The 57,671-nt window shown below is 39.5% G+C and carries 52 protein-coding genes and 1 tRNA gene (2 of these 53 cut by a window edge); 12 read left to right on the top strand and 41 right to left on the bottom strand.

Annotated elements, in window-relative coordinates; all coding sequences use genetic code 11:
* The 5 genes in view from lptB to I593_RS05155 are tightly spaced (at most 44 nt apart) and all read right to left on the bottom strand, a layout consistent with a single transcriptional unit that may run on beyond the window.
* Window positions 1-150, bottom strand: the beginning of a protein-coding gene (gene lptB / locus I593_RS05135) for an LPS export ABC transporter ATP-binding protein (RefSeq protein ID WP_016166511.1). 597 nt of this gene lie to the left of the window's left edge; only the first 150 of its 747 coding nucleotides appear in the window; the start codon lies at window positions 148-150; its stop codon lies off the left edge, out of view.
* Window positions 150-716 carry a lipopolysaccharide transport periplasmic protein LptA gene (gene lptA, locus I593_RS05140; RefSeq protein ID WP_016166512.1) on the bottom strand — a complete coding sequence of 189 codons (567 nt, stop codon included), beginning with the start codon at window positions 714-716 and terminating at the stop codon, window positions 150-152. The genes lptB and lptA overlap by 1 nt, the downstream gene beginning before the upstream one ends.
* Window positions 700-1,254, bottom strand: a complete 555-nt coding sequence (gene lptC, locus I593_RS05145; RefSeq protein ID WP_016166513.1) for an LPS export ABC transporter periplasmic protein LptC — start codon at window positions 1,252-1,254, stop codon at window positions 700-702. Before lptC ends, lptA begins: the two co-directional genes overlap by 17 nt.
* 44 nt (window positions 1,255-1,298) lie before the next feature.
* A complete protein-coding gene (locus tag I593_RS05150) occupies window positions 1,299-1,838 on the bottom strand; it encodes a KdsC family phosphatase (RefSeq protein ID WP_016166514.1) in 540 nt (179 codons plus the stop codon).
* A 3-nt stretch (window positions 1,839-1,841) separates the two neighbouring features.
* Entirely contained in the window at window positions 1,842-2,819 is a 978-nt protein-coding gene (locus I593_RS05155) for a KpsF/GutQ family sugar-phosphate isomerase (protein WP_016166515.1), read from the bottom strand.
* Window positions 2,820-3,074: 255 nt separating this feature from the next.
* Between I593_RS05155 and cysS the strand changes: the two genes are divergently transcribed.
* Complete coding sequence (cysS, locus tag I593_RS05160) at window positions 3,075-4,496, top strand: cysteine--tRNA ligase (protein WP_026441083.1); 1,422 nt, start codon at window positions 3,075-3,077, stop codon at window positions 4,494-4,496.
* Window positions 4,497-4,560: 64 nt separating this feature from the next.
* Window positions 4,561-4,636 (top strand) — tRNA-Gly (locus I593_RS05165).
* A gap of 157 nt (window positions 4,637-4,793) precedes the next feature.
* On the opposite strand, the gene I593_RS05170 is transcribed toward I593_RS05165, so the two are convergent.
* Window positions 4,794-5,171 carry a MerR family transcriptional regulator gene (locus I593_RS05170; protein ID WP_016166517.1) on the bottom strand — a complete coding sequence of 126 codons (378 nt, stop codon included), beginning with the start codon at window positions 5,169-5,171 and terminating at the stop codon, window positions 4,794-4,796.
* Window positions 5,172-5,266: 95 nt separating this feature from the next.
* Between I593_RS05170 and I593_RS05175 the strand changes: the two genes are divergently transcribed.
* Window positions 5,267-6,337 carry an SDR family oxidoreductase gene (locus I593_RS05175; RefSeq protein ID WP_016166518.1) on the top strand — a complete coding sequence of 357 codons (1,071 nt, stop codon included), beginning with the start codon at window positions 5,267-5,269 and terminating at the stop codon, window positions 6,335-6,337.
* A gap of 513 nt (window positions 6,338-6,850) precedes the next feature.
* Here I593_RS05175 and I593_RS05180 read toward each other — a convergent pair.
* Entirely contained in the window at window positions 6,851-8,686 is a 1,836-nt protein-coding gene (locus tag I593_RS05180; RefSeq protein WP_016166519.1) for a DUF1302 domain-containing protein, read from the bottom strand.
* A gap of 276 nt (window positions 8,687-8,962) precedes the next feature.
* Window positions 8,963-9,550, bottom strand: coding sequence for an RBBP9/YdeN family alpha/beta hydrolase (locus tag I593_RS05185; protein ID WP_016166520.1), 588 nt, complete (start codon window positions 9,548-9,550; stop codon window positions 8,963-8,965).
* Window positions 9,551-9,816: 266 nt separating this feature from the next.
* Here I593_RS05185 and I593_RS05190 point away from each other — a divergent pair, with 266 nt between their 5' ends.
* On the top strand, window positions 9,817-10,833 hold the full coding sequence (locus tag I593_RS05190; RefSeq protein ID WP_016166521.1) for an AraC family transcriptional regulator: 1,017 nt from the start codon (window positions 9,817-9,819) through the stop codon (window positions 10,831-10,833).
* Window positions 10,834-10,909: 76 nt separating this feature from the next.
* On the opposite strand, the gene I593_RS05195 is transcribed toward I593_RS05190, so the two are convergent.
* From I593_RS05195 to I593_RS05300, 22 genes are all read right to left on the bottom strand, one after another.
* Complete coding sequence (locus tag I593_RS05195; RefSeq protein WP_026441084.1) at window positions 10,910-11,911, bottom strand: YeiH family protein; 1,002 nt, start codon at window positions 11,909-11,911, stop codon at window positions 10,910-10,912.
* A 28-nt stretch (window positions 11,912-11,939) separates the two neighbouring features.
* The gene (locus I593_RS05200; protein WP_016166523.1) at window positions 11,940-12,257 is read right to left on the bottom strand and encodes a Rieske (2Fe-2S) protein; all 318 of its coding nucleotides are present in this window, start codon (window positions 12,255-12,257) and stop codon (window positions 11,940-11,942) included.
* Window positions 12,254-12,907 (bottom strand): DsbA family oxidoreductase, encoded by a 654-nt coding sequence (locus tag I593_RS05205; protein WP_016166524.1) that lies wholly within the window; start codon window positions 12,905-12,907, stop codon window positions 12,254-12,256. The genes I593_RS05200 and I593_RS05205 overlap by 4 nt, the downstream gene beginning before the upstream one ends.
* Entirely contained in the window at window positions 12,907-14,238 is a 1,332-nt protein-coding gene (locus I593_RS05210) for an MFS transporter (RefSeq protein WP_016166525.1), read from the bottom strand. The genes I593_RS05205 and I593_RS05210 overlap by 1 nt, the downstream gene beginning before the upstream one ends.
* 146 nt (window positions 14,239-14,384) lie before the next feature.
* A complete protein-coding gene (locus tag I593_RS05215) occupies window positions 14,385-15,488 on the bottom strand; it encodes a beta-keto acid cleavage family enzyme (RefSeq protein WP_016166526.1) in 1,104 nt (367 codons plus the stop codon).
* A gap of 60 nt (window positions 15,489-15,548) precedes the next feature.
* Window positions 15,549-16,397 carry a TauD/TfdA dioxygenase family protein gene (locus I593_RS05220; protein ID WP_016166527.1) on the bottom strand — a complete coding sequence of 283 codons (849 nt, stop codon included), beginning with the start codon at window positions 16,395-16,397 and terminating at the stop codon, window positions 15,549-15,551.
* 12 nt (window positions 16,398-16,409) lie between these two features.
* Window positions 16,410-17,396, bottom strand: a complete 987-nt coding sequence (locus I593_RS05225) for a quinone oxidoreductase family protein (RefSeq protein WP_016166528.1) — start codon at window positions 17,394-17,396, stop codon at window positions 16,410-16,412.
* 378 nt (window positions 17,397-17,774) lie between these two features.
* Window positions 17,775-19,091: an NAD(P)/FAD-dependent oxidoreductase gene (locus I593_RS05230; RefSeq protein WP_016166529.1), complete on the bottom strand. Its 1,317-nt coding sequence runs from the start codon at window positions 19,089-19,091 to the stop codon at window positions 17,775-17,777.
* A gap of 648 nt (window positions 19,092-19,739) precedes the next feature.
* Window positions 19,740-21,959, bottom strand: a complete 2,220-nt coding sequence (locus tag I593_RS05235) for an OsmC domain/YcaO domain-containing protein (RefSeq protein ID WP_016166530.1) — start codon at window positions 21,957-21,959, stop codon at window positions 19,740-19,742.
* Window positions 21,960-22,386: 427 nt separating this feature from the next.
* A complete protein-coding gene (locus tag I593_RS05240; RefSeq protein WP_016166531.1) occupies window positions 22,387-22,842 on the bottom strand; it encodes a copper resistance protein NlpE N-terminal domain-containing protein in 456 nt (151 codons plus the stop codon).
* Window positions 22,843-25,023: a TonB-dependent receptor gene (locus I593_RS05245; protein WP_081401226.1), complete on the bottom strand. Its 2,181-nt coding sequence runs from the start codon at window positions 25,021-25,023 to the stop codon at window positions 22,843-22,845.
* 78 nt (window positions 25,024-25,101) lie between these two features.
* On the bottom strand, window positions 25,102-25,524 hold the full coding sequence (locus I593_RS05250) for a DUF2946 family protein (protein ID WP_035302224.1): 423 nt from the start codon (window positions 25,522-25,524) through the stop codon (window positions 25,102-25,104).
* A 326-nt stretch (window positions 25,525-25,850) separates the two neighbouring features.
* On the bottom strand, window positions 25,851-27,248 hold the full coding sequence (locus I593_RS05255) for a glutamine synthetase family protein (RefSeq protein WP_026441088.1): 1,398 nt from the start codon (window positions 27,246-27,248) through the stop codon (window positions 25,851-25,853).
* A gap of 330 nt (window positions 27,249-27,578) precedes the next feature.
* The gene (murI, locus tag I593_RS05260; protein WP_016166535.1) at window positions 27,579-28,379 is read right to left on the bottom strand and encodes a glutamate racemase; all 801 of its coding nucleotides are present in this window, start codon (window positions 28,377-28,379) and stop codon (window positions 27,579-27,581) included.
* Between the two features lie 23 nt (window positions 28,380-28,402).
* Entirely contained in the window at window positions 28,403-29,041 is a 639-nt protein-coding gene (locus I593_RS05265) for an HAD family hydrolase (protein ID WP_016166536.1), read from the bottom strand.
* 102 nt (window positions 29,042-29,143) lie between these two features.
* Window positions 29,144-30,067 carry a formimidoylglutamase gene (gene hutG, locus I593_RS05270; RefSeq protein ID WP_026441089.1) on the bottom strand — a complete coding sequence of 308 codons (924 nt, stop codon included), beginning with the start codon at window positions 30,065-30,067 and terminating at the stop codon, window positions 29,144-29,146.
* Window positions 30,068-30,077: 10 nt separating this feature from the next.
* Window positions 30,078-31,283, bottom strand: coding sequence for an imidazolonepropionase (hutI, locus tag I593_RS05275; RefSeq protein WP_016166538.1), 1,206 nt, complete (start codon window positions 31,281-31,283; stop codon window positions 30,078-30,080).
* 51 nt (window positions 31,284-31,334) lie between these two features.
* Entirely contained in the window at window positions 31,335-32,747 is a 1,413-nt protein-coding gene (locus I593_RS05280; protein WP_005300457.1) for an amino acid permease, read from the bottom strand.
* A gap of 64 nt (window positions 32,748-32,811) precedes the next feature.
* Window positions 32,812-34,350, bottom strand: coding sequence for a histidine ammonia-lyase (gene hutH / locus I593_RS05285; protein WP_005300454.1), 1,539 nt, complete (start codon window positions 34,348-34,350; stop codon window positions 32,812-32,814).
* Between the two features lie 87 nt (window positions 34,351-34,437).
* Window positions 34,438-36,114: a urocanate hydratase gene (gene hutU, locus I593_RS05290; RefSeq protein WP_016166539.1), complete on the bottom strand. Its 1,677-nt coding sequence runs from the start codon at window positions 36,112-36,114 to the stop codon at window positions 34,438-34,440.
* 413 nt (window positions 36,115-36,527) lie between these two features.
* On the bottom strand, window positions 36,528-37,283 hold the full coding sequence (hutC, locus tag I593_RS05295; protein ID WP_016166540.1) for a histidine utilization repressor: 756 nt from the start codon (window positions 37,281-37,283) through the stop codon (window positions 36,528-36,530).
* 338 nt (window positions 37,284-37,621) lie between these two features.
* Window positions 37,622-39,835 carry a TonB-dependent siderophore receptor gene (locus I593_RS05300; RefSeq protein ID WP_026441092.1) on the bottom strand — a complete coding sequence of 738 codons (2,214 nt, stop codon included), beginning with the start codon at window positions 39,833-39,835 and terminating at the stop codon, window positions 37,622-37,624.
* 294 nt (window positions 39,836-40,129) lie between these two features.
* On the opposite strand from I593_RS05300, the gene I593_RS20980 reads away from it, so the two are divergent.
* From I593_RS20980 to I593_RS05310, 3 genes are all read left to right on the top strand, one after another.
* Window positions 40,130-40,255 carry a hypothetical protein gene (locus I593_RS20980; RefSeq protein ID WP_265596866.1) on the top strand — a complete coding sequence of 42 codons (126 nt, stop codon included), beginning with the start codon at window positions 40,130-40,132 and terminating at the stop codon, window positions 40,253-40,255.
* A 734-nt stretch (window positions 40,256-40,989) separates the two neighbouring features.
* The gene (locus tag I593_RS05305) at window positions 40,990-41,589 is read left to right on the top strand and encodes a TetR/AcrR family transcriptional regulator (protein ID WP_016166542.1); all 600 of its coding nucleotides are present in this window, start codon (window positions 40,990-40,992) and stop codon (window positions 41,587-41,589) included.
* Between the two features lie 113 nt (window positions 41,590-41,702).
* Window positions 41,703-42,005, top strand: coding sequence for a monooxygenase (locus I593_RS05310; RefSeq protein ID WP_016166543.1), 303 nt, complete (start codon window positions 41,703-41,705; stop codon window positions 42,003-42,005).
* A gap of 20 nt (window positions 42,006-42,025) precedes the next feature.
* On the opposite strand, the gene I593_RS05315 is transcribed toward I593_RS05310, so the two are convergent.
* The gene (locus tag I593_RS05315; protein WP_016166544.1) at window positions 42,026-42,268 is read right to left on the bottom strand and encodes an FmdB family zinc ribbon protein; all 243 of its coding nucleotides are present in this window, start codon (window positions 42,266-42,268) and stop codon (window positions 42,026-42,028) included.
* Between the two features lie 304 nt (window positions 42,269-42,572).
* Here I593_RS05315 and I593_RS05320 point away from each other — a divergent pair, with 304 nt between their 5' ends.
* Complete coding sequence (locus I593_RS05320) at window positions 42,573-42,764, top strand: hypothetical protein (RefSeq protein WP_016166545.1); 192 nt, start codon at window positions 42,573-42,575, stop codon at window positions 42,762-42,764.
* Here the strand turns inward: I593_RS05320 and I593_RS05325 are convergent.
* Both I593_RS05325 and I593_RS05330 read right to left on the bottom strand, forming a co-directional pair.
* Window positions 42,748-43,380: a LysE family transporter gene (locus I593_RS05325; protein ID WP_016166546.1), complete on the bottom strand. Its 633-nt coding sequence runs from the start codon at window positions 43,378-43,380 to the stop codon at window positions 42,748-42,750. The two genes, I593_RS05320 and I593_RS05325, sit on opposite strands and share 17 nt — an antisense overlap.
* A gap of 141 nt (window positions 43,381-43,521) precedes the next feature.
* A complete protein-coding gene (locus I593_RS05330; protein ID WP_016166547.1) occupies window positions 43,522-44,100 on the bottom strand; it encodes an FxsA family protein in 579 nt (192 codons plus the stop codon).
* Window positions 44,101-44,455: 355 nt separating this feature from the next.
* Here I593_RS05330 and I593_RS05335 point away from each other — a divergent pair, with 355 nt between their 5' ends.
* Both I593_RS05335 and ruvC read left to right on the top strand, forming a co-directional pair.
* A complete protein-coding gene (locus tag I593_RS05335; protein ID WP_016166548.1) occupies window positions 44,456-46,549 on the top strand; it encodes a TonB-dependent siderophore receptor in 2,094 nt (697 codons plus the stop codon).
* Window positions 46,550-46,784: 235 nt separating this feature from the next.
* Window positions 46,785-47,330, top strand: a complete 546-nt coding sequence (ruvC, locus tag I593_RS05340) for a crossover junction endodeoxyribonuclease RuvC (protein ID WP_016166549.1) — start codon at window positions 46,785-46,787, stop codon at window positions 47,328-47,330.
* 17 nt (window positions 47,331-47,347) lie between these two features.
* Here ruvC and I593_RS05345 read toward each other — a convergent pair whose 3' ends face one another.
* Both I593_RS05345 and I593_RS05350 read right to left on the bottom strand, forming a co-directional pair.
* Complete coding sequence (locus I593_RS05345; RefSeq protein WP_016166550.1) at window positions 47,348-47,626, bottom strand: acylphosphatase; 279 nt, start codon at window positions 47,624-47,626, stop codon at window positions 47,348-47,350.
* Between the two features lies 1 nt (window position 47,627).
* Window positions 47,628-49,118 (bottom strand): bifunctional ADP-dependent NAD(P)H-hydrate dehydratase/NAD(P)H-hydrate epimerase, encoded by a 1,491-nt coding sequence (locus I593_RS05350; RefSeq protein ID WP_016166551.1) that lies wholly within the window; start codon window positions 49,116-49,118, stop codon window positions 47,628-47,630.
* 21 nt (window positions 49,119-49,139) lie between these two features.
* Here I593_RS05350 and queG point away from each other — a divergent pair, with 21 nt between their 5' ends.
* Complete coding sequence (gene queG / locus I593_RS05355) at window positions 49,140-50,240, top strand: tRNA epoxyqueuosine(34) reductase QueG (protein WP_016166552.1); 1,101 nt, start codon at window positions 49,140-49,142, stop codon at window positions 50,238-50,240.
* 299 nt (window positions 50,241-50,539) lie between these two features.
* On the top strand, window positions 50,540-51,529 hold the full coding sequence (bioB, locus tag I593_RS05360; protein WP_016166553.1) for a biotin synthase BioB: 990 nt from the start codon (window positions 50,540-50,542) through the stop codon (window positions 51,527-51,529).
* A 109-nt stretch (window positions 51,530-51,638) separates the two neighbouring features.
* Here the strand turns inward: bioB and I593_RS05365 are convergent, their stop codons facing one another.
* From I593_RS05365 to I593_RS05390, 6 genes are all read right to left on the bottom strand, one after another.
* Window positions 51,639-51,863: a hypothetical protein gene (locus I593_RS05365; RefSeq protein ID WP_016166554.1), complete on the bottom strand. Its 225-nt coding sequence runs from the start codon at window positions 51,861-51,863 to the stop codon at window positions 51,639-51,641.
* Between the two features lie 450 nt (window positions 51,864-52,313).
* Window positions 52,314-53,015 (bottom strand): VIT1/CCC1 transporter family protein, encoded by a 702-nt coding sequence (locus I593_RS05370; RefSeq protein ID WP_016166556.1) that lies wholly within the window; start codon window positions 53,013-53,015, stop codon window positions 52,314-52,316.
* A 192-nt stretch (window positions 53,016-53,207) separates the two neighbouring features.
* Window positions 53,208-54,668 carry an OmpA family protein gene (locus I593_RS05375; RefSeq protein WP_016166557.1) on the bottom strand — a complete coding sequence of 487 codons (1,461 nt, stop codon included), beginning with the start codon at window positions 54,666-54,668 and terminating at the stop codon, window positions 53,208-53,210.
* 157 nt (window positions 54,669-54,825) lie between these two features.
* Window positions 54,826-56,061 carry a dihydroorotase gene (locus I593_RS05380; RefSeq protein ID WP_016166558.1) on the bottom strand — a complete coding sequence of 412 codons (1,236 nt, stop codon included), beginning with the start codon at window positions 56,059-56,061 and terminating at the stop codon, window positions 54,826-54,828.
* 9 nt (window positions 56,062-56,070) lie between these two features.
* A complete protein-coding gene (locus I593_RS05385) occupies window positions 56,071-57,087 on the bottom strand; it encodes an aspartate carbamoyltransferase catalytic subunit (RefSeq protein WP_016166559.1) in 1,017 nt (338 codons plus the stop codon).
* A 249-nt stretch (window positions 57,088-57,336) separates the two neighbouring features.
* Window positions 57,337-57,671 carry the 3' portion of a hypothetical protein gene (locus I593_RS05390; protein ID WP_026441093.1) on the bottom strand. 19 nt of this gene lie beyond the right edge of the window, so only the last 335 of its 354 coding nucleotides appear in the window; its start codon lies beyond the right edge, outside the window; its stop codon occupies window positions 57,337-57,339.

Genomic DNA, 57,671 nt, shown 5'->3' on the forward strand with positions numbered 1-57,671 from the left:
TGTTTTACCCGCGCCATTCGGACCGAGCAAACCTACAATTTGCCCACTTTGCATACTAAAGGAAACGTCTTTTACAACCCAACGTTTACTATAGTTCTTCGCAAGGTGCTTAATACAAAGGGTTTGTGTTGCAGTCTCAACATGATCCATTAATCACGCGCTCCTGGGAAGGATTTAGTACTTGAAGGCGGAATCACAATTTGTACACGACCAGACGATGAACCTGTGCTATTTGGTGTTCCTGTCGCTTCAATATCACCCTTATTCATGCTGTATTTTAATGTGTTACCACGAATACTCGCACCATCTTGTTCTAATAGCGCACCACCAGACATGGTGATGATACCTGTTTCCGCATTATAAACAATTTTTTGTGCCTGCCCTTTAGCTAAGCCTTTATTGGCATCTAGCTGTTGCTGGAAGCGCGCAGGGCCGCCTGTGGCAGTAATTGAACTTATCTGCTTTTTCTGATTAAGATTGGCAACAATTGAGTTTGCTTGTAAACGCATCGTACCTTGTTCAATAATCACATTGCCAGAGTAAGTCGTTACCCCTGTTTTTTCGTTAAAAGTCGCACGGTCTGCCACCAAAGAAATTGGTTGATTGCGATCCGAAGGAATTGCAAAAGCACTAGATGCCGCAACAATTGCTATACTGAGTACAACTGCTTTTTTAAGGAAAGCTTTATAAGCTTGAAACTTAAGATTTTGGTTCATACTTTCCTCGAATATTAAAAAATTCGTATTGACCATCATTTAAATTGGCTTTCAATCCCTGACTGACAAACTCTGCTTGTGGAGATTGCACGGTCACTTGATGGTTTGTTTCTATAACTCGGGTTTGCGGGAACGCCGTCAGCTCATCAGTTAAAAACTGCATTTTCCCCTGCCCTTGATCTAATAATTTGGTAGCAACGACCTGTTGAGACAAAACAACTTTTTTATTGTCTTCATAACCATTCGCTTGCTTAGCAAAAAATGTCGCATTTACAGCGCCATCTTTATACATTGAAGCATTCAAGTTCTCGAGCTTAGTGGTTTGTTTTTGCATATCCTGCTCAAGTCGATCAACTTGAGCACGAATATATAAATTTCCTGCATCATCGGTTTGGGTTAAATTAATTTTTTCTGCGGAATACGTCATACTTCGCGCAGATGCAGTTTCTAATTTATTCCCTTTACCACTGTAATAGTAATAACCACCACTTACAGCAGCAATTGCAATCGCCGTGACATATAAAACTTTGGTATCCATAAGTGTGGTTCTTCACTAAAAACAATTATGTACGTATATGAGCATTAATGCGGGATTGTAATAAATTTTTCAAGTAGCTCTTGGTAAGTCCCTTTCGCCATTAACAGCATGTCGCAAACTTCACGTACTGCACCACGACCACCCATCGCTTGTGTGACTAAATCAGCGCGACGACGTACTTCAACATGACCATTCGGCACTGTGACTTTCATCCCTGCGATAGCAAAGGCTGAAAGATCAGGCCAGTCATCACCCATATATAAACAATCATCTGGTGAAAGATTAAGCTGAGCACATGCCTCACGCAAAGCTGCACCTTTATCTTCACGCCCTTGAAAAACTAAGTCGACACCTAAATCTGACATTCGCTTTTCTACAATATTACTTTTACGGCCAGTGATAATAATCACTTTCATACCAGACTTTTGTACCAACTTCATGCCTAAACCATCACGAATATCAAAGGATTTAATTTCATCCCCCGAATTGGTTAAAGTCACAAAACCATCACTTAAAATACCATCGACATCTAATACGAGCGCTTGAATATGACGTGCTTGTTCTAATAAAACATAAGATGCCATGGATTAATTTACCCCTGCTTGAATTAAGTCATGCATGCTAATCACACCAATAACTTTATCGGCATCATCAACAACAACGAATTGATTAATTTTTTTGTCGCGTAATTTTTCTAAAGCTTGAACCGCGCGTGCTTCTTGCGAAATCGTTGCTGGGTTTTGAATCATTACTTCAGACACAGGGAGATTGACATCAAAACCTTGCTGTTTATCAATTAAACGGCGCAAATCACCATCGGTAAAAATACCCAATAATCGATTTTCTGAATCGACAACGGTAGTTAAACCCAAACGTTTATTTGAAATTTCGTATAACACTTTATTCATCGGCGTTTCAGGCGCTACTTTTGGTAGTTCTGCACCTGTGTGCATTAAGTGTTTTACATGTAATAACAAGCGTTTACCTAAAGCACCCGCAGGATGCGAACGTGCAAAATCATCCGCTGTAAAGCCTCGTGCTTCCAATAAAGCTACGGCTAAAGCATCACCCAATGCCAAAGTGGCTGTCGTACTTGATGTTGGCGCAAGACCTAATGGGCAAGCTTCTTGGATGTTGCCTAAAGTGAGTGCCACATCAGCATTTTGCGGCATTGGACCAGTATCCTCACCACTAATGGTAATTAAAGGCACTTCTAAATGTTTGATTAGTGGCATTAACATCATAATTTCATCACTCTTTCCCGAGTTTGAAATTGCAATCAATACATCTCCACGAACCAACATGCCCAAATCGCCATGCCCCGCTTCACCAGGATGCATAAAGAATGAAGGTGTACCTGTTGAAGCAAATGTCGCCGCCATTTTACGACCAATATGCCCTGATTTCCCCATACCTGTTACCACTAAACGCCCTTTGCACTGCAAGATAATTTCACAGGCACGACTGAAACGCTCGTCTATTTGCGTTGCTAATACCCCTAAAGCTTGTTCTTCAATGCGCAAAGTTTCTAATGCGGCTTTCTGAAAATCGATTGGATTCGGCATGGTTTGTAAATTCAACGTTGGCAACCTTAAACTCGATAAGAGCTCATTTCAGGGTATCTCATCATTATGGAAATAATGACTTACCCCAGTCTCAAGCAAAAAATAATTTTCGCAATTTTATCATATCTATGCAAATGCATCGTTTCTAAATGTATAAGTTTTCACTTACTTATAAAAATAACGTATAAAACTTTGTGAATCATGGACCTTACGTTATGATGAGAAATCTTTTTGTTATCGCAATATGTAAGCCCTATGCAACCTTTTGTTCTTTACAATTCAGAGCAACGTAAAAAAGTAGAATTTGTACCGCGTAAAGAAGGTCATATCGACATGTATGTCTGCGGCATGACCGTTTACGACTACTGTCATATTGGACATGCGCGTGTAATGGTTGCATTCGACTATATCATTCGTTTTTTACGTAGTCAGGGTTGGAACGTCAAATACGTTCGTAACATTACCGATATTGACGACAAAATTATCAAACGCGCCAATGAAAATGGTGAAAGCATTACTGCGCTTACCGACCGCTTTATTCAAGCCATGAATGAAGATGCTGAGAATTTGGGCTGTTTACACCCAGATGCAGCACCGCGTGCGACAGAATATATTGACCAGATGCAAAGCATGATTGGTAATTTGGTTAATAAAGGCACTGCCTACCCTGCAAATAATGGTGATGTCTATTTCCAAGTGGAAAAATTTGCAAAATATGGTCGTCTTTCAGGTCGTAAACTTGACGATATGCAAGCAGGCGCATCAGAACGTGTTGATGTGGAAGTTGAGAAAAAACATCCTTTCGACTTCGTACTCTGGAAGCATGCCAAAGAAAATGAGCCTGCTTGGGCTTCGCCTTGGGGCAATGGCCGTCCAGGTTGGCATATTGAATGTTCTGCCATGTCAACATGCTGCTTAGGCAACCATTTTGACATTCATGGTGGTGGTTCGGACCTCATGTTCCCACACCATGAAAACGAAATTGCCCAAAGTGAAGCATCGACAGGCGAACAATATGTAAATTATTGGATGCACGTGGGCTTTATTAACGTGGATGGCGAAAAAATGTCGAAGTCTTTAGGCAACTTCTTCACCATCCGTGATGTAATGGATAAATTCCATCCTGAAGTCATTCGTTACTTTATTGTGTCTTCACACTATCGTAGCCCAGTGAACTTCTCTGATGTGGCTTTAAGAGAAGCAAAAACTACATTAAGCCGTTTCTACCACTCATTCAAAGCCTATCAACAAATATACGGCACCAATGTGGTTGAACAGCTAGATGATGCTTTGGTTGAACGTTTTAATGCTGCAATGCGTGATGACTTTAATACCGCCGAAGCAATTGCTGTGTTGTTTGAAATTAACAAAGAGCTCAATCGTTCAGTCAAAGAAGAAAATGCTGAACAAGCAGCAATTTATTATTCAACGTTGCGTCACCTCACCAACATTCTAGGTCTGGTACAGCATGACGTTGAAGAGTTTTTAAAGTCAGATATTGGGCAAGAAGCTTTAGGCTTGTCTGAAGCTGATATCGAAGATCTTATTCAACAACGTCAAGATGCGAAGAAAGCGAAGGATTTCGCAAAAGCTGACGGCATTCGTCAGTCACTATTGGATCAGGGTGTGGTTTTGGAAGATACACGCCAAGGTACAGTTTGGCGTCGTGCTGATTAATTCAGCAATTGCATTATAGAGAGTTGACAGTCAAATTAAACTCTCTATAATGCACATCCATATTGCGGGAATAGCTCAGTTGGTAGAGCACAACCTTGCCAAGGTTGGGGTCGCGAGTTCGAGTCTCGTTTCCCGCTCCAAAATTTTAAAAGCGCTTATCAAAAGATAAGCGCTTTTTTATTAATTTTATATAAGCTTGTTTTTATAAAAATTTCTTAAACTTAAAATATGACATCACACAATTACTCTTTTAAAAGTCACATCAAAGGAGCATTTTAAATAAGGTCTTTTTCATTACTATTTCAATTCGATGACTTCACATCCTTTCCTTAAAGGACAAGGTTCGCCCCCTAGCAAATTTTCAAGCATATTTTGTATATGTTGCAATTGTCCCATTTTCTCCTGAATCATCACTAATTTTTCTCGCAAAATTAGTTGAAATTGCTCAGCGGGAATCTCGTTTTCTCCCACGATATTAATAATTTGTTTTATTTCAGCAAGTGTAAAGCCTAGATTTTTAGCAGTCTGGATAAGTTTTAGTTGTTGCAGCGTTTGTTCAGGATAATCCTTGTAGCCATTATTGCGTACCAAAGGCTGAATCAATTCCATCTTTTCATAAAAACGGATTGTGTCCCGACTTAAATTAATTTGTTGTGATAGCTCGCCGATTAGCATATTCAGTTTCCTTTTATATTTTTTAAAAAACTCTTGACCGTGGACTATACTCCACAGTTTAGCTTAAGCATTAACAATTAATCGAGTTTAATTTTATGCTTATGTCATCGCAAACTGCACTTGTAGTCGGTGCAACTGGATTTATTGGTAAGTTCCTTGTCGCACAATTACTTAGAAATCATGCAAAAGTGTTTGCTTTATGTCGCAATATCAATGAACAAGAATCTCAATTACGCAGTTGGCTGACACAGCAAAACATCAATGATCAAGAGCTGAGTTTTATTCAAGGCGATATTACTTTACCCAATTTAGGGTTATCGCCTGAAGACTGGAAAACATTGAAAGAGGTGAATTATCTATATAATGCTAGTGCATTATTCAAATGGCATCTGTCTATGCAGCAGGCTAAAGCTGTCAATGTTGATGGACTAACCAATCTGCTTCATAGCGTGAACAAACATTGCCATTTAGAACGTGCAGTACACTTGTCAGGCTTTATGTTGACCCTCGATCAGCATTTAAAAGCAGCGGGCATATTCCGAGAACATATCGAAAAAACTGACTGGCCAAAAATTTATGAGGCATTAGGCGCTTATGAAGCTTCAAAAATTGAAGGGCATTTTAACTGGATTAAACAAGCAAACCTATTAAATATACCTTGGACAGTCATCCACCCTGCCACCGTGATTGGAGATGAAATAACGGGGGAAATTCCAGCATCTCAACCTATTACTGCTCTAATTCAACAGCTTCAACAAAGAAAAATGAGTGCTCTTCCTGGTACACCACAACATTCTCTACCTTTGGTATCAGTTACTATGTTGGTGAATGCTATGGTACATGCTAGTGAAGACCCTGAAACAGTTAAGCAGGAAATTCTAGTGGCGAATCCTCAGCAAATATCGCTTCAAACTTTAGTACAGATTGTTGCTCAGTCATTAGAAATTAATCCTCCACGCCATTTTATTTCTATCTCTTTTCTAACATGGCTTTTAAAGTGGCAATGGTTAGCCAAAAAACTAGATATGTCCCCTGAAATGCTAAACTTTATCAGAACTGAGCAGCTCGATCTGGGAGCATTCAATCGACTAAATCAACAATGGAAAATCCCTCCAACCGAGCTGAAAGAAACCATGCAAAAGACTGTGGAGTGGGTTACTCGCTGATATTAATATCATCGTTTGATATTAAATACATCCTAGTCTTTACGGCATTATCAACTTTATTAAAATCTAGTTCACTGTGCATTTTTTTAAAAAAAATGCACAGCAATACAAATCTGCATATCGCGTCGTACAACAACGCCCATTCACTCGACTAATTCATGACAACAATCCTGTTACAAAATGAATGCCTTCTCCATCAATATAAATAGCAACAGTTTGTGGAATAAGATCCATCTTATTGTGTAAATCCATCTAAAATTGTCAGATGTATATGGATTTCATTCACTAGACGATGAAAACTGCTTGAGCCAAATTTGATTTAATAAGATCGAACTCAAAGCCAATCACCATAGATAAGAACAAGCAAAATATGTCTTTATTCATCTGACAACATTTAATAGCCTTGTCGGAATAGATTTGAACCCCTAGTTTGCTGAATTTTTTGATTGAACACACTATTGAATTACTGAATACGCCTTGAGAAACTGATTGCTATAACAAAATCACCGACACTTAAAAATTAACTTTAAATGCAACTGATGCAAAATCTCGATCATCAATAGTACTGAAATTATTGGAACCAAAAAAGTTTACGTAAGCAAACTCTACATTATATTTTTGCTGATACGTTGCCGAAACAGCCGCAGTCAAACTCATTTGTCCTTCTTGAAAATTTTGGCTAAAGCCATATAGGTCGTGGCGAAACAACACACTTGGTATAATAACCATGGCAGGTAGCACATCTTTATAAGTCAGAGCGCCACGTAAACGGTATCCATATGACCATTGGGTAAAAAAGCCATCTGTGTTACAAAAACGTTTATTTAAATGGTCAATTTCATCATTGGATAGATGCGCTGTACCATAAGGCGTGCATTGATTTTCCTTGGTTTCAGGATTATAAGCACCAGATGACAGTTCACTGCGTCCAAATGCACCGACTCGACCAAAGCGATAGTTACCAATATCACCAATATGATTCATGGCCAATTCAGTAGCCCAATTCAGGGTATTCGCACCCAATACATTGTTCAAGCTATCACTGACACCAAATGAAAACTGTGTTACAGGTGCACGCACATAACCTTGTAAATATTGTCCAAATTCAGCAGAAGTTCCTCTATCCGTCAGTGGCGTATTTTTGTCTAAGACCTGAGCATAAACAATATCTGTACCATTAAACTGCAAAGGCTGATTAGGTTTGTGGCTTAATTCACTAAAAACAGATGTCGTACCGACTTTTGCTGCCAAGCTCAGTCCATACATTTTGATATCTTCTGGATAGATTGAGAAAAATTGCGCTGTATTAAAATTTGTAGGGCCGACTGCAGTTACAGCGGTTCCATCAAAATTAGCATTGCGGCTATGATAATTTGCAAAATACAACCCAAGCTCAGCATTATTGAACTTAGGCAAAGTTTGTTTTAAAGAAAATCCATACTGTCCACTGTCTTTAGCATATCGACTTTCACTCCGCGGAATATAAGATTTGTTCTGTAAAGCGATATCAGACAGTTTATCACCTGGCATGACAGTAATCAGAATTGGTCCACAGTTTTCGGGTACGAAGTCTGAAATAGCAAAGAATGTTCCGCAGCCATCGACCACAGAGGGTCTAAATTTAAACTGATAGAAACCAGCAAACTTTAAATACGGGTTTATGCCTGCTTCAAAAGAAAACATTTCTGTTGGAATCACACGCTCTCTAGTATCACCACCTGGACGATTCATCGCAGCATAATCAAAAGCACTTACACTGTTTAATCCATTTTGGAAGAATTGTGATTTGCCCCACTGCAAAGTCTGCTTGCCTAGTTTCATACTCGCCGTTTGACCCTGATCTAAAGCAAAGTTTTTCCAGATATAAGCATCCCACAAGTCGATACCTTTAAAATTAGCAAGTCGTGGCCACGCAGAATCATCAAAGGCTTTTAAGTCACCTTCTCCAGTTTCATAGGCATGGTCATACCAATACTTTGCACTAACAACAGCACCCTGCTGTTTTCCTGTTAAGCTGAGCTCACTCAAGCCTTTGATCACTTGAGATATTGCATCGCCTTCATTGAAATTCACGCGACCGTCATCACCATTAATATCAATGCTATGACCATCTTTTCCAATGTAGTTCGCATCAGGCTTATAGACCAGTGAACTAGAAGCACCTTGAGTACTCCAATTTGTCCCATAGCTGAGCGACGTTTTGCTTTCAAGCTTCCATTCCCCATTTAAATCGAAACTTGCAGCGAAAACCTCACACATAGCCAAGCTCAGACTTAAACAAAGAACCGTTTTTTTCATCAGTGAAATATGATGATTTTGTCCATTCAAAGAAACAAAATAACTGACCATATCATCTCCATATCGATATGATTTAATTTAAATACTGTGATTAATTTCAATAAGAATGCTGAAAATTCGGCTTACTTTGCCACGACTGACCATGCAGCATTTTTGTTTAAATTCAACATTTTTGCTCCACATCTCTATTTATTCTGTAAAGCCATCCTTTGGCCCGATATTTAAATTGACTGTTTTAAAATGTACGAATTTATCTTTAAGTCATACCAATTAGTCGTTCAGTCATTTACACGAAATCATTTTTAGATATTGGAATTCATCTACAAACTAAGAAACACTTTTAATTTGCAGAGCATCTAGCTGCAAAATCAATTGCTCCGCCAGAGGCCAATACCCAAAACCAGAAGCGGGGTTCAAGTGTCCGACTATTCCTGCATTAACCAATTGACTTCCCCATATCTTCGCCATAGCTTCAACAGCTTGAAATGTTGCTAAATGATCATTGGTACTGGCAACCACAATGCTAGGAAAAGGTAGTTTTTGACTCGGTAATGGACACCAACCTTCTTTTTTAAGCGTCTCTGGACTTGGGTAACTATCAGGCCAGCTTTCAGACAAGTCAGGTGGTGTAACTAGAAGTGCACCCTGAATGTTATATTGATACAAAGCAGCCCAATGTATCGTCATCAATACACCCGCACTATGCGCCACCAAAATAACAGGCCCTTCAATTTTTCTGAGTTCCGCCTCAATCCGTGCCACACGGTTTGCGCAATTTAACTTCTCTGTTTCCACGGGCGGTACTGAATAAACTTTACCTAAACGTGATGCCAGTATGGTTTGCCAATGATCCTCTACATGATCCCGTAACCCTGGAATAATCAAAACTGTCGCGTGTGTGAATATTTTTTCCATAGTTCTACACCCTGAGCTCCTTGCTCTTTCAGGCTAATGGTTATTTTTATTTCTTATTCACAATAAGTTTTCAGTTAAACGCTCGATATACATTTCGCGACAATGCCTTTTCATTTGACGACAATAAGGTGTTAACAATTTTAGAAATTGAGTGGGTTTGGTCTAAGCTATGGTGTAGAAGCAATATCGAATACTTTGCTAAATCTGATATTTTCGTTATAACTAGAAACTAACCAGGATGGTTAAAATACAGAAGGAAAAAGATCGTGGTTCCTCTCGCGCATACAGCTATGCTCAAAAACTATTTAAATGTGAGCCAACAGTTAAACCTCAATCCTTACCATTTATTGTCAAATGTCGGGCTTTATCCTACTCAACTCAATGATCCAAAATTACGAATTTCTGTAGACAAAGCCATTCAGCTTTTAGAACAATCTGCTCAGGAGAGTGGTTGTGAAACTTTTGGCTTACATATGGCAGAACAACGCCAAATTGCAGATTTTGGGGAACTAAGCTTATTGCTCAATTATCAGCTAACCTTGCGTGATGCTTTACAAACAATTGTTCGCTATCGAAACCTCATTAATAATGCTTTAGAAATATATATTGAAGAAGTTGGCCATACAGTCATTATTCACATCGAAGTGATCTCTGCTACCCAGCAATATAGTCGCCAAGCAATTGAACTCGCTCTAGGAATCACACACCGCTTTTGTGCTGCTTTATTATCACAGAAATGGCGCCCACTCAGTATACACTTCACACATGATGCTCCGCAGAATTTAAACATTCATCAACGGGTCTTTGGTTGTTTACTCGAATTTGGTAGTGAGTTCAATGGTATTGTTTGTACATCTTCTGAATTGGATAAAGCAAACCCACAAGCCAATATTGCAATGGCAGATCATGCCCGACGTTATCTCGATATTGATATATTGCAACATGAAAATGAATCTTCAACTGTTTTTGAAGTTCGTAAAAGTATCTATGTTCTTTTACCTATGGGACGTGCGACCATTGAACAAGTTGCTCAAACACACGGCGTGAATGTACGTACACTGCAACGTAAATTAGAAACTGCTGAAACTAGCTTTAGCATTTTAATCAACGATGTACGTCGCACACTAGTGGTTCGTTATTTGAATAACTTAAATTACTCACTGGCTCAAGTTTCCGACATTTTGGGCTATTCTGTACCCAGCTCATTTACTCGTTGGTTTATTAGCCAATTTGGTGTTTCACCAACAATATGGCGTAATCAACAAAACCCTTCTATTAAGTAAAGGATGCTGAGATGAAGTTTCACAGAACAAACATTTGAAACCATGAAACCTCTATCCCTAACCTTGATAAAAGAGATTAGAACAGCCAATGCATTATGGTTAAGACCAGCAAAACAAGGAAAACACTCTCACCTATCATTAAAAGGATCGGCTTAATACCCACCGTTGCGAGTTCTTTCAATTGTGTTTTCATACCCAAAGCACTAATTGAAATAATCAAGCACCAACGAGATAACTCATTAATACCACCTTGCACCATAACTGGAACCCAGCCAGAACTATTAACACAAGCAAGAATTAGGAATCCCACAGCAAACCATGGTAATAAAGGTGGTCGCTTTCCATCTGATGAGACACCTTGCATACGTGTAATCGTGGCAGCACAAACAATAACAGGTAACAACATAGCCACCCGCATAAGCTTAACTACAGTTGCGGTATTACCCGTTTCCGCGGACATACTATAACCTGCACCCACCACTTGAGCGACATCATGAATAGTTGCCCCTAAGAAAATACCTGCTTCTTTTGGAGATAAAGCCAGCCAGTGGGCAATCATTGGATATACAATCATTGCCAAAGTAGACAGTGCAGATACACCAATGACTGTAAATAATGTCGCTTTTTCCTTATTGGGATGATTTGGTAATGCAACAGAAATTGCGAGTGCCGCTGACGCACCACAAATCGCGGTAGCTCCTCCCGTCAACATACCAAATAGTTTCTGAAAACCGATCCATTTCGCAACGAATATAGATACGGAAATCGTCACAATTATGAGTATGATCACCAATGCCACCGGTTGCCAACCTAATGCTGTAATTTGTCCTAATGTAATCCGCATACCAAGCAAAGCAATACCGACCCGCATGACTGTTTTGGCAGTAAATTCTATGCCTGCTTTACACTTTCCTTCCACAGCCAGAAAATTCAATCCCATACCTAACAATAACGCGAACAACATTACAGGTGCGCCATAATGTTCCGAAAGAAAGCTTGCTGCTGCAGCGGCTACTAAACTGACCGTGAACCCTGGTGTGAGTTCTCGGATTTTTTGATGCAGACCAATTTGTTGCATATAATCAAGTTGACTCAAATTACTCACACTATTCTCCAGCATTCAACTTAATAAATACTTGTTCGCCAATGACTTCTACAGGGTATGAGGCAACTTTTAGTTGTGTTGAATTGATCAAACATCCATTTGTTAAATCAAAACGCAAACCATGTGCACAGCACTGAATTACACGCCCGTCTAATTTTCCTCCAAATAATGAAGCTCCTTGATGTGGACATCGATCATCAATGGCATAAAATTGAGCTGCAATGTTAAATAATGCCAATGCCTTATTCCCTATGATTAAAAAGGCTCGTTCACCTAGCTTAGGAATTTTTTCTTGTGGTACTTCAAAACGAACTGTCATACGGCTTGTCCTTGTGTAGCAAGAACCTCAAGCATTGCCTGATAAAGCACATCTGCTGATTGAGCCCCTGCAATCGCAAAACTTTTATCAAATACAAAATATGGCACGCCCTTTCCTCCTGTATTTGCCGACAAAAATGGCGTCGTTGTTGTATTACTTATATTGTTCAATTCTTCTTCAAGGACTCCTAAATAGGCTGCAATCCTCTTTAGAACTGTTACATCCCCAATATCTTCTGAATGCAAGAAATAGGCTGAAAATATTCCTTCTAATAGCCGATTCCGTAACATCAGATCGCCCTTAGTTTCGATATGCTTAATTAACTGATGAGCTTTTCTTGTATTCGGCATACGTTGAATACGATCAAAATTTATCTCTAAGGAAACAGCTTTTGCAGCTTGACGTACTTGATTCTGACGCATTCGAACTGCGGTAATACTCCCTAATCTTTTTAAATAGAAAGCTTGAAAAGGAACACCTTCTTCTGGAATTTCAGTTAATAACTGTACGCCTTTCCATTGCAATTTGACTTCTACATCAGGATCGCTCTGTTGTAGCAATTGAATGGCCGCTTCTAATTGCCGTTTGCCAATCAGACACCAAGGGCAAATAAAATCAAAATACACATCAATATGAATCAAACGAGACATCAGCGATCACCTGTATTAAATAACTGAGTCGGTTCCAATTTGGTTTGTGCTTCAAAACGAGTGATGTCTCGAAGATAGTGACGTTTAGCATAGAAAAAAACGGCTGCCGCAGCGATGCACATTAAAGGCATAAGTTGAAAGGCGCTGTGTAAGCCAATCACATCTGATATCTTTCCAATAACCAAAGGACCTAAAGCCAAACCAAGAAAATTATTGGCTAAAGTTAAGGTTGCAAATGCTGTGCTATGTACAGAATTATGGGTCAGGTTTGCGACCATCGCACTAGAAGGACCATTGGTTCCAAGTGCAATAAACATCCCAATACAGATCATGAGCAGTTGCCCATTTCCAGCAGGCATCCCAAAGGCAATTGACAACAGAACACAACCAATCAAGCAAAATGCGATTGCTAGGCTCACTTTGCGATCAGGTCGATTACGCCCCAAACGATCACACAACATTCCACAAAGAATGGTGCCAATTGCACTACTCAGCACAATCACCGCAGCGATAACACCTGCTCTATCTGTACTCATGCCATAAAATCGATTGAGGTAACTCGGCAACCAAACGATGACTGTGCCCCCAACAAATAACTGCAAACCGCTGCCAATATAGGTTGCAAGCACAGAACGGCTGGAATAAATAGATTTTAGTGGTTGTTTAAATTGATCAGGTTTGGCTTCAGACTTAATCTTACGGGACTGAATTCCTATCTTTTTCTCTTTGACGACCATTGGGTATAAAAGTGCTAAACACAACCCAAACACCGCCATGCCACCAAATGCCCAACGCCAACCATAGTGTTCAGCCATAACACCACCTAAAGCCATGCCCAAGAAGGAACCAAACACTCCACCTGCCATAAATGCACTGGCTAATGTTGCACGCATTTCACGGGGAAAGACGGCTACAACTACCGCAATCCCTACACTGCCATAAGCTGCTTCACCGACACCCACCATAAAACGGGCGATAAACATCTGTTGGTAATTTTCCGCAATTGCACAACCAAGCGTTGCCAAACTCCATAACACAGCCATAAAAGTGAGACTTTTAATTTTGCCGAAACGGTCAGCCAATATAGATAAAGGTAATGTTAACAATCCAACCATTAAAGCGACGATGCCACTTAATAACCCGAGCTGACTATCTGACAAGGCCCATTCATTTTTAATTAAAGGAAAAACCGCATTAAGCACTTGGCGCGACATATAGTCCGAAATAAGCAAACCAAAAGTTAAAGCAAAAACTAACCACGCATACTTACGTGGTATGTCGACTGATGTATCTAAGCCATCTGTAGAACTGGCATACTGATGTGCACCCATACGACCTCCTTGTGTTTCTTATACTTTCTAATTCTCATTCTTCATAAAAATTGTGCCTGATCCGCCGCACAATCAACTTAGTATCTTAGCCAAGCCAACATTCCATTTGACTCGGCTGTTGTTGCGTTCGTTTGATACGTTAACCATTAACCAACTTTACGATTTATGTCATATGACGTTTGGTCAAATATAATTTCACCAGTACGTTGAGGAACCCCTTTTTGACCTACTTTTCGGTTCGGTGCCATACCATTGGCGAGTAAGGTCTCTTCAATACTGTTGTATTGCACGCCTATGCGATAAATCTCACGTGCCTCTTTGCCATTTGCTACTTCACGACCAAGCTCATGCGCAATACGAACAGTTTGTTGAATTTGCTGCACAGAACTAAAACGCTCACCACGATGATCGATAATTGTGTCCTCATTACCTACACGCGCATGCAAACCCATCGCCATAGACATGGTGTTAAATGGCAAAACGTTTTTAAGCAATGATTCTGAGGTCAAAGTACAGCCATCTGGGACACGGTGAATAAAGTTAAAGAAGTTAAATGGATTTGGACCATCAAAACCGCCACCAATACCAATCCATGTCAGATTCAATGGCCCCATGTATAAACCTTTACGCACCATCCGTTCCAAGGTTTCTAAACCATGCATACCAGTTAATTGAAAGTGCGGCTGAATGCCATTTTTACACAAACGCTTTAAGTGCTCAGTTAACCATGCCGGTCCTGCGGGTACAGTCATTTCGGCATATGCTTCTTGAATGGCAGGATGTTCAAGTGATGTACCTTTCAAATATTCAGGATACAGAAGTTCCATAATATTCATTTGCGTAGTGTTCACTGCAACCGTCACCTGATCTGGCTTTGGGGTTAGTTCTGCGAGCATATGGCGCGTATCATCACTAAGCCAAAGGGCAGCTTCACCTTCACTTTCAGGTGCAAATGAAATTGAACCACCGACCTGAATAATCATGTCAGGTACAGCTTCACACACACCTGCAATCAGTTCATTAAACTTAGATAAGCGTTTTGAGCCTTTGCCATCAAGTTCACGCACGTGCAAATGAAGTACCGATGCACCTGCTTCATAACACTCCACCGCTTTTTGGATTTGCTCATCCATGGTTACTGGAATATCTTCTGGAAAATCCTCTGGCATCCACTCTGGGCCGTAAGGTGCAACCGTAATAACCACTTTTTCCATATTTTCTGGGTGCAAAGAATCATCAAAGAATTGCATGTGCATCTCCTCGTATAGTGTTCAAATTGTGAATTGAGTAAAATGTTCTAATTCTTAAACTTAGTAAGTGGCATTACCAATAATGCCCGCGCGTTCCATTTTGCGGTGACATGCGGGATAGTCCATGACAGCATAATGCTGTGTGCTACGATTATCCCAAATGGCAATACTGTTTGGCTTCCAACGCCAGCGAACTTGGTACTCTGGAATATAAGCCTGTGAAATTAAATAACGCATTAGATCAGCAGCACCCGGATTGGCATCTTGTCCAAAACGCACCATATCTTTGGTATGAAAATTACTGAAGTGCGTCGTAAATGCATTCACGTACAGAATTTTTTCGCCTGTTTCTGGATGGGTACGAACCACAGGATGCTCTGCATCTGGAAACTGTTGTTTCAGAGCTAACCGTTTTTCAATCGGCATCGCTGCACCAAAGCTAGCTTCTATACTGTGGTAAGCGCGTAAATTGGCAATTTTGGCCTTAACATCATTTGGTAAATTTTCATACGCCATCACCATATTCGTCCACATGGTGTCGCCACCAACTGGAGGACACTCAATACAACGCAGGACACAACCCATTGGTGGAACTTTGCGCCAACTGGCATCGCTATGCCACGCGTTTTCATAGCGATCAATTGGACTTTCTGGACTTTTATAAATTTGCACCAACCCCGGATGCTCTGGATGACTTCCCACCGCAGGATGGTCTTCCAACTGTCCAAAACGCTCTGCAAATGCCACATGCTCAGCACGAGTTAGATTTTGATCTCTTAAGAACAAAACACGATGTTTTAAAAGAAGAGCGCGAATTTCAGAGAACAGACCATCATCATGAATTGCATCTGCCAGATTTATCCCGCTTAGTTCTGCGCCAATATGGCAGCTTAATTGTTCAATTTGCATATGAAATCCTTTTCAAATTACAAAAATAGAAGAACCTGTGGTTTTACGTGATTCCAAATCACGATGTGCCTGTACTGCGTCTTTCAGTTCATAACGTTGATTAATTTCAATTTTGATTCGACCACTTGCGACATGATCAAACAGTTCATTGGCTAAAGCTTGTTTCTCCACTGGGTCGGCAATGTAGTCTGCAAGTGCTGGACGAGTAATATATAATGAGCCTTTTAGTGCCAGCAAAACTGGGTTGAAGTCTGGAATCGGCCCTGATGCCGTACCAACGCACACCATTAAACCACGACGTTTTAATGAGTCTAAAGACGACATAAAGGTATCTTTACCCACACTGTCAAAAACGACATTAACACCAACACCATTGGTTAACTCACGTACACGCTCTGCAACATTTTCATGGCTATAGTTAATTACATGATCACACCCGTGTGCTTTGGCAATCGCAGCTTTTGCATCCGAAGAGGTTGTGCCAATAACCGTTAAACCGAGTAACTTTGCCCACTGCGCCACAATCAAACCCACACCACCTGCCGCAGCGTGTAATAAAATTGTATCTCCTGCCTTAAAGTCATAAATTCGACGCATTAAATAACTAGCAGTTAAACCGCGCATGGTCATTGCAGCTGCTGTCTCGCAGGAAATTTCTTCTGGTAATTTGATTAAAACATTTGCTGCAATTAAACGTGCCGTACTATATGCACCTAAGGTATTTAAAAACCCTGTGTAAGTTACACGTTCCCCGACTTTAAAGTCGGTCACACCCTCACCCACAGCTTCAATTACACCTGCAGCTTCTACCCCCATACCATTGGCTAAAGGAATTTGATAAGTACCATCACGAAAATAAGTATCAGCATAGTTCAAACCAACAGCTACATGTCGCAGTCTTACTTGCCCAGTATCCGGCTCACCGACTATTATATCCTCGTAACGCATTACTTCAGGGGTTCCTGTTTCATAGAACCTGATTGCTTTATTCATCGTCATTTTACTATCCGTGTCGTATTCTTATTCGGTGCTTAAAGAAGCATGTACTCAAACTACAACATAGCTAGGGTGACAACTTCGCATTAGACGACATTGATTTAGCATTTTACGACATGGCATAAGTAAGGATAGCTGCAGACTACAATTCTGTCGAAATCATAACTTGAAACTCTTATGCGTCCCTAGACGGTATAAAACATGAAAATTATTGAATTAAAGCACGCACAATGATCATGAATTTCAAGAAAATTTGCATAAGAACAAAATAAGCTCAAATTTAACCTGATCATTAACCCAATAACAGAGTAGCGATTAGCTCAAATTTGAGCTAATCGCTATACCGTTTTATATCAATAAACTAAATTTATCTGTGAAATATCAATGCATTTTTAATTGTGGTCTAGCCGACTTAGATAAAACATCCTTTAACATCAGAATGCTGGTTTTAAATAATCCATGCAAAGCGATCTGATGAAATCGATATAGTGACATATACATTAAACGAGCTACAAACCCTTCAATATTGATATTGCCCATAACATGTCCAACACTATTACGGTCACTTAAAGACACGAGTGAGCCTTTATCCTTAAAGACAAATTCTGGAAGTGGTTGACCAGCGATATAAGCCGCTAAGGCTTTTTCCAAAAAAATTGCCTGTTGATTGGCGACTTGAGCACGCGGTGCTAAAGGACGCTCCTTTCCTTTTGGTGTATAACTTGCACAATCCCCCATTGCAAAAATTGAATCATCTCGTGTCGTTTGCAAAGTCGGCTTAACGATGAGCTGATTAATACGATTGGTTTCTAATTCTGCAATGTTATTGAGAAAATCTGGGGCTTTAATTCCTGCAGACCAGACCTTTAAGTCAGCAGCTAATTGCGTTCCATCATCAAAATAAATATGTGTTTCATCAATTTTTTGTACTCGACTTTTGGTTCTGACCTGAATACCCATGTTGACTAATTCTGCTTCAGCCAAACTTGATATTTTAGAGTTCAGCACTGGCAATACTCGATCAGCCGCCTCAATTAAGGTAATACATACATTATCGGGTTGAATACTGTCTAAACCATATTTACAAAATTGATGTGCCGCGAAATGCAATTCCGCTGCCAATTCAACCCCTGTTGCACCTGCACCAATAATCGCAATATTCAGTAAGCTACGCTGCGTATCTTCAATTAGGGTATTGGCTTGAGCTTGGAGATATAGATTTAAAAACTCTTTCTGTAAATAATCTGCCTGAGCACGCGAATCCAGACACACACAATGTTCTTTTGCGCCTTCGGTATTAAAGTCATTTGAAGTTGATCCTACTGAAACAACTAAAATATCGTAAGCAATAGAACGACATGGTGCAATTTTCTCACCTAGATGAGAGCTTAATTCCGCAAGTTGAATCTTTTTTTCGGTGCGATCAATATTAATCATTTTCCCCAAAAAGAACTCAAAATGATTTTTATTGGCATGTGCAAAGTAATTCAATTCATCATCATGCGAATTCAATGTTCCTGAAGCCACTTCATGTAAAAGCGGTTTCCAAATGTGGGTTAAAGTTGCATCGACCAAGATAATTTCGGCTTTATTTTTTTTACCTAAACGGTTCCCTAAACGCGTCGCGAGTTCGAGCCCACCTGCTCCACCACCGACAATTACGATACGTTTCTTACAATTTTTGTTTTCCAGTTGCATTGTTGTTTCTCCAATTGTTTGATGGTTAGGAAACGTTCGATTCATAATCATCAAATAATTGTCTAGCGTTCCATTGCGCTTAGAGTTGTATCAAAATGTATCGCAAAATAATAAAATACAAATAAATGATAGTTAACATTTATTTAATAAATAGTTCTAAGAATTTAACGCAATCAGATGAAATTTTTCACTTCAAATATCAGCAACAAAAAATTTAAATATATTTATTTTTATATATTTTTTAAAAATATATTTTGACTAAATTTTAAAAACTCATATAAATTTTATGAAAACAAAGGAGATAAAGTTCTAATTTTTTAATATACAATTCAACTTTCAAATGTTCTTTTTTTGATCAAAATAAGCAATATTTACAAAACAAAGGAAAAAGTTACCCTGCATTTGGCTTCGCTTATCAGGAGAACTTCTGACATGGATCACTTAGAAAATTATGGTTTTTTAAAACTCAAAATAGCCCAAAATTTTGAATAATTTTTTATATGCTGCGTTTAAAAGTCAGCCATTCATATACAAATCTTGGTGCTTAAATAAGACCATTTTTAATAATGACAGCAAGAAAAAGTCACACCCCTTTTTCAAGAGGTATGACTAAAATTATTAGGTTTATTGCAACTCAAATTAAATCAATTAGGCCAACAATTTGACTTTGGCAAGATTCGAATATTTGGCACGTGCAGCATGTAGTTTTTGATAACTATCAAGTAAACGTTGATGACGATCTAACCCTTCAAGTTTCATACTGGTTGGCGTTAAACCATAGAATCGAACACTACCATCGACTGAACCCACGGCTGCATCCATGTGTTCATCACCAAACATACGGCGGAAATTGACTTCATAATCTTCAAGTTCCATTTCATCATCGAGTTCAACTTCTAACACAACATTTAAACATTGGTAGAATAAACCTCGTTCCACTGTATTGGTGTTGTATTGCAAGAAAGTTTCAACCAAGTCTTTGGCTTCTTCAAATTGCTGTAAAGCCAAATAAATCATCAGCTTGAGTTCAAGTATCGTAAGTTGTCCCCAAACCGTATTGTCATCAAACTCAATCCCAATCAGGGTTTTGATATCGGTGTAGTCATCCAACTCGCTTTCTTCTAAACGTTCAACCAAGGCTTCAAGCTGCTCATCATCTAAACGGTGTAAATTCAGCGTGTCTTCGCGGAACCACAACGCCTTATTGGTATTGTCCCAAATTAAGTCTTCAACCAAATAAACTTCTGAATAGCCAGGCACTAAAATACGGCAGGCTGTAGCACCTAAATGCTCATAAACAGCCATATAAACTTCTTTGCCCATATCTTTGAGGATATCAAACAAGATTTTGGCTTCATCAACATTTTTCGCATGTCCTTCAGCACTAAAATCCCAATCGACAAAATCATAATCCGATTTCGCACTAAAGAAACGCCAAGACACCAAGCCACTTGAATCGATAAAGTGTTCTACAAAGTTGTTCGGTTCTGTGACCGCCTGCGAACTAAAAGTTGGACGTGGTAAATCATTTAGTCCTTCAAAACTACGACCTTGCATTAATTCAGTTAAGCTACGTTCAATCGCCACTTGCATATTTGGATGAGCACCAAACGAAGCAAATACGCCACCAGTCCGTGGATTCATTAAGGTGACACACATCACTGGGTACTTTCCGCCCAATGATGCATCTTTCACCAAAATTGGGAACCCTTGCTCTTCTAAGCCTTTAATCCCTTCAATGATGCTCGGATATTGCGCCAGTACATCCGCAGGTACGTCTGGAAGTGCAATTTCCCCTTCAATGATTTCACGCTTCACTGCACGTTCAAAAATCTCGGATAAACATTGAACTTGCGCTTCTGCAAGCGTGTTACCTGCACTCATCCCATTACTTAAATATAAGTTTTCAATCAAATTGGTTGGGAAGTACACCACTTCACCATCTGACTGACGCACGTAAGGTAATGAACAAATACCACGCTCGATATTGCCTGAGTTGGTATCGTATAAATGCGTGCCTAAAAGTTCATTTTCAGGATCATAAATTGCCTTGCAATATTCATCCAGAATCTCTGGTGGTAATTCACCGTTTGGACCAGGTTGGAACCATTTTTCATCTGGATAATGTACAAATTCGGCATTGGCTATTTCTTCACCCCAGAATTGATCATTGTAGAACAAATTACAGTTCAAACGTTCAATAAACTCGCCCAAGGCTGAAGCTAAAGCACTTTCTTTCGTTGCACCTTTGCCATTAGAGAAACACATTGGAGAATGCGCATCACGAATATGCAACGACCATACATTTGGCACAATATTGCGCCAAGACGCAATTTCAATTTTCATGCCTAAGTTCGCCAATAAGCCTGACATGTTGGCAATGGTTTCCTCTAAAGGTAAGTCCTTGCCTGTGATATGAGTCAAGTGTTCAGACGCCAAATTCGGCATTAAAAGCGCTTGTGCATCTGCATCAATACTTTCAACTTCTTCAATGACAAAATCAGGTCCTGTTTGGATCACTTTCTTTACTGTACAGCGGTCAATCGAACGTAAAATCCCTTGGCGGTCTTTTTCTGAAATATCGGCTGGTAGCTCAACTTGGATTTTAAAAATCTGTTTATATCGGTCTTCAGGATCAACAATATTATTTTGCGATAAGCGAATGTTATCGGTTGGAATGTTACGTGCAAGACAATAGACCTTAACAAAGTAAGCGGCACACATCGCTGAAGATGCTAAGAAATAGTCGAATGGTCCTGGGGCTGAACCATCGCCTTTGTAGCGAATAGGTTGGTCAGCAATTACAGTAAAGTCATCAAATTTAGCTTCGAGTCGAAGGTTATCGAGATAATTGACTTTAATTTCCATGTTGGCACCTAATGATGCTTATATGCCTACACAGACAGATAAGCGTCGAAAATATTGAATTAAAAGCAGAATGCAATGAAGAAATTGGTTTGCAAAAAGAATCAGCCAAAGGCTTGGCGCTGATTAAAAAACGGCTTAACGAATGGGCGTAGATTTTACAGATTTCTGGCTCAAAGTGGAAATGCTATCTTGAGATTTATGCAATTTTTCCCATAAGCCCGTACATTTTAAATATGCCCTATATTCAATTGCTCGGTTTTTCCAAAAAACATATCCAAACAATACACATAGTATTCTTTGAGCAAATGAATCCTGTATTGATGAAACATCGTGATATTCCCCTGAATTCTCAGGGAAATATCAAAAGTCTATCCTTGGGTCAATGCGCACCATGCAAGCTTAACATCACAATTTTGATGACAATATGCTAACTCAATTTCTCTAACTGAAAATCTTCAAATACATCAAATGGTCGCCCCGAATTTGGGTCAATAACTTCCACATAATTTTGCCCCCATACGATGAGGTTACGATCTTTCACACCATAAAGTTGAATCTGGAGCTTTCCATCATCATTGAACGCAAATTTTCCGTTAAAAGTTTCAGACTTCTTGTTGCCGCTATTGGCTGTCCGTATCAATTCAAAGCTTTGATCCTGATTTAATTTCAAGTCAATTGTGGATCCTTCACAGCCATCACAGAACGTAGGACAAGTCACGCATGGCGTAATACCTCGGTATTGCCCCACCCACAGTTGCAATTGCGGATCTACAGCTTTTGTGGATTTTTCAGTTTCACGGGTTGAATGTTCAGCTTGTTTTGACTGGCTACAGCCCAAACATAAACTGGCAAAAACGAATGAACACAGTAATGTTTTTTTCATTTAGAAGGTCCAATTCAAGGTAGCGGTTGCCTTAAGTGGTTCACCAGGTTGAACCCAATTATTGGTATAGCTTGCAACGTAATAATCTTGATCAAACAGGTTATCAATATTAAGTTGCACGCGTAAATCAGGACGAAGTTGTGCATACGCCCCCACATTTACAATCGTAAAATCAGGTAAGCTGGTACCATTATCAATATAGTTTGCACTGCGCTTGCCATAATAATTCACATGACCAATCAAGCCTGCATCATATCCCGCAAAGTTGAATTGGTAATTCGCACTCAAATTTGCCGTATGCTTCGGGATATTCTTTAATCTTGCCCCTTTTGCCTCAACCTCACTCTCAACGATAGATGCATCCGTAAACGTATAATTTGCGTTGAGACGTAGCTGATCGGTCAATTGGTGTTGTAATTCAAATTCAACCCCGTGGCTTTGCACGCGTCCACTATCAACATAACTATCACTGATTCCTTCGGTTAAAAGATGTTGTTTATCGAGATCAAAATAAGTGAGTCCCAACCAGCTTTTTGCTCGAAATTGATATTTTGCACCGACTTCCCAACTTTCAGTTTTCTCAGGATCATACAAGTCATTGTTTTTATTTAATCCAGTATTCAGTTCAAAAGCTTTGCCCCAATTCGTATAGAAAGACAGTTTCTCAGTTGGTTGATAATTGATTCCTGCTCGAGGAGTAAATGGTGTAAACGCTTGTTCAGCAGATTTTCCACTACGATGGTCATCGATTTGCTGTTCTAAACGATTTAAACGCCCACCAACAAGTACATTCCACTGATCATTCAAGAAGATTTGATCTTGCAGATTAAATCCCAGCATTTGCTGCGTTTCTTTGGTATTTTTGGTGGTTCGTGTTAATGGCAAAATATTCTGACCATATACGGGGTGATTAAGATTAATCTGACTTGATGCTCCCGCGGCACTACGGCGTTGTAACTGATCAATCGTATAGTGACCTGCTTCTATGTTCGTGACCAACTCATGTCGAATTGACCCCGTATTCAATTTACCCCGCAAAATCGACTGAAAGTTTGTCGTCTCGGTTTCAAATTGACGTGAACGACGGAAACGGTTTGCGGTCTGTCCATCTGTGGCGATGGAAGAAATTTCAGTCGACGTACCTGCCCGCTCGCCATGACTATAGGTGATTGCCGTGGTATTGTTCCAATCATCATTAAATGCATGATTCACGCGCAGTTGAACCATCTGATCTTGAATTTCAATATCACCGTCGCTAGGTTCGCCCAAAAATGTTTTCTTGTTCAGGTTCAATTGCCCATTAACCATTGGAATACCTCGGTCGAATACCCCTTTCGATTGAGCAAACTCGGTATCCAAATTCAACTGGGTTTGCGCTGAAAGCTTCCAAGCCAGTTGCGGCGCAATATAGTAATGTTGATTATCTACTTGATCTCGAAAGCTCTGATTATTTTCATAAGCCAAACCCAGTCGATAAGCCACGTCCTGATTCATTGCACCTGTGGTATCCAATACAGCTCGATATTCTTCAAGGGTGCTACCACTCACACTTAGGCTATTTTTAGATTCCCATTCGGGCTGTTTGGTGGTGATATTCATAATCCCGCCAATTGCCCCTTGTCCATACATTGCTGCCATCGGGCCTTTCAGGAAATCAATCGCGTGGATATTCACCATGTCTCGTGGTGTATGAATACCACTCACCGAACTTAAACCATTGCGCATGTAGATGGTGCCCATATTCGGGTCTGTGCTAAATCCTCGAAAAGAATAATTATCCCAAAAACCACCACCATAACTGTCTTGATAAACCACACCATTGACCAATGACAAGGCATCACTGATCCGTTGAACATGATGATTTTGAATGTCCTCATTGGAAACATGGGACTTTGTAAATGGAACGTCTAATAAGTCATGATTAAATTGGGTAATCGCCTGAGATGAGGTATGCCGCTCATCCTGCTTTTCAGCCGTTAAAGTAATGGTCGACAATTGGGTTGCTTCTGTTTTTGCTTCAACCTCTGCTGCATGACTGTTTTGAGCATTTAAGCCAGATATCGCACCCAGTATTACACTACATAAAACTTTAAAAATTCGAGGGTTAATCTGTGTTTGAATATGTGGCGAAACCATACCGCCATTTCCTTTAAGGAACGGATTTAACTTGAATTGAGACATTTCAATTCCTTTAATGCGTAAAATTCCCTGAGAACTTTCCATGCTTAGAAAAGCTCTCTGACTAAAATGTTGTGAAATTTAGGCAAATAAAGGTGGGGCTCGCCCTTGAGGAGTAAGAAATAGTCGCTGTAAAACAAAAAAGACATGCTTAAATGCTTTTTGGAATGCAAGCATACGAACTTGCATACGCGTAAAGACTTCTTGGATACCAAGATTTAAATGAGCAACTAAATGCCCATACACCGTACAGAAAATACAGTGATGATCTAAATGATGTTGATGCTGAGATGGCTGATTCTGCATGTTTTGCAAATCATGCATAGATTCAGCATGTGCATGATGGCTAGTCTGTTGAGTTGCTTTCGTCTGGACTGCTAATTCAGCAATAGTGATACACACCTGAGCAATTTGGAGTTTCTCAGGTAATAAGGGCTGCAAAAAAACTGCAACATGTATCCACATCGCTATTAAAGCGAGCACGAAAGATGCTCTCAACCCTATTCCGTCTAAAATGATGAACGCGGAAAACTAACATAGATGTAACACTTGAATCAATTACCCTGCCTAAAATTCGAAATACTGTTAAAAATCATTTCTTGATCAACCATATCCAATGCTGAATCAAAGTTCTATTCAGTTCATTTTTGAAATACCTTGTTCTTTTATCACCATATCAATCATTTTTATACTTAGAGGATGCATGATATTTATGCATTCATAATTCCACATCGACATTTTAAAAATTATATTTCAGGGACAGTTGACGATCATGCGAGTCAATTCTCTATCAGATGATTCAACTTTATTCATACGGCTATATTGAGGCTTTAAATATTCCACATTTGTTCTATGGAAGTAATTTGACTATACACATGCTGATGTTCTGCACGTTTAACAGCACACCAAAGTTCCATAAAACGCTTACCCAAATAGCTCTGTAAAATATGGTTTTCTTTAAACAGTGCTAAAGCATCCAACTGATTTGTCGCTAAAAAAATACGTTCAGCAGGATCACTCATTTGGTTCGTTGCTGTAGGAACGACTAAAGGATGGGTCAAGCCATGTAATGTTCCAATCAAAATCACGGCAATGGTCAAATATGGATTACAGTCTGCACCTGCCACTCGATATTCTAATCGACTATTTTCAGCATCCGAACATGGAATCCGAATTGCGACATTGCGGTTATTCAGTCCCCAATTTGCCTCTAAAGGCACATGGTTGCCTTTCTGAAAGCGTCGAAAAGAATTGATATTAGGTGCAAGTATCGCCATGCTTGGAGGTAAAAGTAGAATCAGCCCGCTAATCACTTTTAATAATTCAGCTGATACCGATTCATTTGGCCGCATACGGAATACATTCCGTTTGGCTCGATCTAAAAGACTCATATGAAAGTGCATACCACTCCCTGCTTTATGAAGATCAGGTTTTGCTAAGAAACTGGCCTTTAATCCATTTTTTAAAGCCACTTGTTTGATCGTGCGCTTTAAAAGCATAATTTGGTCGCATAATTTAAGAATATCGTCCATATGCTGAATATTAATTTCATATTGCCCAGCAGATGATTCAGCCACAATGCCCGTAATGTTTATACCTTGCAAAGCAGCAATATATTCAACTTCATCTAGAACCTGTTGATAGCTATTAGGCGCCTGAACATCAAAACACTGGCTAGATACCATAGTCCCTGCATTTGCATTCTGATCGGATAGGTAAAACTCTAATTCCGCAGCCATACATGGATATAAATGCTGCTTTTCTAGTTGTGCCAATATGTTCTTTAAAATATTTCGTGGTTCATATTCGCAATCAGCGCCCCCTTCTTTCATACTTAATAATAATTGAGCATTCAATTCAGGCTCTAACGGACAAGGCTGCAAACTTCCTAATACTGGTTTGCAAAAATAATCTGGCTCTCCAATTCGTTTTCCCAATCCAGTTTCTTCTATCACCTCCCCATCTAGGCTCATCGCATAAATCGAGAGCGGAAAATAACACCCTTTACTCAGTTTTCTAAGACTGCTTACATCGATTCGTTTACCACGCATGTGGCCATTAATGTCATGCAGACAAATATCAATATGCTTGGTATTGGGATATCGAGTGAAATAGTTTTCTACTTCTTCTAAAAACAATATTTCGTCTAAATCCAAAGTTGAAGGATCAAGGGGGATGTTTATTCTTGAACTGTGTTGTTTATCTTGTATCGTGAGTAAGCTACTCATCATCTCTAGCCCTATTCATTTGAATGGACTCAAGATAAATGAGGCATGCCATGAAGTAACGTAAATGTTGCGTAACTTTTTAAAATAACCATATAAAACAAAATTTTAAAATCTATTTAACCTTTATTTTATTTGTTCAAAGGTGCTCATTTCAGGCTTATGACTGCATAAAATTAAATAAAAAAGCCCGAAATCATCTCGAGCTTTTTAAATCAGACTAAATTTGTTGACTGCTTTAGCCAATTACATCAGTCAAAAATTTACGAAATCAAAAAATCTACATCCCTTATGGGTAGACTCATTTTTATGGGCTTAGACGTTTTTTTAACTTTAAAAACCTGTAGTTTCTACGGGTAAATGAGTACCTAACAAAGAAAAAGTCACGTCCGCAACTTCCAACGGGTCTGAACTGGTCCAAATAATATGATTCCCCTCATGTGTACGTTCAGAACTTAAATGATATTGATTGAGTTGCCGAATTAATTGCGCTGTTACAGCTTCCGAAGGCTCAATAATTTGAATATCACGACCTATAATTTCCTGAATCGTATCTGCGACAAAGGGATAGTGTGTGCAACCTAAAATAATCGTATCGACTTTTTGCTCGACCAATGGCGCCAAAATGTTTTTTAAATAATCCTTAACTTCCGCAGTATGTGCTTTGCCCGTTTCAATTTTTTCAGCCAAACCAATACACGGCACTAAAGACACTTTAATATCTTGCGCATACGTTTCAATTAAACTTTTTAAGTTTTTGCCCTTCACCGTGGTTGCAGTTGCCAAGACTGCAATATGCTTGCTCATGGTCATGGCTACTGCGGGTTTTACCGCTGGTTCTATCGCAATAAGTGGCACATTAATTTGCGCTCTGATTGTTTCAATCGCTACAGCCGTCATGGTGTTACAAGCAACAACAATCGCTTTGCACTTCCCGTCATTTATAAGATTCGAGATTAAGTGAGTGGTTCTTGAAACAATCCAGTCACTTTCTTTGTCCCCATAAGGAACATATTTTGAGTCCGCGAAATAGATAATATCTTCATTCGGAAGGGCCTGCCGAATATGCTTAAATAGTGACAGCCCGCCTAAACCAGAATCAATCATTCCAATCGGGTTGTTATTGTTACTCATAATTTATCCTGTATTTCATATATTTAGAAAAATTCTTTCATGGTTGCCAAATCTTTGAGCAAAACTTTGGGTTGAATGGTTTTTAATTTTTCAGCCGATGTATAACCCCAACCTACCGCAGCAAAATCAATACCTGCTTCATGTGCAGCTTCGCCATCCGTGGTTTGGTCGCCGACATAAATGACCTGCTCTTTACTTAAATTTAAAATGTTGAGAACACGCCTAATTCTTTTTGCCTTACCAAATACAGAAGAGCCACCATCAATATGAGCAAAAAGCTCACAGAGTTCTTTACCCAGAAGATTTTGACAGTTTTCTTTAGAGTTTGAAGTAATAATTGCGAGCGTATACCCTCGATTATGCAGTTGTACTAACTGATCCTGCATACCTTCAAACATATAAATGCCTTGATCTCTTTCTTTCATTAAACGAATGAAATCTTTGGCAATCCATGGCAGTTTCCATCTAGAAACATTGATCTCTTTCATTATTTCTCTAGGCGTGAGTTGTTTGTAGTACTCAACCTCATGAAGGCCTACTGATTTAAAGTTATATTTTGTAGAAAGTTGATTTAAAGCACCTAAAAAGAAGCTAAAAGAATCAACTAAAGTACCATCTAAATCAAAAATAATAGCCTGATATTCTTTTAGGTTTTTTTCCATTTCTAATTTCGAAAATATATTTTTTATTATTATATTATGTTTTTTATAGCCTTTTAACTCAGACCTTAACTGAAGACCTGAGTTAAAATTATATTCTTTAACTTATTGATTAAATAAATATTGATAAACAATATACGCTGCCAGTTTTGCTGTTCTATTGTCTAAATCAAATTTTGGATTGCATTCAGCAATATCTAGAAGTTTAATTTTTCCAGTCTCTTGAATATGCTGAAAAATTGCTTCAAAAGTGGCTAAATCAATTCCTTTTACAGCTGGCGCACTGACTCCAGGTGCAACCGCGGCTGCGAAGACATCTAAATCAATCGTAACGTACAAACAGTCTACTTTTTCAATAAAAGCATCAACCGCCGCGAGCACGTTGTTTAGGTTAAAAATATTAACCTCATGATCGCGTAAATATGAACAATTTAGAGCATCGGCTGTATCAAACAAAACTTTAGTATTGGCATGGTTCGCTACCCCAATACATAAATAATTAAATTGTTTTTGATGCTGCTCTGAAAGTCTTGCTGCTTGTAAAAAAGGTGTTCCAGAAGTTGCATGCTCTGCTTCACGCAAATCGAAATGGGCATCGAAATTAATAATGCCTATTTTTTTATCTGGTGCGTGGGCTTGTACATATTGGAACAGACCGCTAAAGCTACCAAATGCGACTTCATGTCCACCACCAAGTACAATCGGTTTTAAACCATTTTGTAGGCTGGTTGCGACTTGCTCCGCCAACTCGGTTTGTGCTTGCTCTAAATTGTCATATTCACAGGTCACTGTACCCAAATCGACAATACTGACTGGACGATGGATAGGTAAATTGGCAAGCTGATTACGGATTGCATCTGGCGCATCAGCAGCACCGACTCGACCTTTATTACGTTTCACGCCTTCATCAGAGCTAAAACCAATCAACGCAAATTCAGCATGTTGGGTTTTATTCATAATATGGTGAATACGTTGGTGTACTTCACCCTCGCCATCATGGCGACCTTGCCATTTAAATGTGTGATTCATGTGACACCGTTTAAAAAATAACTTCTTGTCCATGCTGAATGACTCGCTTAGGCAAATCGCCGCCAAGCCAGTAAACAATTTCAGATGGATGCTCAATATCCCAAGCCACAAAGTCAGCGACTTTACCCTGCTCCAGACTGCCGTGCGTTTGCTCTAAACCAAGTGCTTGTGCAGCATGAATGGTGACACCAGCTAATGCTTGCTCAGGCGTTAAACGGAAGAACGTGCTGCCCATGTTCAGCATTAAACGTACAGAAAGTGCTGGAGATGTACCCGGATTTAAATCACTCGAAAGCGCAATACGCACGCCATGTTTAATGAGACTTTCAATCGGTGGATATTGTGTTTCACGTAATAAATAAAACGCACCCGGTAATAACACAGCAACCGTACCCGACTCTGCCATGGCTTTGACATCATCTTCGGTCATGTACTCTAAATGGTCAGCCGACAAAGCATGATAACGTGCTGCCAAGCTTGAGCCACCTAATGATGAGAGCTGTTCAGCATGAAGCTTAACGGGTAGACCCAATGATTGTGCTGTTTTAAAAACACGTTCGACCTGAGCAGGTGAAAATGCTAAATGCTCGCAGAATGCATCAACTGCATCGACTAAACCTTCAGCATGCAGTTTAGGCAACATTTCTGTACAGATATGCTCGATATAAGCATCGCTTTGGTCTTTGTACTCTGGCGGTAAAGCATGAGCAGCTAAACAGGTACTTTTGACCGTCATTGGTAAAACTTCACCAATTTGACGGATCACACGCAGCATTTTGCGCTCGTTTTCGTAGTTGAGTCCGTAACCAGACTTAATTTCGATGGTCGTTACACCTTCTTGTTGCATGCAACGAATACGTTTAAGTGCTGAATTTAAGAGTTGTTCTTCGCTTGCTTCACGCGTTGCACGTACTGTACTGGCAATACCGCCACCGCTTGCTGCAATTTCAGCATAACTTACACCTTGTAAGCGTCTTTCAAACTCAACGCTACGGTTGCCACCAAAAACACTATGCGTATGACAGTCGATGAAACCTGGGGTCACCCAAGCACCGTTTAAATCAACTGTTTCGGAATAAGTGTCGGCAGGAAGTTGTTGTTGTTTTCCAATCCAATGGATGAGATGCCCTTCGGTAACAATTGCAGCATCTTCAATGTAGGAGTATTGCCCATTTTGCATGGTCGCAATGTGGCAATTCTGCCAAAGTTTTTTCATGAGCCTTTCCTCAAAACTGCCCAATAGTTAAACCATTGGGCAGTTCATTTGTTAGCTTTCTATCTCAACATTTTGCTGGATAGGATTACTTTCCTTTCCCAAGTTTTGCTGTGGTTTTACCCATATGCGATAAGCAATAGTTAAGAGTGCAAGCCATGTTATTCCGACATAAATTGCAGGACGTGAATCAGGGAAATAACCCATCATCACTAAAATAAACACCATAAAACCAATCGCGAACGCAGGTGCAACTGGCCAACCCCATACAGGGAAATCAAGTGCTTTAATTTCAGCAGTAGATAATTTACGGCGCATTGCAACTTGCGAAAGCAAAATCATGAGCCATACCCAAACCGTTGCAAAAGTCGCAATTGATGCAATGATCATGAATACATTTTCAGGAATCAGATAGTTCAGCACCACACCAATTAACAGCACACCAGCCATAACTACGACAGTCATCCAAGGCACACCATTACGCGATAATTTTTGGAAAATGCGAGGTGCTTGACCACGGTTTGCCATACCATAAAGCATACGGCCAGCGCCAAATACATCACTATTAATTGCCGAAATCGCAGCAGTCACCACCACAATATTTAGAATATTCGCAGCAGATTTAATGCCTAAATTTTCAAAAATTTGTACGAATGGGCTACCTTGGCTACCAATTTGATTCCATGGGAAAATCGACATCAAAACAAAAATGGTCAGTACATAGAAAAGTAAAATACGTACTGGAACAGCATTAATTGCTTTTGGCAAAGTGGTTTTAGGGTCTTGTGATTCGCCAGCAGTTAAACCAATAATTTCGATACCACCGAAAGCAAATACAACCACAGATAAACATGCAACTAAGCCTGCAATGCCATGCGGCATAAAGCCATCATAAATCCATAAGTTTTGAATACCCGGTACCACACTGCTATGGTCAGCGTGGAAGCCATAGAACATTAAGCCTATTCCACCTAAAATCATGGCAACAATGGCACTGACTTTAATGATGGAAAGCCAGAATTCGAGTTCACCAAAGACTTTAACGTGAATCAGGTTAATGGCACCCAAGAACATAATGAGAGATAAAATCCAGATCCACCGTGGTACATCGGGATACCAGAATCCCATATAAATACCAAAAGCGGTGACATCGGCAATCGCGACAATCACCATTTCAAAAACATAAGTCCAGCCTGTCGTAAAACCTGCCAGAGGACTAATGTATTGTGATGCATAGTGACTAAATGAACCGGATACTGGGTTATGGACAGCCATTTCACCCAGTGCGCGCATAACGATATAAATTGCAATCCCTGCAACGATATACGCCAATAATACTGAAGGCCCCGCCATTTTAATGGCGGTAGCCGAACCATAGAAAAGCCCAGTTCCAATTGCTGAGCCCAATGCCAAGAAACGAATATGGCGGGTGTTCAATCCCCGCTGTAGTGTGGAGTTTTGTGACATTATAATCTCCAATCCTTGAGGAAATTTAGTTAGATTCGGCCACTCCATGTGACCGTTTTATCAATCACACTTCAGATAAACTAGGGAGTAGTTTTGGAATAAGTAACTCGTTTAAACAGCCACTCGAAAGTAATTCACTTGCTTGTTCAATATCAGGAGCAAAGAAACGGTCTTCACTGTAGTAAGGAACTTGATCGCGCAAGATTTTACGAGCTTGTTCAAGTTTAGGCGAGCTTTTTAAGCCTTCACGGAAGTCTAGACCCTGACAAGCGCCTAACCATTCGACAGCTAAAATGCCACGGACGTTATCAGCCATATACCAAAGACGTTTACCTGCATTCGGAGCCATTGATACATGGTCTTCCTGATTCGCTGAAGTTGGCAAACTATCAACACTTGCTGGATGCGCAAGTGCTTTGTTATCACTCGCAAGAGCTGCTGCTGTCACTTGAGCAATCATGAAACCTGAGTTCACACCGCCATTTGCAACCAAGAACGGTGGAAGCTGTGACATGTGGCGGTCCATCATCATCGAAATACGACGTTCTGAAAGTGAACCAATTTCTGCGATTGCCAATGCTAAATTATCTGCCGCCATTGCTACAGGTTCTGCATGGAAGTTACCACCAGAAATCACATCACCTTGTTCTGCGAAAACAAGTGGGTTATCAGATACAGCATTTGCTTCAATTTCTAAAACTTCAGCAGCCTGACGGATTTGAGTTAGACATGCACCCATCACCTGTGGTTGGCAACGTAAAGAATACGGATCTTGAACTTTGCTACAGTCTTCGTGTGAATGTGCAATTTCACTCGAATCCGTCAATAAGTCACGATAAGCCGCAGCAACATCAATTTGACCACGTTGACCACGTACTTCATGAATACGTGCATCGAACGGTGAGCGTGAACCCAGCATTGCTTCAACACTTAAGCCACCACAAACTGTCGCAGCAGCAAATAAATCTTCAGCTTCAAACAAGCCACGTAAAGCATAAGCAGTCGAAACTTGTGTACCGTTTAAAAGTGCCAAGCCTTCTTTCGCTGCTAAAGAAATTGGTTCTAAGCCTGCAATTTTTAAAGCTTCAACTGCTGGCAACCATTCACCTTTATAACGCGCTTTACTTTCACCAAGTAAAATCAAAGACATATGTGCAAGTGGTGCTAAGTCACCTGAAGCGCCTACTGAACCTTTAAGAGGAATGTGCGGATAAACTTCAGCATTAATTAAAGCCAACAAAGCATCAATGACTTTACGGCGAATACCTGAGAAGCCACGTGCCAAGCTATTTGCTTTCAATAGAATAATTAAACGAACCATTGCATCATCAAGTGCTTCACCTACACCTGCTGCATGGGAAAGAACCAATGAACGTTGTAACTTTTCTAAATCTTCAGGAGCAATCTTGGTTGAAGCAAGTAAACCAAAACCTGTGTTAATGCCGTAAGCTGTACGCCCTTCATTTACAATCTGTTCTACACAAGCCACGCTTGCATTGATTGCAGCTGAAGCACTTTCATCTAATTTAACTTTAATCGGGTTGAGGTAAGCTTGACGTAAATCAGCTAAGGTTAATTTTCCCGGTTGGATCAGTAATTCCATGTTGGCTTCCTAATTTTTTGCACTATATTCTGCTGAGACAGTGCTTTTCACAATTGCAAAAAGCACCGCCAGTTCTTCCATGTATTTTTATTGCGTGATCATTGGCAAGTTTAAGCCTTGCTCTTTCGCACAGTTAATCGCAATTTCATAACCGGCATCGGCATGACGCATAACACCTGTTGCAGGGTCATTGGTCAGTACACGAGCAATACGTGCAGCAGCTTCATCTGTACCGTCACACACAATCACAACGCCTGAGTGTTGAGAGAAGCCCATACCTACACCACCACCATGGTGTAAAGAAACCCAAGTTGCGCCGCCTGCTGTATTAAGCAAAGCGTTTAATAAAGGCCAGTCTGATACTGCATCTGATCCATCTTGCATTGCTTCAGTTTCACGGTTTGGACTCGCAACTGAACCTGAGTCTAAGTGGTCACGACCAATCACAACTGGAGCTGATAATTCACCGCTACGAACCATTTCGTTAAATGCCAAACCAAGTTTTGCACGTAAGCCTAGACCAACCCAACAAATACGTGCTGGTAAGCCTTGGAAGCTAATGCGTTCACGAGCCATGTCTAACCAGTGATGTAAATGTTCATCATCAGGAATTAATTCTTTAACTTTGGCATCTGTTTTATAAATGTCTTCTGGGTCACCAGAAAGCGCTGCCCAACGGAATGGACCAATGCCGCGGCAGAACAATGGACGGATATATGCAGGTACGAAGCCAGGGAAATCAAAAGCGTTTTCTACGCCTTCTTCTTTCGCCATTTGACGGATGTTATTACCGTAGTCAAATGTTGGAACACCCATTTTTTGGAAATCGAGCATCGCTTGTACGTGTTTCGCCATCGACTGTTTTGCAGCTTTTACAACAGCTTCTGGTTCAGTTTTGGCACGTTCACGGTATTCATCCCAAGTCCAGCCTACTGGTAAGTAGCCATTGAGTGGATCGTGTGCACTTGTTTGGTCGGTTACCATGTCAGGACGTACACCACGGCGAACAAGCTCAGGTAAAATTTCTGCAGCATTGCCATGAAGTGCAATTGAAATGACCTTGCCTTCTTTGGTGTAACGATCAATACGCGCTAAAGCATCATCTAAATCAGTTGCTTGTTCATCTACATAACGAGTACGTAAACGGAAATCGATACTTGCTTGTTGGCATTCAATGTTTAAAGAACACGCACCTGCAAGTGTTGCAGCTAAAGGCTGAGCGCCCCCCATACCGCCTAAACCAGCAGTAAGAACCCAACGGCCTTTTAGATCACCGTTGTAGTGTTGGCGGCCTGCTTCAACGAAAGTTTCGTAAGTCCCTTGTACAATGCCTTGGCTACCAATGTAGATCCATGAACCTGCTGTCATTTGACCATACATGGCCAAACCTTTGGCATCGAGTTCATTAAAGTGTTCCCAATTGGCCCAGTGTGGCACCAAGTTTGAATTGGCAATTAACACACGCGGTGCATCTTTATGGGTTTTAAATACACCTACCGGTTTACCTGATTGCACCAAAAGGGTTTCGTCTTCTTCAAGTTTTTTGAGTGTTTCTACAATTTTATCGAAGCATTCCCAGTCACGCGCTGCACGGCCAATACCCCCATACACAACAAGTTCTTTGGGGTTTTCAGCCACATCAGGGTCAAGGTTATTCATTAACATGCGCAACGGTGCTTCTGTTAACCAGCTTTTTGTATTTAAAGTTGTCCCTCTAGGTGCACGAATTTCAATGTCACGATAACGTGGATTATTTGCTTTCACAAACAGACTCCTTTCCTTTTAAAAATAATGTCCACAAGAATCTTCTTATGGGAAACCACATGTTCATACTTGTATATACATATATATACTATATATTTTTTCATTAATGCAATAATTTTTTTAATTTTCCATCAACCCATTAATTTAAATACAAAAAAAAATGCATAAGAAGACTTATGCATTTCCGAAAAAAATTGAATTTCTAAATTTTAAGCTTAGAACTTGTATGACTTCACGCTGTTCAACCAGCGTTTTTATTGAATACACCAGAGTAGCAACGTTGTGGATCATAGTAGATGAATCTTCAAATTGAAGGATTCATTTTTTTAAATTTGAACTTTTATCTGGTCTCGACAAAGCTGCATACTGAGATATAAACAACTTTAAATACCTATTTCCCTTCATCTGTTGTCTTAGGGATTAAACTTCCCTTTCAAATGATATCGATTGCCCGGATAAATCAAACGCGCACTAGAAATGAGGTTTTTATTTGACCATGTTCTACGTTGAATAAATAAACAAGGTTCTGCCTTATTGATTTTGAGCCATTTACACTCTTGGGCAGATGCCAAAACTGCTTTTACAATATGCTCTCCCTCAGTCATGGGCGAATTTTGCATTAAGTAAGCATTCGGCGTTATTTGCGAAAAATCTTGTTTTAAATAATTCGGCACTAAATATGAATTGACCAATCTATCTTCAATCTGCACAGGAATATCATTTTCATAATGAATAATAATCGAATGATAAAGTAGCTGACCTTCTTGTACCTCCATTTGCAGGCTTTGTAATGCATTTGCCCGAAGACTTTCCAGAACAATAACTTCGGCACGATGCTCATGCTTTCGGGCTTGAATTTCATCAGCAATATTATTGATTTGAAACAACGAAGTTTGTCCTTGTTGCTCTGCGACAAAAGAACCCACCCCTTGAACTCGAACCAATACACCTTCTGCCGTTAGCTCCCGTAGCGCACGATTAATGGTCATACGACTACAACCCAACTGGTTAACCAATTCACTTTCAGAAGGAATTTTTTGATTGGTCGACCATAACCCTTGATTAATTTTGGTGGTAATTAATTGCTTCACGCGCATATAAATCGGGATCGGACTATCTGCATCAATGGTTAGCTCTAGGTCTTGTTTAGGCTCTTTTTTTATTGCCATGTAATTACTCGATACAGATTAACTTAATTCTTCGCAGTTTAACCTGTACCCCTCAAAAGGTATATACAGATATAGTCAAGTTATCTATATGTTCCACAGCCGTAATTCTAGACAGCCGAATTTGATGGGTAAAACTTAAAAACCTTCTTTTACAACTCCATCCATACCCATAAACCTGATTGGCTTTAAGGATTCCTTATGGTTGGTCAAAATATAGTGAACTCAACTTAAGCAAATCAACTTATAAAAAGGTGCTTCAACCTTAAAATAAATAAGGGACATTCGCCATCTGACAAATGTCCCTTAACTAAGCAATTAAGCGGCTAGAAAATATTAAACTAGAAATTCACTGTCCATGAAAATTGTGCTGAACGCGGTGCACCTAAGAATAAGTAATCATCCCCAAAAAAACTCCCTGCATCACGCCAATATTTTTTGTTAAACACGTTATCAATGTTTAAACGGAGCGTATTGTCATACCCATAAGCGCGGAAATTATAAGCTGAACCAATATCAAACACAGTAAAACTTGGAACTTTAACAGTGCCTGCTCTATTCGCATATTTATCACTGCTGTATTGCATACCTGCCAACATTCTCAGCCCATCTACTTGTGGCACTGCATATGAAATATGGCTCGCAAAACGTAATTTCGGTACATTTTGTGTTTGATGCCCAGTATATTCAGCAGCATCAATACCTTTAAGTCGTGAATGAATAAAAGCCATTGTTGATGAAATATCAAGGTTCTGACTTAAACGCCCTTGTACACCCAGTTCAAGACCCAGATTATGCTGTTCACCATCCGTAACATACACATTGTCTAAGTTAGTATATTGATTATCCTGTTTGAGATCGAACAAGGCTGCGGTGAATAAAAATGCCTGCCACTGCTGCTTAATTCCCAGTTCATATTGAGTTGAATGGACAGGCGCTAGAGTCTCATAAGCATTGCCTGCGATACCTTTATCAGGATTACCGAGGGCATACCATGGCGCTTGTCCACCGTCGCTTAAGCCTTTGGTATAAGACGCATAAACATGAGTACGTTCCCACGGTTGATACATCACGGCGAATTGCGGCAAGAAACGATCTAAATTGGTTTCTCGAATATTACTTCCATCTGCGGCATAAGCATTTTCATTTAAATGCAACAGCTTACCGCCCAATAAAACTGACCAAGTAGTATTTAACTGTATCTGGTCCTGTACATTGAGTGCCGTTTGCTGACTGTCTAAAGATTTATAGTGATTACCCAAAATGGTATCAGTCTGTTGGTAGGTTGGGGAATCAACATAAATATTGCCTGTTCCTACCCAAACCATAGTATTCGTCCCTTCATACTGTGCATGACGTTTGTAGGTTTGTGATAATTCTAAATTTAGATGATGTTGCCATGTACCTGTATTGAACTTCCCGTTTAACCCCGTTTTAAACTGATTGGTCAGGTAACTGTCATTTGGACTGCGAAACTCATAAATATCGTAATTACCATTTTGGTCAAAGGTATTACCTAAACCTGTATATTGACACTCATTGCTATAAGCGCAACCATATGGAAATGCTGAATAATCATCGACTACTACACGACTTTGTGAAGCTGCCAAATTCCCTGTCCAATTGTCATTAAACTGGTAGGTATATTTTAAGCCAGCATTTAAACTTTCAGTGGTAACAGGTTTGCCCCAGCTTTGATAACCTAATAACCGATCCCATTCCCCCCCAGTCGGTACGGTTGTGCCATCAAGTAACTGATAGCCTGGTACTGAACGTTGGCGCTGGCGTTGTGACTCAATATCAAACTCCAATTTTGAACGATCTGATACTTTCCAATCTAAAGCCAAAGAACCGAATACACGCTGACCATCGGCATGATCCACATAAGGGTGGATTTCTTCTTTTGCGAGATTAACACGATAACCAAACTGCTGATTTCCCCCAAATAACCCACCAAGATCGGTTGCTACACGATTACCTCCATGACTATCCCCTTCAACCGTTAAAGAACGGATATTTTCAGGGCGTTTAGTCACATAGTTGACTACACCACCAGGCGTAGACATGCCACTTTGAATGGCGCTAATGCCCTTTAAAATCTCAACTTGTGCTTTATTTTCAAGGGCTACATTTTGTTGGCCACGAAGTAGATTACCATTCAGTAAATAGCTTGACCCTGCATTGAGCATGAAACCGCGCATCATAAAATTTGGGTAGTAACCAATTGGTGTATAACCATCACCGACGGCTGCATCATTTTTAACGACATCAGTCAGTGTTTTGGCATGTTGGTCTGCAATAAGTTGTGCTGTAACTGTCGTCAGTGAAGCAGGTATTTCAGCCTGAGTTTGCTGTGTAAACCCCGTCAAATTCACTTGAGGCTGGTAATACGCAGCCTGCGCTTGCTCAGCAGTTACTGTAATTGTCGCAAGTTGTGCAGTTTCATTTTCATCTGCTGCATAAGCCATTCCTGAGCTTAGTCCTAGACATGAAAATGAACCAACTGTCAGTAATGCTTTTTGTAAATGAGAAAATGAAAATGGATACGTATTCACAGTTATTGCCTAACCCCAAAAGATAATCTTACAACATGAATTTTCGGGCATGAGTATTCACAATTTTTACGCATAGAACAATGCTTTTCTCAGACTTATTTTCTTTTTATACGAAATAATTTTATTAAAAAGTTCAACCGAATAAAAACCCAAAAACATTCATCTGAAGACCTAGTTTTAAAGACTTAAATATCCCAAAAAGCGTCCAATATTTCGAGCAAATAAAGTTAAAAAGCACTGAAGATTAACTGGTTCGTGTCATAATAAAATCAGCCGAATAATGAAGTAAAAAATATGAGTACAGCTATAGAAATCATCGAAGAAGCAATACAAAAAGGCATAAATCATCGCCCTCAAATTGGTGGATTTCCTTATTTAGCCAAAGCTTTAGTCGAAGTAAGCATGACTGTAAATGAATAGATTTTTCCAAGTTGCCAACGACTTTATCAAACCAATCAAGGGGCTTTATTTTTTCCGAACCTCCCATAGATCACAACTGCTACAGGCATCCCTAAATTTCGTCAAAGCTTACTCCACCAGACATTACAAACAAAGCCAGCGAGTTAAACTACATTTCCCAAGTTTTACCGGCAATTCAGTCTACTGTAATAACTCGTCGCTAATTTAAATGCACGTTAAGTCATTTATTACGCTAGTTCTGGTGAATACTACATCGAAGCTGCGGTTATGCCGCCAATTTAAAGGCTGTTTCTAGTCTTTATTTTGCGCAGAAATTTCAAAATTACCTTGTTGAATTTATTAAATCAGAAGGGGCTTTCATTCACGTACAAGTTAAAAACTGATCAGATAATAAATGTCATACTTTTTATAAACCCCGTAAAAGGTCAAATTTAAAAAAATAATTATATGATTTAATTAAATAAAATTTAGTCATCATAATTTCTTTCAATTTGCTTTCTGCTTAAACTTTACAAACCCTTTTTAAATCACTATTTTGACCGAATTAAAGATGGGTATCCAAATTTAGATATCTCCTCCTACAGGTTAGAGCATGACTGTTTCAAGCTTAATTAAACTAGGTTAATTGATGTTTTTATAGGCATTTCTTCTACAATAGTTTAATTCTGTTCAAGAAAAAGTTGCTATAGTCTTCTCACAAGTTCTTTTATAGTGATCTTATACGGAACATATGCATGAATTCAGAACGCCAACAAAATTTTCTTTTGCGTAAAGAAAAAATCTTAGCGATGGCCGAGAAATTATTACTCGATAATAATCAGGACATTACTCTTGAAGAACTTGCTTCTGAATTAGATATTGCCAAAGGCACAATTTACAAGCATTTCGACAGTAAAAATCAACTTTATTTAGAACTTATTATTCTAAACGAAAAACGTTTACTTGATATTTCACATAAATTTAACACAGATATCAATTCGTATGTTTCAGAATACATGCTCTACAACATGTTAAATTCAAACCGTACAATATTGCTGCATGTGATTGAAGAACGTCTGACCAATAACGAACGTAAGTTGAATAACTTATTTGATGAACTCTATAAAATCCGTGAAGCGCGGATTTTAAGTATTAAAGAAATCACTGATAAATATTTAAAAGAAAATAACAGTGCAATGTCCATTCGAGACTATCAATCTTATGTTTGGACTGTCACTTATGGTGCTTGTTTGTTACTCAATTCAACCCATTACCAAAAAGCTATTGGCTCACGCGATCGCTTAATAAAATTGTATATTAATCAGGTATTAATGACACCTGATAAAGTTGTTTAAATAGTATTGAAAGGAGATCTGATGAGGTCTCCTTTTTATTTCTTGAGTCACTTTTTAAAAACCAAACACTGTGACAAAATCGTACAACACTATAAATTTTCGGGAATATTAACATGCCTGTTTTATTACAAATTGATTTTCCCAGCACTGGACCTTTTGCACAAGAAATGACGCAAGCATTTACTTCACTTGCAGAAAGTATTAATCAGGAAACCGGGCTTATTTGGAAAATCTGGACAGAAAATAATGATACCCAAGAAGCAGGTGGAGTCTACTTATTTGATTCGATGGAAAATGCAAAGAGCTATTTAGCCATGCACAGCGCACGTTTAGAAAGTTTCGGTATTACCAATATTCGCAGCAAAATTTTTCAGGTGAATACAGATCTTTCAAAAATCAACCATGCCCCACTTTAAAATGATAAGTCCTGAATTTGTCAGGACTTATCATTACTTAAATGTAATGTTTCAAGTAAAGTTGGCTGCACAGGTGCTTCAGCCTGATTATGAAGATAAACTTGCGCAACTTTAAACACAATCACAACGGCTAAACACGTCGCTATACAAAAAATCCAGAAACCAAATGGACTTCGAATGTTATGTGAGCCGCAATTCGGACACTCTTTAACGTCCGAATCGACCACTAAATCACAGCAAGCACAATGGTATTGATACAGCATAGGTATACTCCTATTTCACTGTAGTGATTGTATTTATTTTCACATTCCCAAATCCATGACAATGTAATCTTTCTTGATGTTATGTGAGTATTTGTAAATGCACAAGCCAAGTCACAAATAAAAGTCGACTGAAGCGTTCAAAATTAATGTGTACTTCACTTATCTACTGTTTTAATTTTTGAATTTATGAAAATTATGACCTTGATGAATATGTACGGAAGTTTAAGTATCTTAAAATTCAACTCCTTCCATAATTCAAGTACTATAGTAGCTCAACTCCAGTTTTCCAGTGTGGATTTTAGCAATGGTACAATTGATTAAAAAAGGTGGTCTACGTGAGCGTGCAAACCGTAGCCGAAAATTTCAAGGCTCAGAAAATACCGAAACCACACTCAAGCCCAATAGCTATGCAGAAACTACAAAAAATGCCACAACTGTAAACTTGGCTTGCACACAGATTCAAGAAACCAATACTCAATCTAAAACATCTGAATAGCGTCGTACCAAAGCCATAGCGCAAACACTAGAAATAAAGCCCCCGAAAGAATATCAATATAGTGTCCTGACCGCTGATACAACGCTTTAATTTTTGGCGTAGACATGATGAACATGAATAAACTAAATACCAAAAACGTTTGTAATGGGATAATAAATGCCAATTGAGTTTTTAAATTGGCATTTGCAGATGAACCCAGTGCTAAGGAGAAGACACTACTGAAATAGATTAAAGTCTTTGGATTAGACAAATTGGTGAATAATCCCAATAAAAAATACTTTTGCTGACCATTTGGAAGAGTTAAAGTCCCTTCAAGTTGGGGTGTTTGTGCAGAAGTAAGTCCCTCCTTCAGCATTCCCCAACCCATACGAGCCAAGAAGAATCCCCCTATGAGCATCAAAATTTGCTGAATCCAAGGGAATTGTTCAACTAATACGGTAAAGCCCAATAAGGTTAACACCACCCAAACGACAATCCCTGCCGATATCCCTAGAATAATTTTTAAGGTATTCAAACGTGTTGTAGAAGCTGAACTTTTTGCAATCAATAAAACATCAGGTCCAGGGGTTAATTGTGCGACAAAATGTAAAGCACAGATAGTAAGTAATAAAGACATATTTTTATAAAATGACCATTTTTTCAATGGGTGAATTATAACGCCTGTTTAAATTTTTATTGCATTAATCACGTATTAAGAATAAAAAAACCGAAGTACTTTTGAAGGACTTCGGTTCAGATATATAGGTAATCAGTTAGATTATTTATTTACATCTTTCATTTCAATTTTCTTGGCTTCAGGGGTTACTTCACGTGCTTCACCATCAATAATGCTTGAATCACGGTATTGACCACCACCCTGCTGATTTTGCATATCTTGCATTTGACGCATTAAATCAGCAAATGGATTCTGCCCTTGAGCACCTGTTGCCCCACCCATATCGCCCATCATGCCACCCATCATTTTGTTCATCATGGCTTGTTGGCGTTTCATCATGGTTTTCATAAATGCCGCTTGTAATGCTTTTTGAACAGCTGGAATTAGCAGTAACACTGCAAATACATCACTAACTAAACCAGGAATCAATAATAGAAAACCAGCAAAGATTTTAGGTAAATTTCCTGTAAATGCTGGGTCTGAACTCACCTGACCTGATTGCATTTGTTGCATTTGCGGCATAATTCCCGCCGAATATTTACGGATAATATTTAATCCAATAAAGAAGGCAGCCACAAACCAGAAAAACACGTACCACATACTACCAACGAGGTCACCCACGCCGATCCAGACGAATACTTCTAGAATTAAGCCAGCAAGTACAATCAGAAATAATTTCATGAAAATTAATCAAATCTCTAAAATAATAAAAATGACCATGTTCAATGACTGTCACACTGTTCAGCATTTTTCTATGGTTAAGAATATCTATAAGGGCAGTTTTTTATTTTTAAAGTCTTTGGTCAAAAAATTGTAGAAACAATTCACATTCAAGAACTCTTTTAGGGTCGTTCTTATAAGGTGATTGTTTAAACGCACCTTAAAAGTGTATGTATCTCAATCAGTTCAAATTAAATTAAGAAAATCATAAGAATTACTCATTTTTGTTATTCATATTTCAGATAGAAATAACTCTAGTATTCTAAGCATAAAAATATAGAATGTTATAACATTACATTAAGTTCATTAATTACTTATGAAACAACCATTTCATCTCTTTTATTCCAGCCTCAGCTTATCTCTCTTTACGCCATTCTGTTGGGCCGAAAGTACACCCGAAGTCCTTAAAACCATCCAATTACAGGCCGAAACGTTAACAGAAAGTTCAAAGCAAACCACAGCATTAACTAAATTTTCACATGATATTTTCGATATCCCTTTTAGTCGCAGCCTACTGTCCAAAGACTTTATCCAGCAACAAGATGTACAACGTATAGACGATGCTCTGGCTCAGGTCAGTGGTGTCTATCATCAAACCAACTATGGAGGTGGCTTTTGGGACAACTATTCATTTCGGGGTTTTAGTACCGACCCCAATATTGGGGCTCAAATCATTAGAAATGGGCTTAGCGTCAATCGTGGACTTAGTGCCCCGCGGGATATGGTCAATATCGAATCACTTGACTTTTTAAAGGGTCCTACGGCTGCACTCTATGGTCGTGGTGAAACAGGTGGACTTTTGAATATCAATACTAAGCAGCCGAAATGGGAACCCCAAAGTGAAATTAACCTACGTGCTAATAGCCTAGAAAAATATCGAGCGAGCTTTGAGCATACAGGTCCTATCAATAACGATATTGCTTATCGATTTGCGATTGCACATGAAGATAATCAAAGTTTCCGTGACCATGTATCCAGTGAACGTTGGTTTTTTTCACCTCAATTGACTTGGAAAATCTCTGATCAAACTCAATTCGATTTTGATAGCGAGTATACGCAACAAAGTGGAACTTTCGACCGTGGAATCAGCAGTTATCAAAAACAATTTATCATGCAACCTGAAACCTTTTCAGGCGAACCCAATGATGGTCAGCATCTTCAAAAGGACAATTTTTACCAGCTTCGTCTCTCACATCAATATAATGATGCTTGGAAAATCAATAATGCCTTGAGCTTTAAAGATGCTCAATTAAGAGGTTTTTCTAGTGAGCCGCGTAAAATTCAAAGTGATGGTCAAACCCTAGAACGACAACGTCGTTATCGTGACAATAAAAGTGATGATGCACTTTTTCAAACGGAATTACTGGGCGTAATTCAACAAGATTGGGCCAGACACGAAGTTCTAGTTAGCGGTGAAATTGGCCATCTGAATTATCGCCAACTTCAATTGCGACGTAATCACAGCACGAGTGTCCCCAATACGATTGATATCTATAACCCCGTATATGGAGAATATCTTCCTGAACCTCCGTTGTTTATTAATACTGAAGAACAACAAAGCTATTTTGCTCTGAATCTTCAAGATCAAGTTTTTCTAAATGATCAATGGAGTGTCTTACTTGGCGCACGTTTTGACCATATCACGCAAGATTTTCAAAATAAACTGATTGATAACTCGAGTAAAAGAGACCTACAACAAACCAGCCCACGATTAGGGGTAAATTATCGGCTAAATGATAATTGGTCATGGTATGCAAATTATGGACATTCTTTCGCACTGAACAGTGGTATAGACCGTCATAACCAAGTTTTTAGCCCAGAAAAAGGTATAAGTTACGAGCTTGGGAGCAAGCACCAGATCAACCCTCAGAGCCTGCTTAGTCTCGCCTTATTTAAAATGAAAAAAGAAAATGTCTTAACCATCGATCCTACAGACGCTAATTATCAAGTCGCGGCAGGTGAAGTCTCTAGTCAAGGCATTGAACTTGATTTAGAAATGCAGCTTAATGATCAACTCTCTGTACGTGCCAATTATAGCTATACCGATGCAAAAGTTGAAAAAGACCAAACCCTTATAAAAGGTTCCAGATTGAGTAATGTGCCAAAGCACAGTGGCTCAATCAATGGAAATTACGAATGGTCACTGGCAAACGCCAGTAAAATGGGCATCGGTGCAACCACAATGTATGTCGGAGACCGTAGTGGGCATAGCAGTGATAATGGGTTTACGCTACCTGCATACACTTTAGTCAATTTACACGCCTATTATGCGCCATCAGAGCAACTCCATTATCAATTCAATATCAATAATTTATTGGACGAAACCTATTATGTTGCAAGTTATAGCGAGCTTTGGATTCAACCCGGCGATCCACTAAATGCTTCGCTTGCATTACAGTGGAAATTTTAACCCGCTTTTATAACCCGTTAATTGTAAAATTTTCGGGTTTTACTTTTGGTGATCATGCTCATTACGACCACTCAAAATCATCACCAACAAATAGGCCTGTGAAAATTTAGCCAGATCGCTCAACAGCACCTTAGTTAAAGCGAAATAACTATTCTTTCACGTCTATAAAATCATATACTTCACAGATCGATTGCAATCTCTGCATCATTTTTTCAAATCTTAACAAGTTTTTACTATGTCATTAATTATTGGGATTGACCCAGGTTCACGCCTTACAGGCTATGGAATTATAGAAAAAGACGGTCAAAAATTACGCTTTGTCGATGCGGGCACCATCCGTACTGAAAGCCAAGACATGCCAGAACGCCTAAAACGTATTTTTGCAGGTGTTGAACGGATTGTGAAATTCCACGGTCCGACTGAAGCAGCAGTTGAACAAGTATTTATGGCTCAAAATCCTGATTCGGCACTAAAATTAGGACAAGCTCGTGGTGCAGCAATTGCTGCGCTTGTAAATCTGGATTTGCAAGTTGCTGAATATACCGCCCGTCAAATTAAACAGTCAGTGGTTGGCTATGGCGCTGCGGATAAAGAACAAGTTCAAATGATGGTGGTCAAACTTCTGAATTTAAGTGTGACTCCACAAGCCGATGCAGCAGATGCACTGGCTGCTGCCATCTGCCATGCACATGCTTCGGGCAGTATGAGTAAATTGGCTGTACTTAATGCTTTAGGCGGCATGGCTCGTGGGCGAAGTCGCTCAAGTAGCCGACGTCGTTAATTATTCAATAATTTTGTTTATTCACGAATAATCTGAAAGTCAGTCACGTCGAGAGCTTGTGATACTTCACAACTTCTCACCTGCTGCACTTTTGCATGAGATGGTCCTAAATAAGCCAGTTCGATCAGATGAGGTAGATTTTCTGCATCAGTGATCACCAAAGCCTCTACTTCCCCTGTAGCTAAATTTTTGACATACCCTTTTAATGCCAAAGCTTGAGCCCGCTGATAAAACCATCGACGATAGCCAACGCCCTGAACCCGTCCTGAAATGATGAGCCGAAATGCTTTTTGCATTTTAACCTCCATTCACAACAGAATAAATTGCTCGTCCCATATCATGTGCCTGTAAACCACGCATCCCTGATTCAGCCAATACATCACCAGCTTGAGCATGTAAACTGACAATTTGATGTAAGGCAATTTGATTATGAAATTGAGCTTTTAAACTCGCCACCATCCCCGCGAGCACATCCCCCATGCCGCCAGTTCCCATGCCAGCATTACCTTGAGTACAAATATACAATTTATCTTCCAAAACCAAACTACCTGAACCTTTGAGTACCCATTGCCCAGCAAAAGTCGCACGTAATCGATGAATCGCGGCAATACGATCTTGTTCTATATCCGCTGCTGTACAACCCAACAACGTTGCTGCTTCTCCCGAATGCGGTGTGGCATAGATATGATCATTCAACTTTTGCTTTTCTTTCGCTAAAAACCAAAGTCCATCTGCATCCAACACGACTTCTAAATGCGTACTTTGATTGAGTAGTTCAAACCATTGCTGAAAAATCTGCTCAGCCCAATCATCACGCCCCAACCCCATACCAAAACAAACAGCATCGACATGGCTTAATAACTGTTGAATTGCCTCAGAATTTAAAGCATTAATATCGCGTAGCATCATATTTGGAGCACGTGCCAAAATTGATGAGTGATGCTTAGCATGACACACCACACTGACTTTACCTGCCCCCGCATGAAAAGCTGCTTCTGCCGCCATGATGACTGCTCCCCCCATATCAGCATGACCACCCACCACCAGTACGTGACCATAACTACCTTTATGTCCGAAGGCTTGTCGTTGCGGTAATGTAAGACTCTTAGGCGATAACTGCGCGATGGGATGTAATTCATCATCTTGAGGAATAAGGCTAACTAAATGTAACTGACTGACAAATTGTTTGCCTTGCCCTGTAAATAAGCCTGCTTTATAGCCAAGTAAAGTAAAGGTTTGATCGGCTTGAATGGCACAAGGTAAAGCCTGACCTGTATTCGCCTGCAAGCCACTCGGAATATCAACGGCTATTTTTAATCCAGTTTGTACATTGAATAAGTGAATAATCCTTTGCCAATCTTGACTCAACTCACGGTTCAGTCCTATTCCAAATAAGGCATCTACATGACATTCAAAATATTCAAATTGTTGTTGTACCTTAGATTCTGAAAATCCTGTTTCTATATCAACAAAAGACACATTCTGCGACTGGGCAAATAAATATGCTCGATGTAAATCTGGTGATGGTCCACGTTCAGTAGTTAATGCAGTGACTTGAAAACCAGCCTGCTTTAAGTAGCCTGCAATAAAATAACCATCCCCAGCATTATTGCCTTGCCCACACCACACCGCTATTTTTTTAATCTGCTTTTGTTCGAATTGTGGTAATAGCTGTTGCACAATTGTCCAAGCGGCTTGCCGCATTAAACCTAATGATGAATTTTGCTGAGCAAACCAACGTTGCTCCCATGCTTGAATTTCGCTGCTATGGTAAACTGAACGTTGCATGATTTCCCCTATTATTGGTTTATGGCTTCGACCTCTTCTTCCTCAAATATCTCACTGCAACAGCTTGATCTTCAAGAGCTAAAAACATGGATCAAAACGCAGGCTTTAGACTTGGGTTTTGCTGATTGTGTCATTGCCAAACCAGATGCTCAAGCAGAATTAGAACGTTTTAAAGAATATTTAAAGCGTGGTTATCATGCAGATATGACTTATCTTGAGGAAAACTTGGACAAGCGTGCTGACCCCACCCTACTGGTTCCAGGCACACGTAGCATTATTTGTGTTCGGATGAACTATTTGGTCGAAACCCCCAAACCACGTTACGTTCCCAATGAGCCGAATGCCGCCATTATTGCGCGTTATGCACGTGGGCGGGATTATCATAAAATTATGCGTGGCCGTCTAAAAACATTGGCAACACGAATTCGGGAACGTGTGGGAGATTTTGAATCCCGTCCTTTTGCAGATTCTGCACCCATTTTTGAAAAGTCTTTGGCAGAAAATGCAGGGATGGGTTGGACAGGCAAACATACTTTACTCATTCATAAAAAATCAGGTTCATTTTTTGTTTTAGGGGAATTGTTTACTTCTCTTGATTTACCTTTTGATGGTCCAACCACAAAACATTGTGGCTCCTGTACCGCTTGTATTGATATCTGCCCGACACAAGCCATTGTAGAACCCTATATGCTTGATGCACGTAAATGTATTGCTTATTTGACCATTGAATATAAAGGCATTATTCCAGAAGAACTCAGACGTGGAATCGGCAATCGGGTTTTTGGTTGTGATGACTGTCAACTGATTTGCCCTTGGAACAGTTTTGCGCAAAAAGCCAGTATTGAAGATTTTAATCCACGCCATGATCTAGATCGGGTCACTTTATTAGATTTATGGCACTGGGATGAAGCAACTTTTTTAAGCAATACCGAAGGCAGCCCAATACGGCGCACAGGCTATCAAAGTTTTATGCGTAATATTGCAATTGGTTTGGGAAATGCACCATTTTCTAGGTTAATTCTACAAACTTTGCATGAAACTCGTCACTTGCATGATGATATTGTGCAAGTCCATATTGATTGGGCCATTCAGGAACAATTGATTAAATCACAATCAGTTTAAAATCATGAATCTGCCGTCAACATAAAACTGTTATATTTACAGTTCTTTGCAAAGTTATTGTTTTATAAAAAGGATAGTCACGTGTTTGGCACAAAATTTATTGGATCAAACAAAAACTTTGCATGGAATACTCACTAAAAATAGCTGACTTTGTGACTAAATCTTCTATCTAATCATTCATTACATCGCCATATTTTAATCGTCAGATACTATAAGTTTTGGTTTTTTTTGCCTTTGGTTTTGGCACGAAATCTGTATGATAAAAGCCAATAAAGAATACAGATGATGGACTTCCTAGAATGACTGTACGTAATGATTGGACGCGTGAAGAAATTCAAGCTTTATACGAACAACCTTTTTTAGACTTGATTTTCCAAGCTCAGAAAGTTCATCGTGAGCATTTCGATGCCAATACCATTCAAGTCAGCACTTTATTATCAATTAAAACAGGCAAATGCCCTGAAGATTGCAAATACTGTTCTCAATCTGCTCGTTATGATTCAAAACTAGAAGCAGAAAAGCGTATTGCAGTAGAAAAGGTTATTAGAGAAGCCAAAGAAGCATTAGAGTCAGGTTCTTCTCGCTTCTGTATGGGTGCTGCATGGCGTAACCCACATGAGCGTGATATGCCTTATGTGCTTGAAATGGTTCGTGAAGTAAAAGCTTTAGGTTTAGAAACTTGCATGACCTTAGGCATGTTAAACCAGTCTCAAGCTGAACGTTTAAAAGATGCAGGTTTAGATTACTATAACCACAACCTTGATACTTCGCGTGAGTATTATTCAAATATCATCAGTACCCGTACTTTCGATGATCGTTTAAACACGCTTGAATATGTACGTGGTGCAGGCATGAAAGTGTGTAGTGGTGGTATTGTGGGTTTGGGGGAAGACACTGCCGATCGTATTGGTCTATTACTTGAACTTGCGACTTTGCCTATTCAGCCAGAATCAGTGCCAATTAACATGCTTGTTCCGATTGAAGGCACGCCATTGGCAGATGTTGAAAAACTTGATGTCACTGAGTGGATTCGTACCATTGCTGTTGCACGTATTATTATGCCAAAAAGCTATATTCGTCTTTCTGCGGGTCGTGAATCCTTGTCTGATTCAGACCAAGCATTGGCATTTATGGCAGGTGCGAACTCACTGTTCTCGGGTGAAAAATTACTGACTACACCAAATGCAGGTGAAGGTCGCGACAAGCAATTATTTAATAAATTAGGCTTAGTTGCTGAAAAAGCAAAACCGACTGTTTCTGAACTTTCAGTAGATGCAATGGCAGGCTAATCAGCCTTCTCAAGTTGTGAAGCTTAATAAAAAAGCCAGTTCTATGAATTGGCTTTTTTATTTGAATTTGATTTAAGATTTTTATATTCCTGAATCAATGATCAGCAGCTTAACCAGCAAAATTATGCGCGGTAATCAGAATGCCGTATTGCGCAGTGAGATAATCCCCTTTTCGAATAATATCGGCGCCATTGGCGTGGAAAACAGTTAACTGTTCGGCTACCGCATCATATTCAAAACGTTCATAACAGTCTTGATGATGGCACAACCATGTCAATGTATCCGCAAGTTGGTCATCTACAATATACGTTTGTTTTTGAAAATCTTTAGACATAGTGAATTAATTAACACAGGATAAAAATATTGTAACGGCTTTAAGGGATGAGAAAATAAATTTATTGAAAAATAAACGGATCAATTTCACGAATGCCAAATGTACAAAATCCGAAATGATTAACTCACTTCGGATTTAGTTAGAACAATTCCAAGACTAGGAGGTTTTGTTATCACCGCATTTTCTACATTCCAGATGCTCACCTATTTCCTGCATTTGTTCATATTCATAAATGTGGAAACAAAGTAACTTTCTGAGTAATTGAAACATTTTAAACTCCTTGTTTAATTTTTTCTGTCTCACGCTTGTTTCAGTCCTGAAACATCGATGCATCCAGATGATTAGATACATTGCATTATAATTATCATATTTTTATCGAATGGCAAATAATTTACTCAGGCTTGAATTGCATTTCGTCGGAAAGTAAACTCATATTGTAGACTTTATTCGTTATGTGACGTTTACATTAAACAATGACCCGATGACACTGGTAATGAGCATAGCGAAGCATCCCCAAAACAGCACTCTTAAAGCCCCTTTCCAAATGGATGAGCCTGCGGTATAGCTTGCTAATGCGCCCAAGCTCACTAAAGCAAAAATAGACACAATCACAATTGCACTGGCTAAATAATGCTGTGGGGCCATAAGCACAGCCAATAATGGAATGGCGGCTCCAATCGAAAATGATAAAGCCGAAGACAAAGCAGCTTGTACTGGTTTTGCTGCAGTCATTTCAATAATACCAATTTCATCGCGGGCATGTGCTGCCAAAGAATCATGTGCTGTTAACTGAATTGCGACCTCATGTGCCAACTTTTCATCTAAACCACGATGAATATAAATTTGGGTTAATTCTCTTAATTCTTGTTCTGGATTATTTTCTAATTCACGTTTCTCTAATGCTAGATCAGCTTCTTCAATATCAGCTTGCGACTTAACCGAAATGTATTCCCCCGCAGCCATAGAAATGGCACCCGAAATCAATCCTGCTAAGCAAGTAATCAGAATGGTTTGTTGCCCTGCACCACTTGCCACAATACCAATTACCAGACTGGTGACTGAAATTATGCCATCATTCGCTCCCAAAACTGCCGCACGTAACCAACCCGTTTTTTCTAAATTATGCTTCTCTAGATGTATAGATCGTCTCATCAATATACTCTCATCTTGGTTTTTTATTGATACTGCACAAGTTCTTATATTAGACCAATATTCTTAATATTCACTTGACTAAGGCATTGGATTTACAAAACTTTTCCATATTTCTTCTAAGCAGCACCATATACAAAGTGAAGAGTATAACCATAAATGAGATATGCTCTCTATTTGCATTAAATTTTTGTCTTAATACCCTTCAGTATTCACACCTTGCTCGTTCACTTGGCGTGCCTTACCCGTTTCAGTATTCAGCACAGTAAATTCAATTCTACGATTTTTAAACTGCCCCTCAGGTGTACTATTTTCAGTAATAGGTTTTTCAGCCCCGATACCCACAGCTTGCAATTTAGCTGGATCAACCCCTTGTTTAATTAAATAATCCATAACAGCTTGCGCACGTTTCACTGACAGCTCTTTATTGTCTTGTGCAGTACCTACGTTATCGGTATGCCCTTCTATCACCAGATTAACTTGCGGTGCACGCCGAATTAATGCAGCCGCTTGATCTAAAATCGATTTATTAATTTCAGGAATTTCACTTGAATCAGGTTCAAAATTGATGATTTGTAAATTCAGTGCCGTCGCCACGTCTAAGGCTCGTACATGCTCCGGATTTAAACTCGCCAATGCTTTTTCAGCATCACTCACGCTACGACCCACCACTTGGTTTACGTCTATAGGTTTCTGCATCACTATTTGCATATTTTTAACTAACGGTCGAATTTTTTGGGCTAGCTCTATTGCGGTTGTATTACTTTCGGTTTGAATCGACAATTGATCACCCAACCAAGTAATTGATACATTTGGCGTTCCTTTGATGATTTTCAAGACACTAGGTATTGCATCCTGATCGATAAAGTTTTCGTGTAATTGATTGTTGTCATCAACACCACATCCAACGGGATGTGCAAATATCTGTTTCACTTCTGCTTGTAAAATATCAATATACGACTTATTTGATGTGAAGATCTGACATGTCACCAACATTCCTTCTTGTCCAGTGGTTAACTGAAATTTTGCTGGTTGACTGGGAACATTCGAACTATCTGCCACAGTCGTAGGCTGTTCAACTCGGCTGCACATTTTAAAAAGTAAAGCACAGATCAAACCCAATGCGACAATAAATAAAACAGGTATCCACCAACGGTTTTGTCTCTTTGCACCAATATATGAAGCATTACTTGGGCTTTGATTTAAAGTTTGACCAACTAGTGTATTCACACCTAGTGCGGCAAGTAGTGGTTTAGCCCACAAAGGTAACGCTACAGCAATGTCCGTATTGTGATTAAGTAAAAAATGCTCTATGGCATGCTGATCATTTGAGCCTGCCTGTGTCTCTAAAACCCCCAAAGTCGGTGCAATCGCATGATTCAATGTTTCTTCAATTTCAGATGGCGGTGCTGTCGCACCAATTGCTTCAATAAATTTTTCCTTAAGTGATTGATGTGTCTTAAAAAGATCACTCAATCTGGGATTAAGATGGTTCTGTAACTCGGTAATATAATCTGGTTTTTCTTTTAATAAACTGAGTAAAATCGGATAAAAATTATCTAGAGCATGCTTTTTTTCCAGCAAATGCTCTGTCTCAGATTGCAGAACTATAGGTGTGACTTGTTGCTGTAGTAATTCAATGATATTGGTCAGCATTTCCTGCCCTCTTATTCTTTTGTTATTTTATTAAGTTAGTTTATATGTTCAATTTTTATACAGTGTAAATTATTGTATTTTATACACCCTTTGATCTATCTCAAATTTTTAGGCATAAAAAAGCCAGCGATTGCTGGCTTTTTATAACACTCAAAAATTAGGCATGAAAAGTTTGCAGTACTTTTCCTGTTAAAGTCTGATTAATTAATGGGGTATTTTTACCTTGTGAAAGAATGCTTTCTTTGGTTAAAGTCCACTGTATTTCTGGGTCAACCAATACCCATCCCGCTTCTTGTTCCCAACGCTCTTGCATATTCGCAACTTTGGCAGGTGCTAGAGTAACTTTCTCTACCCATTCTAAAGGCGTAAATAAACCTTCTTTGACCAATTGCACACCTAACGAAACATAAGTATCAAATGCAGTAAAACCAGGTTCAGTTTCTGCAAATGGTGCCATTTTTGCTGAGCTGCTTAATGGTTCATGATGAGTACAAATTGCATCAATTACACCATCTTTTACACCTTGGCGTAAACGCTCTTGATCTTTATCAGAACGTAATGGTGGGCGCACATGTGCCAATGCATTAAAACCATCAATCAAACGATCCGTTAAGTGTAGTTGATGCATCGCCACATCAGCGGTTACGGGTAAGCCTTTTTCTTTGGCAATCTTGATTAACTCCACCGAAGCACCACATGACAGCAAGCTAAAGTGTGCATTTACACCCGTTGCTTCAATCATGAGTAAATACTTAGCAATCGCTACCGTTTCAGCCAAAGCTGGAATCATTGGCAAACCTTGGCGTGAGGCAATAAAACCTTCGTGCACACAGCCATCTTTGGCAATTTGTGGTTCTTCTGCATAGAACACAACAGTTAAACCAAGACCTGCTGCATATTCCAATGTACGAATGACCACATCATCATTCGCAAAAGGTGCATTGGCATTTGAAACCGCGGTACAACCACCTTTTTTCAAAGCTGCCATGTTCGCAGGTTGTTGACCTTTTAAACCTTGGGTTTGCGCACCAATCACCTGAAGGTAAATACCACCATCTAACATGGCTTTTTCAACCAGACCATGAATCAAAGCACCATTATCTTGCACAATTGGCTTTGAATCTGGTGGCGTAAACACATGCAGAATACCATTCTCACGTGCAGCCTTACCTTCCGACTTGAGCGTACCATGCTGCTGCTGACCTGGTTCACGTAAACGCGCACACAAATCGACCATGGTTGGCATTAACCATTTGCCTTGACCATCTAAGGTAACTTCAACTTCATCTGTAGCGGAAACCAATTTACCCTGTTCTAAATAAACTGTTAGCACCGAGTCGCTTTGCTGAATTGGGTCTAAGACACGGACATTTTCAATTTTTACAATACTCATGACTTTCCCTTATCCCGCAATCGCTTCTAATAGACCTTGTTCTTGTAATTGACCTTGCATTGATAAGGCTAAAACAGCCATACGTACCGCAATACCGTTGGTGACCTGATTTAAGATTACTGATTGCGGGCCATCTGCAATACTTGAATCAATTTCAACACCGCGGTTCATTGGACCAGGATGCATCACGATACAATCAGGTTTCGCCAATGCTAAACGTTCTTTGTTCAAACCAAACATTTTGTAAAATTCAGACTGCGAAGATAATGCGGGTGAATCAATACGTTCATTTTGAATACGCAGGGTAATGATCACATCACAATCCTTCACACCTTCATCCATTTTATTAAATAGACGAACACCTGCACCATATTCTTCAAAGCCATACGGTAATAATGTATTTGGAGCAATCACACGAATATCTTTACAACCTAAAGTCTGTAAAGCAGCAATATCTGAACGCGCCACACGCGAATGTTTAATATCACCAATAATCGCCACACTTAGTTCTTCAAATGGCTTTTTGGTTTCACGGCGAATGGTTAACATGTCTAACATGGCTTGGGTTGGATGCGCATGACGTCCGTCCCCCGCGTTGATAATTGCGACATGCGGACAAACTGTCTGAGCAATGAAATGTGCTGCACCAGAAGATGAATGACGCACCACAAAGATGTCTGCCGCCATCGCTTCTAAATTCCAAAGCGTGTCGCGTAAGGTTTCACCTTTGGACGTACTTGAGCGCGCAATATCAATATTCAATACATTTGCAGATAAACGCTTCGCTGCCGCTTCAAATGTTGTACGAGTACGAGTTGAGTTTTCAAAAAACAGGTTCATCACCGTACGACCTTCAAGCAAGTTGTTAGTAATCAACTGATTTTGGTCATTAAAAAAGGACTGCGCCGTGTCCAATATTTTCGTGAGTGTGGCTTTAGATAGCCCTTCGATGGTCAGGAAATGCTTTAAATTTCCTTCTTTATTGAGTTGAATCTGACTCGGAGTATGCAATTCCGCCAAGTGCATGAGAGATTCCTTATACGTTAAGTTAACGTATTATACAGAGATTCCCCCAATTTGGCAGATGAAGTTTTCGGCACTCAACAGAAAATTTGACGATATTTAAAATGGCTTCTTATTTTCCTATGCATTATTTCAATAAGATAATTTAAACAAAATTTACCACTCAACACTGAGTCTACCAATCACCAGAAATTTGAGTTTTAAGGTGATTGGCTTAAACAAGATGATAAGTAAACCAATCTGCAACAAGATTTAGCGTAATGCACCAATATAGTGATGATGTACCTGTGCACGATAAATTTCTTCCTCGGTCACTTCATTCTCACGATACTGTGTCGGCTCAACTACGGTTTCAGCCACTACCTCTGGTTCAATCACTGTATCCAAATCCATGAAACTTCTTAAGCGTTCAGCCTGACGAGCTAACTCTGTATCTCCTGTTGCCAAAGCCAAATCGACCACATGACGGGCATAATCCTTATTTTCAGCGAGGTACATCGCATCAATGACACGCCCCGACACACGACGCAAACGCGTATAAATTAAAGTTGCAGCGGAAAAAGCCTCAGGATGAGCAACGAATCCAT

This window comes from Acinetobacter tandoii DSM 14970 = CIP 107469 (assembly GCF_000400735.1).
GTDB lineage: Bacteria > Pseudomonadota > Gammaproteobacteria > Pseudomonadales > Moraxellaceae > Acinetobacter > Acinetobacter tandoii.

Bases quoted from the DNA above. Each gene is read 5' to 3' on its own strand.
- lptA (WP_016166512.1), bottom strand. From the start codon at position 716: ATGAACCAAAATCTTAAGTTTCAAGCTTATAAAGCTTTCCTTAAAAAA.
- lptC (WP_016166513.1), bottom strand. From the start codon at position 1,254: ATGGATACCAAAGTTTTATATGTCACGGCGATTGCAATTGCTGCTGTA.
- I593_RS05150 (WP_016166514.1), bottom strand. From the start codon at position 1,838: ATGGCATCTTATGTTTTATTAGAACAAGCACGTCATATTCAAGCGCTC.
- I593_RS05155 (WP_016166515.1), bottom strand. From the start codon at position 2,819: ATGCCGAATCCAATCGATTTTCAGAAAGCCGCATTAGAAACTTTGCGC.
- cysS (WP_026441083.1), top strand. From the start codon at position 3,075: ATGCAACCTTTTGTTCTTTACAATTCAGAGCAACGTAAAAAAGTAGAA.
- I593_RS05170 (WP_016166517.1), bottom strand. From the start codon at position 5,171: ATGCTAATCGGCGAGCTATCACAACAAATTAATTTAAGTCGGGACACA.
- I593_RS05175 (WP_016166518.1), top strand. From the start codon at position 5,267: ATGCTTATGTCATCGCAAACTGCACTTGTAGTCGGTGCAACTGGATTT.
- I593_RS05180 (WP_016166519.1), bottom strand. From the start codon at position 8,686: ATGGTCAGTTATTTTGTTTCTTTGAATGGACAAAATCATCATATTTCA.
- I593_RS05185 (WP_016166520.1), bottom strand. From the start codon at position 9,550: ATGGAAAAAATATTCACACACGCGACAGTTTTGATTATTCCAGGGTTA.
- I593_RS05195 (WP_026441084.1), bottom strand. From the start codon at position 11,911: ATGCAACAAATTGGTCTGCATCAAAAAATCCGAGAACTCACACCAGGG.
- I593_RS05200 (WP_016166523.1), bottom strand. From the start codon at position 12,257: ATGACAGTTCGTTTTGAAGTACCACAAGAAAAAATTCCTAAGCTAGGT.
- I593_RS05205 (WP_016166524.1), bottom strand. From the start codon at position 12,907: ATGTCTCGTTTGATTCATATTGATGTGTATTTTGATTTTATTTGCCCT.
- I593_RS05210 (WP_016166525.1), bottom strand. From the start codon at position 14,238: ATGGGTGCACATCAGTATGCCAGTTCTACAGATGGCTTAGATACATCA.
- I593_RS05215 (WP_016166526.1), bottom strand. From the start codon at position 15,488: ATGCAATTCTTTGATGATTCTTTGCACCCAGAAAATATGGAAAAAGTG.
- I593_RS05220 (WP_016166527.1), bottom strand. From the start codon at position 16,397: ATGCAAATTGAACAATTAAGCTGCCATATTGGCGCAGAACTAAGCGGG.
- I593_RS05225 (WP_016166528.1), bottom strand. From the start codon at position 17,396: ATGACGATGAATAAAGCAATCAGGTTCTATGAAACAGGAACCCCTGAA.
- I593_RS05230 (WP_016166529.1), bottom strand. From the start codon at position 19,091: ATGCAACTGGAAAACAAAAATTGTAAGAAACGTATCGTAATTGTCGGT.
- I593_RS05235 (WP_016166530.1), bottom strand. From the start codon at position 21,959: ATGGAAATTAAAGTCAATTATCTCGATAACCTTCGACTCGAAGCTAAA.
- I593_RS05240 (WP_016166531.1), bottom strand. From the start codon at position 22,842: ATGAAAAAAACATTACTGTGTTCATTCGTTTTTGCCAGTTTATGTTTG.
- I593_RS05245 (WP_081401226.1), bottom strand. From the start codon at position 25,023: ATGTCTCAATTCAAGTTAAATCCGTTCCTTAAAGGAAATGGCGGTATG.
- I593_RS05255 (WP_026441088.1), bottom strand. From the start codon at position 27,248: ATGAGTAGCTTACTCACGATACAAGATAAACAACACAGTTCAAGAATA.
- murI (WP_016166535.1), bottom strand. From the start codon at position 28,379: ATGAGTAACAATAACAACCCGATTGGAATGATTGATTCTGGTTTAGGC.
- I593_RS05265 (WP_016166536.1), bottom strand. From the start codon at position 29,041: ATGGAAAAAAACCTAAAAGAATATCAGGCTATTATTTTTGATTTAGAT.
- hutG (WP_026441089.1), bottom strand. From the start codon at position 30,067: ATGAATCACACATTTAAATGGCAAGGTCGCCATGATGGCGAGGGTGAA.
- hutI (WP_016166538.1), bottom strand. From the start codon at position 31,283: ATGAAAAAACTTTGGCAGAATTGCCACATTGCGACCATGCAAAATGGG.
- I593_RS05280 (WP_005300457.1), bottom strand. From the start codon at position 32,747: ATGTCACAAAACTCCACACTACAGCGGGGATTGAACACCCGCCATATT.
- hutH (WP_005300454.1), bottom strand. From the start codon at position 34,350: ATGGAATTACTGATCCAACCGGGAAAATTAACCTTAGCTGATTTACGT.
- hutC (WP_016166540.1), bottom strand. From the start codon at position 37,283: ATGGCAATAAAAAAAGAGCCTAAACAAGACCTAGAGCTAACCATTGAT.
- I593_RS20980 (WP_265596866.1), top strand. From the start codon at position 40,130: ATGAGTACAGCTATAGAAATCATCGAAGAAGCAATACAAAAAGGCATA.
- I593_RS05305 (WP_016166542.1), top strand. From the start codon at position 40,990: ATGAATTCAGAACGCCAACAAAATTTTCTTTTGCGTAAAGAAAAAATC.
- I593_RS05310 (WP_016166543.1), top strand. From the start codon at position 41,703: ATGCCTGTTTTATTACAAATTGATTTTCCCAGCACTGGACCTTTTGCA.
- I593_RS05315 (WP_016166544.1), bottom strand. From the start codon at position 42,268: ATGCTGTATCAATACCATTGTGCTTGCTGTGATTTAGTGGTCGATTCG.
- I593_RS05320 (WP_016166545.1), top strand. From the start codon at position 42,573: ATGGTACAATTGATTAAAAAAGGTGGTCTACGTGAGCGTGCAAACCGT.
- I593_RS05325 (WP_016166546.1), bottom strand. From the start codon at position 43,380: ATGTCTTTATTACTTACTATCTGTGCTTTACATTTTGTCGCACAATTA.
- I593_RS05330 (WP_016166547.1), bottom strand. From the start codon at position 44,100: ATGAAATTATTTCTGATTGTACTTGCTGGCTTAATTCTAGAAGTATTC.
- I593_RS05335 (WP_016166548.1), top strand. From the start codon at position 44,456: ATGAAACAACCATTTCATCTCTTTTATTCCAGCCTCAGCTTATCTCTC.
- ruvC (WP_016166549.1), top strand. From the start codon at position 46,785: ATGTCATTAATTATTGGGATTGACCCAGGTTCACGCCTTACAGGCTAT.
- I593_RS05345 (WP_016166550.1), bottom strand. From the start codon at position 47,626: ATGCAAAAAGCATTTCGGCTCATCATTTCAGGACGGGTTCAGGGCGTT.
- I593_RS05350 (WP_016166551.1), bottom strand. From the start codon at position 49,118: ATGCAACGTTCAGTTTACCATAGCAGCGAAATTCAAGCATGGGAGCAA.
- queG (WP_016166552.1), top strand. From the start codon at position 49,140: ATGGCTTCGACCTCTTCTTCCTCAAATATCTCACTGCAACAGCTTGAT.
- bioB (WP_016166553.1), top strand. From the start codon at position 50,540: ATGACTGTACGTAATGATTGGACGCGTGAAGAAATTCAAGCTTTATAC.
- I593_RS05365 (WP_016166554.1), bottom strand. From the start codon at position 51,863: ATGTCTAAAGATTTTCAAAAACAAACGTATATTGTAGATGACCAACTT.
- I593_RS05370 (WP_016166556.1), bottom strand. From the start codon at position 53,015: ATGAGACGATCTATACATCTAGAGAAGCATAATTTAGAAAAAACGGGT.
- I593_RS05375 (WP_016166557.1), bottom strand. From the start codon at position 54,668: ATGCTGACCAATATCATTGAATTACTACAGCAACAAGTCACACCTATA.
- I593_RS05380 (WP_016166558.1), bottom strand. From the start codon at position 56,061: ATGAGTATTGTAAAAATTGAAAATGTCCGTGTCTTAGACCCAATTCAG.
- I593_RS05385 (WP_016166559.1), bottom strand. From the start codon at position 57,087: ATGCACTTGGCGGAATTGCATACTCCGAGTCAGATTCAACTCAATAAA.